Source organism: Planctomicrobium mucosum (genome assembly GCF_051466335.1).
In the GTDB taxonomy this organism is placed as follows: Bacteria; Planctomycetota; Planctomycetia; order Planctomycetales; family Planctomycetaceae; genus Planctomicrobium.
On sequence record NZ_CP195793.1, the window covers coordinates 3,387,641 to 3,445,311 of the forward strand.

The window sequence follows — 57,671 nt, forward strand, 5'->3', positions numbered from 1 at the left end:
GGTTGCCCCGACGAATGCCGACGCTGACGATTTTCTTCGCGTTCTGAAACGCGCAGCGTGATCTGGCCATCCTCCTCGTGATGTTTCCAAGCTTTTCACTGCTCCACCATTCTGGTGGGGTCTCCCTTCCCCTTGAGAAAAGAGACTTAAATGAACAAATTGCGATTTCGATCTGGTCAGGTTCATCTGCGTAAGGTCCGTGTGGCAGCCGACACCGTGATCGAAGCGGGCGATCTGGTTTGGTTGGACACTTCCAGCGCCAAGCCGGCGGCCGCGTTCACCTGGACGACGAATCTGGCCACGACACAGGGAAACTTTGCCGAAAAGTTTCTTGGAGTCGCTCACCAACCGAGCGCAGTGGGAGAGACCGCGCCGATTTCGGTCGATGTCAGTTCGGAAAGTGTCTATGAATTCGACGTCGCCTCTGCCAGCTACGAACTTGGCACGACCTTGGGTCCTGACGAAGGCTCCAGTAAGCTTCAAAACAAACAGCTGAAGGCGAGTGCTGCCGCTGCATCCATTGCTCGGGCTGCCGAGTTCACGACCAGCGCTGCGACGACTCTTCGCGTGACGTTCGCTTCTGCGTACACCACCGCGACAGCCAACGTGAATGCACAAATCGGATAGTCCAGCGTATTTCGTGCGAGTCGGACGTCACCGCGGGATGCATGACCGCGACAGAAGGTAATTCGCCCGTGTTCTCTTCAGTGCCTGAATGGGAACTGGGCGAGCGCACTTCTGATTCAATGATTTTCAAATCAGTGGCTCCGACATGTCGTCTCTGGTCAAGACCGACGTTGGCCAGCTTCAGAGCATTCTGCTCTCCAGATGATTTCTCTCCACTTTGATGATCGAGGTTTTATGCGCGGAAGTTCCGTCCAAACGTTGATTGAATCTCACGGTCCAGCAGGGTTCTATCACAAAATTGTTGAGCTGCTGAATGAGAAGAAATTGACTCCCGATGACTTCTCCTACCATGAATTGGCGGATGCGTGCGGCGTACTCCCTCGCTTACGCTCATTGAATGAGTCGCAACCGCTTGACGACTTGCTGGATGTACCAGGAGCGGTCAACACTCTGTTGCGGGAGTCCAATCCCGGTGCAAGCGCACATCTATTCCAGGTGGTTACTGGCGAACTGATTGGCCGCAAGGTGATTGAAGGTTACGAAGACGACGCGGGCTTTATCGGTGATCGTCTCGTCAACGCGATTCCCAGCCGACTTCGCAACGCCAAGATCGCTGGCTTTCGAGCACTGGGTGGTCCAACCGAAGTTGCTGAGGGGCACCCGTACGAGGAATCGAGCTTCGCCGAAAAGTTTGTCACCTCGCTGGAATCGAAGCAGGGTCGCATCCTCAGCATTAACGAGGAGTTGATTGCATTCGACCAAACCGGCGAAATCCATCGAAGGGCGATGGCACTTGGATATTACCTGCGACAGGAACGAGAACGCACGATCGTCCGGGCAGTGACTGATGCAGATGCCTCGGGAGGTCAATTCGTCTACCGCCCCTCTGGAACTGGACAGTCTCTCTACGCGTCGAATGGTTCCAATCGGAACTACATCGGAAGTGGCAATACCACATCAAGCGCCTTCAACGCTGCGGTCCCATTGACCAGTTGGACCGATATCGAGAAAGCGCTGCACTATCGCGCGACTGAGGTCAAAGATGACCGGGTGGATGGCCAATCGCGACCAATCGTCGCTCCTGCGCGGCAGATCCTGGTTTCCGAGAAGCTTCGCGGAACGGCACGGAGTATTGTGCAGTCGACCGAAGTCCAGGTGAACACATCCAGCAGCGAAACCCGTTTCGCAAATCCAGTTCATAATCTGCTGGAAGTGCTGAGTTCTCCGTTTCTTGATGAGCAAGGGGGGAGCGCCGCCTCGCACTGGTATCTGGGCGACTTCCGCCGTCAGTTTATCTGGACTGAGATTTGGCCGGTCCAGACATTCCTGCAACGCACAGAAGGTCCTGCATCGTTCGATCGGGATGTGGTTCTCCGTGTGAAGGCTCGCTACTTCGGCGGAGTGAGTGCGGTTGACACTGCATATGTGACAAAGGTGACTGGGGCGTAACCAAGAACAACAGCCACGCTAAGTTTTCGATTTCAAAAAACGAACGGACCTCTTCATCGCAGTGATGGAGAGGTCCGTTGAGTTTTCATATTGATGCCGATGCGCAGGTCGGGGATTCGACTCCCACCTCCAGCACAAAGCTCCCCTGAGGGGCCTCTTAGTACATCTGTACCTGCTTTTCGTAGGAGATGTCGTACTTCTTCATCTTCTTATAAAGCGTGGTTCGGTTAATCCCAAGAACCCGGGCTGTCTCCTGACGATTCCAGCCATGCTGTTCCAAAGCATCGATGATGATTTGTCGTTCCGGATCAGCGAGGGCAGACTTCAACCCTGCAGATCCAAGGGACCGGTTGTAACCATAATGAGCTTCTACTTCCTCGCGTCGGAAGTTCTCTGGAAGGTCATGGACGCCGAGCACATCGGATTTCGAAAGAACCACTGCGCGTTCAATTACGTTCACGAGTTCACGAACATTCCCCGGCCAGGAATAACGCTGCAACGCTTGCAAGGCGTGATCGTCAAGCCCTCGAATGTGCTTACCGGTCTGCTGATTGAACTCCGCAAGGTAATGGTCAACCAGCAGCGGAATGTCGCCGAGTCGCTCTCTCAATGGAGGCTGCGTCACGGAAATGACGTTGATTCGGTAAAACAGGTCCTGTCGGAAATCGCCCGAGCGGACGCGTGCTTCGAGGTCTTCGTTCGTTGCGAGAATCAGGCGAACGTCCACCTTGTGAGTGACAGACCCGCCGACGGCTTCGAACTCACGATCCTGAAGAACTCGCAGTAGCTTGACCTGCAGGCTTTGTGACGCTGTTCCGATTTCATCCAGGAAGAGCGTTCCGCCGTTCGCCTGTAGAAACTTCCCAGGCTTGTCCTGTGTTGCACCGGTGAATGAACCTTTGACGTGTCCGAACAATTCGCTTTCCAGAAGCGAATCAGGAAGAGCGCCGCAGGCGACTTCGATGAACGGTTTATCACGACGTGAACTGAGTTGATGGATTGCACGAGCGGTGATCGTCTTCCCCGTCCCGTTTTCGCCAAGGATCAACACGGTTGTGCGGGTATCAGCGACGCTTTCCACGAGGTCGAACATCTTCGACATCTTGTAGTCACGACCGATAATGTTCGAGATGCCAAATTTCTCGTTGAGTTGTTTTCGGAGCGACTTATTTTCTTCAACGATCTTGCGTTGCCCTAAAGCACGCTGAATCGAGAAATTCAATTCATCGTCGATCACAGGTTTCGTGAGGTAGTCGAACGCTCCGAGTCGAATGGCTTCGACAGCACTTTCAATCGTGCCATAGCCAGTGAGCAGAATAATCGCGGTGTCAGGGCAGTGAAGAACCGACCATTCCAGTAGCTGGAAGCCATCCTGATCCGGCAGATTGACGTCACAGATGACGACCTGAAAGGGCATCTCTTTCATGCGATCCATTGCCTCTCGGCAAGTAGTCGCAGTTTCCGTCCGATGACCGAGGCTTCTTAGATAATCAGCCATCGCTTCGCAGATGTGGCGATCGTCATCAACAACTAGCAACGAACCCTGGTTCGTCATGATGTTTCTTTCTCTATGCATACGGCGAACCCGCCGGTCGGCGATTCGGAGCCAGGCCGTCGTATCCGCGAACATGCCAGGCTCGAGGCGCGAGGTGTACTCTTGCCGGTGAACTCAATTCATTCTTGAACGTGCAAACCGAGAGATCATCCCGACTGACGTCGAAGTTCATTCGTACCGGAGAGCGGGAGGGTTCCGCGATGCCCGACACAATACGACAACTCTGCGATCCGCTGACTCAAACAGTCGTCGGTCGAGAGGTCGATTGCGCAGATGTGCTCCGTCTTGTCATCGCTTCTCTATCCAAAGAAGCTGGCGGTCGACTTGGCTCGCGTCGATTGGGTTGAATCCATCCGTAGCGACACGTGTTGCTTCGATCGTTACAGAAAACTACGTCATGGATGCCGCGAGGCAACAAGTTTTCCAAGAATTTGTGGCGAGAGTGAATCGCGTGAATTCAGTGAGGTCCGACAGAGTAACAAACCTCAAAACCTGTGGTTTCCCAGAGATTTACGCGATTTCGCTCCTCACCTCTAAGGGGCCCTGAGAACAGTGTTGATTTCCCGAAACACAAAGCGTGCATTTCGTCAACGCGATTCAAATTTTCAACTGAGTTGATTGATAAAAAAAGAACGCCAATTTTGACACGGGCGTTCTTTTTTTAGATTCAAACACTTCGATATGTGGCGTTAGCGAGAGAGATTGATCACGCCGGTTTCTGGGCTGGAAGCTGTCGCGTACAGCCGCTTGGGAATACGACCAGCACGCCATGCAGACCGTCCGGCCCGGCATGCATCACGCATTGCCTGAGCCATCAATGGAGCGTCCTGTGCGCTTGCAATCCCTGTGTTGAGCAGGACGCCATCGCATCCCAGCTCCATCGCGATGGCGACGTCGCTGGCAGTTCCCACTCCAGCATCAACAATCACCGGATAGTCGGGATCGTTCTCTTTCAGGTATTCCAGACAGATCCGAATATTGTTCGGATTCAAAATCCCCTGCCCGCTCCCGATTGGACTCCCAGCGGGCATGACCGATGTCGCCCCAGCGTCCTTCAGACGACGAGCTGTGATTGGATCGTCTGTGGTATAGCAAAGGACTTGAAACCCATCAGCGACCAGTTTTTCAGTCGCCTGAAGCGTCGCGATCGGGTCTGGGAGAAGCGTGCGAGTGTCTCCCAACACTTCCAGCTTGACCCAGTCGGAGCCCGGGTTTTCAAGACCGAGGAGAATCTCTCGCCCCAACCTTGCAACACGAACAGCGTCGTCGGCATTAAAACAGCCGGCGGTGTTCGGCAGAATCGTATATTTCTTCAGGTCGATGTAGTCGAGGATATTTCGCCCCTCCTTGTCGATCAGTCTCTCGCGACGGACAGCGACCGTAATGACTTCAGCTTCGCTGATTTCAAGACAATTCCGCATCTGGTCAAACGTCGTGTACTTACCGGTTCCAACAATGAGTCGGGACTGGAAAGTGTGGCTGCCCAGAACAAGTGGCTTGTCTGTATTTAGCAGGAGAGGAGAACTCATGGAATTTGTCCAATCTCAGGAGATCAGGAAATCGGCCGACCTCGGGACTCAACGTCAACAAGTGACGTCCGTTCACTCTAGAACGCTACCAGTTGAGGATCGTTGAGGAATAAGAGTGACAGAAACGAACCATTAAGGCACCATCATCCACGGGGACAACGGTGCCTCATGGCAATTTCGCCTAGTCTTCCAATGGAAGTGCGACAGGAGCGTTCTCGTTCGCGCTGATAGCGACTGCTTCGAGAAACTCCATGTAACGAACGCCCGTTGCGAAGTCGTTGAGAGTGACTTTCTTTTCGCCACGAATTGCAGCGATAAAGTCTTCTTCAACCTGCCATTTCCCTTTTTCTTCTTCAGGAATATCGAGCTTGGAAAGCTCTTTGTCTTCAGACCGGCCGATGTACATCACTTCCTGTCCATCGACAAATTGAACTTTGATTGTCCCGCGACTTCCATACAGGTGGATACTGGTGCCGGGGCCCAAAAGTGTTACTCCACTGATATGGTAGATGGCCCGAGCGCCACCCTGGAGTTCAGCGAGGATCTGCACTGAATCTGGGACCGTCACTTCTGCAAATCGATTCTCGTTCGGCAGCGGGCGAGTCGGCTCGAACAGCTCGGTCATTGCGAAGACCTGAACAGCCTGTGGCGCCCAGCGAAGCAGTGTTTCGTGAAGGATTCCCAATGACAGAATGTTATTTCCAGAGACCTTGGCGCATTGTCTCCAGTGGAGTGGCTTGCTGTAGTCCCAGAATTGATCGGTTGCTCCGGTGACCACCACTTCACGCAGATCGCCGAGGTAATGGTTCTTCAACAGGTGATCGACCGCAGGTCCACAGACCAATCCGTACGGGCTGGGGACGATCTGAGCGACCTGTTTTGGAAACTTGCGGGATGTCGCGAGCATCTGCTTGGCTTCCGCAAGATTGCGGGCCATCCGAGCTTCCGTCAAGACGTGCTTCCCGGCCTCGAGAGCAGCACAAGAGATTTCGCAGTGAGTGTCAGGCCAGGTTCCGATCACAACAGCATCAATTTCTGGATCTTTCAGAAGTTCCTGCCATGTATCGTAAATCTTCGGAATTGCGAATTCGTCAGCGACTTGACGGCTGGATTCCGCTGTGCGGTTCGAAACCGCGACGATCTGAACCTCTGAAACACTTTTCAACCCAGGAATGTGGCGAACGCGGGTGTTCTCACCAGCACCAATTAATCCAACACGAACGATGTTCGACATTCCAGACACGCCTCGACTCTAAATTACGTTTTCGGAACAACTGAAGCGTAGAAGGATATCGAACTTCGATTGAAATCGGGAGCGAAAAACGAAGATTCGAACCCAGTTCAAATCAACATAAACTGATACCTCTCAACTCAACGATGCCATCTCAGTGGATTCGTTCTCGAAAGTTGTCTGCGTTTGAAGTCCTGCACCGATGGAATTTTCCCATAGTACCGTTTACACTCCGATTCAATATCCTCTTGGGATGCTGGAAGATGGATCCACCTTTGGTCACTGCAGCTGATCACTGCAGCACTCCAGTTCAGACAAGAAATTCGTGGATTTGTCCGCGTTCTGGCAACTAGTGTTCAGTTAATCGCCGTAGGAAAATTTAATGTCTCGTTCTTTCATCTTCACCAGTGAATCAGTCAGCATGGGGCATCCTGATAAGGTGTCCGATCAGGTTTCAGACGCAGTTCTCGATGCGATGCTCGCACAGGATCCAAACTCACGCTGCGCTTGCGAAACTCTCTGCACAACCGATTTTCTGGTGACTGCTGGTGAAATTCGTACAAATGCAGAATTCGATACGGAAGCGGTCGTTCGACAGGCTGTTCGCGATATCGGCTACACCAGCGACGACATTGGCTTTAACGCGGACACTTTCGAATACGTCAACCGCCTGCATCAGCAGAGCGCTGACATTGCGATGGGTGTGGATGCTGACGGCGCTGGCGACCAGGGACTGATGTTTGGTTTCGCTTGCAACCAGACTCCAGAATTGATGCCGCTTCCAATCGCTCTGTCGCACCGCATTCTGAACCTCCTGACTAAACTGCGCCAGGAAAACGACGTCGATTGGCTCCGCCCAGACAGCAAGAGCCAGGTCTCGATCAAGTATGTCGACGGCAAGCCTGTTGGCATCACAGCAATTGTTCTGTCCACACAGCACGCTGCCAGCGTGAATCAGAAGCAGATCGAAGAGTACATCCGCTCTCGCGTGATTCCTGAAACTGTTCCTGCTGAACTGCTCACAGCTGAAACAAAGTACCACGTCAATCCAACCGGACAGTTCATCATCGGTGGTCCACACGGCGATTCCGGTTTGACCGGCCGTAAGATCATCGTCGACACTTACGGGGGATGGGGCCGTCACGGGGGAGGCGCATTCAGCGGTAAGGACAGCACTAAGGTCGACCGCTCCGCCGCTTACATGGCTCGCTACGTTGCAAAGAACATTGTTGCATCCGGTGTCGCCGATTCCTGCGAAGTTCAACTCGCTTACGCAATCGGCGTTGCTGATCCTGTGAGCATCTGCGTCGACACTCAGGGAACCAACAAGGTTGATGAACGCAAGATCGAAGCTGCTGTTCGCGATCTGTTCCCATTGACACCTCAAGGCATCATCAGCCACCTCCAGCTCAAGCGCCCCGTCTTCCGCAAAACTGCGAGCGGCGGTCACTTTGGACGTGATGACAAAGACTTCACATGGGAGCACACTGACAAAGCAGAAGCTCTGAAGAAAGCACTGAGCTAATTCGAGCTTCCAATCCGATCGACGTTTTGACCGCTCAGGACAGAACGGCCGATTGAGTGTATCTGATTTGATAGCAGCATTGTTCCATTGGGAGCGATGCTGCTTTTTTTATGGTCTGACCGCTCGCTGCGACGTCACTGCAACGAGCAGGATTGCGCAGAGGGTCCTGCGACATCTACTTGTCATTCGATACAACAATCCACACACAACTTCGCACTCCCGCGCACAGCAAAGCACATTGAGCGCGAATTCTGATGGTCACTTCGAAGTTGAAATCACAAAATGCCCTTCGGCTTTGACGCAGTCCCTGAATTGAGTTGGTATGATTTCCGAAACGGATTCAATCGCATCCATCCTCAAGACAGGAACGAATATGAGCTCCAATTTTGGACGTCGGGATTTTTTGAAGACTTCCGCTTTGACGGTTGCTGGGGCAGCGATTTCGATTCGCTCATTGCGCGCCGAAGAACCTGCTGAAAAGCGGGAGCATTCGAACAAAGGCAAAATTTTCATTGCCAATAAGGGCGGATCAATCGGGAATGGTGTCGACGGCATCGTCGCGACCCTGGAGCAATATCGGAAGCTTGGCTTCGACGGGATCGAAGGGGACAGCCCGGGCCTGAAAGTTGCCGATGCTAAGGTCGCAATCGAAAAGACCAAGTTCCCAATCCACGGTGTCGTCGACAGCGTTCACTGGGTCCAACGCCTTTCATCCCCAGATGAAGCAGTCCGAAAGATTGGTCTGGACGCACTGATTCAGGCAGTTCGTGACTCCAAGGAAATCGGCGGCTCCGCTGTGCTGCTGGTTCCAGGCAAAGTGACAGGCGAAGATGAAAATCACGATCAGGTCTGGGAACGATCAATCGTCGAAATTCGTAAGGCATTGCCTGTTGCTGAAGAACTCAAGATCAAGATCCTGATTGAGAACGTCTGGAACGGCTTCTGCGAAACACCAGAGCAATACCGCGATTACATCGATGAGATTGGCAGCGAATGGTGCGGTGCCTACTTCGATATCGGTAACGTTCGACGATTCGGCAAGCCAGAAGAGTGGATCGAAATCCTCGGCAAGCGAATTGGAAAATTGGACGTCAAAGACTGGGGTGAGAAGAACAGCTTCTGCCGCCTCGGTGAAGGTGACGTCGATTGGCCAGCAGTGCGAGCAGCCCTCAAACAGGTCGGCTACACCGGATGGGCCACCCGAGAAGGGGCCGACAAATCACTCGAAGATACAGTTGAGCTCATGAACAAACTGCTTGACCTCTAATCAAAGGTCTGGCGGTGTCTTCTTCTGCACAGGAGTGTTGTGATATTTCGCGACACTCCTGTGCACTTTTTACGCGCCTTCAGGATTTTCACCCAGCATCCGCAGAAATGATTTTACGCCGACTGAATTCGTCTCTCTGAGATTCCAAGGACGCGTTAAAGTACACGGCGTTGTGAGGCTCCCGATCTAAAGGCAGCCCCCGTCGAATAGAAGCCCGCTATCGAGAATCCTGAGATGAAAGAGTTACTCCCGGAAATTGTACTCGTCAGACATGGTGAGACCGTCTGGTCCAAGACTGGCCAACACACAGGACGAACAGATCTCCCCCTCACTGAAGTGGGCGAAGATGAGGCTCGATCACTGACCGAACGACTTTCCGGGATTCACTTCGACCGCGTTCTTGTCAGTCCACTGCAGCGGGCACAAGAGACATGCCAACTCGCTGGGTTCCTGAACTTCGAGACGATCCCTGACCTCGCAGAGTTGCACTACGGAGCATTCGAAGGTTTAACTGCTGCCGAAATCCAAAAACAACACCCCGGTTGGACCGTCTTTCGGGATGGAAGTCTGGGAGGAGAGTCAGTCGACCAGATCATCCAGCGAGGAGAACGAGTCGCAGAATTCTTGAAGTCGCTGAATGGAAGAACTTTGATTTTTTCACATGGCCATTTCAGCAGAGTGATCGCAGCGAAGTGGTGCGGATTTGAGTTAGATGTGTGCAACCATCTCTCGTTGGCGACGACACATTTCGCAGTTCTTGGCTTTGAACGCAATAAGACGCTTCCAGTGATTCGACATTGGAATCTTCGAGACCTCAGCAATCGTTAGTCCCGCTGACGGACTCAATTCGAAAGCTGTGAGCCAATACGACGAAATCATAGAGTGCCGTCGGAGTTGCAGTCGAAGGCAAGGTTCAAAGGGTCAACTGCGCCTGAAAGGACTGTTCGCAGCGATTGAGGGGGCAATCGCTCCCATCGAATTGCTTGCCTGTTTGTGAACGGTCGACAAGTTTCAGTTCTTGGAAAAAATCAGTTCAGGATTTCGCTGTTCCGTCGCTCAATGATCTCCTCATCCGGGATCTGCTCTAATCCATTCGCATGCTGTCGTAATTCGAGTGCGGAGTCTTGGACGCGGACTGGAAAATCGAGACTGGGGTCGAGTCGATCGCCCGCTAAATTAGATCCCTGCTGCTGGGCCGGCGTTGCCTGCAATGAGGAAGGAGCCTTTCGTCCTCCGGGTTGAGCGACTTCCAGTCGAAACCCGAGATCTCCAATCCAAAGCACCTGACCAACTTGCAGCGTTGCCTCCCGTTCGATCGCATCCTCATTCACACGAATCCCGTTCATGCTGCCGAGATCTCGAACGACGATCCTGCGATCGATTTGCGATACGCAACAGTGTTTTCGCGAGACCTTACGGCTATTCGTCAGAACGACATCACATTCTGACCCCCGTCCAAACAGGACGATTGCTTTGTCGAGGTGGATCGGCGAACCACCCTGTAACGGAATCAGCACCATGCTCATTTGGTCTCACATCCGATTTCTCTAAGTGAACTCGATGGATTCAATTTTTATTCACCGGCATAGAAATCTCCACCCGATTTTCCATCACATTTCAGAATTGTTGACATTGCATCGATAGAAATCGAATTAAAGGGCGAACGGATGGCAACCACATTCTCGCCGAGAGCACCGAAGTGACGTGCACTCGGAATATTCTTTGCGCATCGAATCTTCCTGACAAGCCGACTCAGCCCCACTTTGCACAAAGCCCCCGCCCCCACCGAGCGGTGCGGATCATATACAGATGAGGGGAGACAGCATCGATCTGCATCACCATTCGATCATTTCACCTCCTCTTTTTTCACGAATCCGGTCGAAAGTGGCGGCTACGCTGCTCCAAAACGTCACATTTCCCAGCGAATCTGATCACCCAATGGGATGCGGAGATTGTGAAAGATCGGTACTCTGATACCAGACAAATCATCTCATCCGACGACTTTGCTTCGACCGAGCACACGCGGTCCAGTAGCGACCGTCAATGAATGCAGTCGACGCGCCTCGTCCCCTCCCCTCTAGCCCGCTGAAGAATTTTCCGTTCAGATCAGACAGTTTCCTTCCAATGTCAACTTCCCGGTCAATCGCAGCCTCGCTCCTCGCTTTTCTGCTCTGTGCAGGTCTGCTCGCTGCATTTTTGACCGGCATCGGATCAAGGATCTATCACGATTGGAATCTGGTTTTTCAGACTCAGTTGGCTTCGTTCAGCTTCTGGGGTTTTCTCACTCTTTCACTCTGTTGCGTCGCTGCCATTACTGCATTGTTCCGCTATGAGCAAAGACTCGTCCCGCTTCGGCTGGGAATCGGGCTTCTCACGCTACGACTCTCGCTGATTCTCATCATCTTCCTGACTCTGCTGAAACCGATTTGGACTTGGTCCTACGACCAGACAGAACGACGTCGCCTCCTCCTGGCACTGGACGTCTCACAAAGCATGGAGACGGTCGACAAACAGGCCACGCAGTCTGAACAGATCCGTTGGGCAGAGGCCATCGGCATGCTATCAACAGGCGATGACCAGAGCAGCACAAAAAAATGGATCGCCGACATACAGGCCGGCCGTGAGCCCGTCTGGGTATCCGCGCAGGAAGAACCGGATGCTCAACGACGTGAATCTCTCGCTCAGATCCGCAAACAGGCAGTCGAAGCTCAACTCGCGGAACTGAAGGGACTGTCTCGCTACGAAATTCTACGCCGTACGCTGGAGCAGTCGCTCGTTCCAACTCTGGCCCCACTTCAAAAGCAGTTAACCTCTCAGTTCGCGGCAATCGCGGACTCGGCGGAGTTAATGAAGGACGGGGACCTGCAAAAGTTCGCGACCGTCAACGATTTCCCGATCAAGCGAAACCACACGAACCTCGTCGAAGTGGCGACCGCCAGCGCGCTGGGGTCGAACACATCACCACTGGCTGGGGTCGTCGTTTTCAGCGATGGAAATGATACCAACTCTAAGAAGTCTGCCGAAGTCATCAACAGGCTGTCAGGCCTAGGTGTCCCGGTGCACACAGTGCTTATTGGCTCGGAACATCGTCCCAAAGACATTTCGGTGCTTCACGTTGACCATCCGGAATCGGTCTTCCTCAACGATCACCCGTTAATCAAAGGTGTTCTTCAAACGTCGGGTTATGAAGGGACGCCTCTGCGGGTGTTTCTCGATGATCTTGACGCTCTTGATGAGGCCCCGCTGGAACAAACGCTCACTCCAATCGGCCCAATCGCCGAGGTTTCGTTCACACTTCCAGACCTCACCGCCGGTCGCCACAGATTCCGAATTCGAACAGAAATTGCACCGGGTGAAAGTCGCGAAGACAACAACATTCAGGAATTCTCGCTGAATGTCGTCGACGATCGGGCACAGATCCTGCTGATCGAAGGAGAGAGTCGTTGGGAATTTCGATTTCTCGATGCTGCTTTGACTCGTGACAAACAGGTCACCATCGATCACGTGCTCTTCGAACAGCCATTCATGCGCGTACTGAGCCAACCGTTTTTTCCAACGAAAATCGACGAAAGTGAATCGACCTCCAGCCCGGTGACACCGCTAGCGAAATACGATCTCGTTCTGCTCGGGGACGTTTCCCCACAAAACCTCGGTTCCCACGAGTGGACCATGATCGATCGCTATGTACGGGAAGAAGGAGGGACTCTTGTCCTGACTGCTGGCAAGCGGTTCTTTCCAGCGGCGTATCGTGGCACGCTCATCGATGGACTGCTTCCGATTGAGAACTTCCGCGAGATTCGCGCCAACGATGCCGTTCAAACCGGGTCGCCAACGACCCGAGGGTTCCGGCTTGCAATTACCCCAGAGGGAAATCAGCTCCCCATCTTCCAACTCGACGCAGATCCCTCGACCTCAAAGAAAATCTGGGCGAGCCTCCCCGGTCACCTTTGGGGAATCGTCGGTGAAGCACGTGCCGGAGCATCGGTCTGGGCCTCAGCGACCGGTGCCAATGTGCAATCGAATCTCGCCTCCGAACGTCAAAACGCTCTGATCGTGCAACAGTACGTCGGCAACGGGCAAGTCGTCTGGATTGGAATCGACAGTACATGGCGATGGCGATATCTAGTTGGGGACCTGTATCACCACCGATTCTGGGGCCAGCTCATGAGATGGGCAGTTTCGTTCAAGGCCACGGCAGGGAACGATCTTGTCCGACTCGGACTACGTGAGTCAGCGATCAGTGCTGGACAAACGGCTCACCTTCAGGCTCGCTGGAATCAAAGAATCATCAGCAAAACTCCCCATTTCCAAACGGAAGCAGTGATCGAACGAACGGGAGACGGTCCCGCGTTCTCTCAAACCGTTTCACTTCAGCAACGACCCGGAAATCCGCTGATTTTCGAAGGCCAATTCGCAAATCTCCCTGCCGGGGAGTTTCTGATCAAACTGAAATCCAATGCAGAACTCGAAGGCAACACGCTTCCCGAAATTCCGCTCATCGTCAATGCGGAACTGACAGCAGAGCTGCAAAACGTCAGTACGAATCGAGCATTACTCGAGCAAATTGCTTCGTCAACGGGGGGTAAATTCCTCCAGCTCAACGAACTCGATCAACTCCCGGAATTGCTCACCAAGACTCAGGAAGTTCAACGGGTCCGAGAAGAAATTCCCCTTTTTAATCACTGGCTGATTCTGGTGCTCTTCAGCGCCATCGCCATGACGGAATGGGTGCTCAGAAAACTGAATGGCCTCCCCTAACCTGAACAGCAACTCCCTGTTCATTTTGGGCAAAAATCATATTAACAGCAGATGGAAAACAGAGACCGAATGATTTATTCTTCGGCACACCCGGGATCCATGCTAGTTCTTTGATAAGCAAACAGGGGCAATGAATGCTGCCGATCGTTCAGATTTCGCTCGATTTGACCAATATCGATGAAGCCCTGTCGACAGCAGAAATGGCTCTCCGTGCCGGCGTCGACTGGATCGAAGCGGGAACTCCTCTGATTCTTGCTGAAGGATTACACGGCATTCGTGCCCTTCGCAGTGCCTTTCCAAAAGTCCCCATCGTCGCAGACCTTAAGACGATGGATGGCGGATATCTCGAAGCGGAGATGATGGCGAAGGCGGGAGCAACACACGTTGTTGTGATGGCTCGGGCTCACGAAGAAACGATTCATTGCGTCGTCAAAGCTGGCCACGACCACGGCGTCAAAGTCATGGGAGATAATCTCGCCGCTCCGGATATGGTCGCAGCCGCAAAATGGCTTGAAGACCTCGGATGCGACTACATCGTGCACCACATTGGCTACGATGAACGCCGCGGAATTGTCGCAAAGGGTGGGCGCCAACCGAGCCCGCTGGATCAGCTGCGCGAAGTTGTTGAGGCTGTCAGCGTTCCGGTTCAAGCGGTCGGTGGACTCAGCCTCGAGCAGGCCGTCTCCTCGCCGGGCTATGGGGCGCCGCTTGTGGTTCTGGGGGCTCCGCTCACAATTGATGCCGACGCCTTCAAGACCGCTGACGGAAACCTCGAAGACTCGCTCCGACTGATTTGTCAAAAGGTGCATAGCTACGGAGACATTCCGGTCGGACGCAAGTAAGCAAGGCGGCAAGTTCGCGACCATCCCGGAGTCGGTCAACACATTGCATTGCGAGGAATAGCGTCTCTTAACCGATATCAGCAGTTCGTCTGACCAGACTCAACGATTCACACAATCTGAAAACACATTCCCTCATCCCCCACTTTGGGAGCCCACCGTGTCAAAGACACAAACTCTGCAACCCGCAATTGTGAACTATGCAAATGAGCCCCATGCAGTTGAATTGCGGCAGGTAGAAATCCCCGTCATCGGTGAAGAGGATGTGCTCCTGGAAGTCGCCGCAGTTGGTGTGTGTGGAAGCGATCTTCACCAATGGCTCGCTGTCCATAGCTGGCCGGTCGCCTACCCTGTCACACTTGGCCACGAGTTTGGTGGAACAATTGCTGCTGTCGGTTCTCGTGTCACAGCCTGGAAGCAAGGTGATCGCGTTGTCAGCGAAACCGCTGCTATTATCGACCCGTCGAACCCGATGTCTCGACAAGGCCTGTACAATCTCGATCCGACTCGAAAAGGATTCGGTTACGGAACCAACGGAGCAATGACAAAGTTTGTCAAAGTTCCTGCCCGCTGCCTGCACCACGTTCCAGCGAATCTGGAATTTGAAAAAGCGTGTCTCACAGAACCCTGCTCGGTTGCTTACAGCGCAGTGATTGCCAACGGAGATATCAAACCCGGCGATCGCATTCTCGTTCTCGGTCCCGGGCCGATCGGGATTCTGTGTGCCGCCATGGCGAAATTGCAGGGGGCCATCGTCGGAGTGGTCGGCTTGGAGCGCGACCGCAAACGTTTTGAAGTTGTCAAGAAATATGGTTGCGAACCAATTGTCGGCGACTGCCGGGAATGGGCCTACGCAATGGATGGGCTCGGCGTAGATGGAGTAATCGATGCTGCGGGCGTTTCCGCGACACTGAAAACTGCGATTGAAGTCGTCCGTCCCGCAGGCTGGATCAGCAAGGTCGGTTGGGGTCGCGATCCTTTGAACTTCTCACTCGACCCATTGGTTCAAAAGAATATTCGTCTGCAGGGAAGTTTCAGTCACAACTGGCCCATCTGGGAACGTGTACTTCGACTTCTTTCCACCGGACTGCTCGACCTTGATCCGGTTCTGGGTGGAGTTTGGGCACTGGAAGATTGGCACGAGGCGTTTGAGACGATGCATTCCGGTGAAATCACCAAAGCGGTGCTGAAGCCAACTCTGACCGCGTGATTCTGCTGACTGCTCCCAAGAATTCCTGAACCGAACTATCATGCGATCGATTGATCGACGCGCATCATCGGGTGATCTCTTTATTTTGTTGCCAGAAAGTACACTCCAGTGCCTCAACTCGCTGCTTTCCCTAAAGCGTACATGGACGACCTCTGCCTGACAGGAAAGATGTCACTCCGAGAGTGGATCGAACTTGCTGCTTCTTTGCGGATTGATGGACTGGAGATGTACACCGGTATCATCGATCTCAAAGATCCTGCCTACTGGCCGGAAGCACGCAAGATTGCGAACGATCTCGGGCTCGAAATTCCGATGATGTGCGCTTCTCCTGACTTCACGCATCCGGATAAGAGTTTTCGACAGGAACAGATCGATCAGGAAAAACGCTGCATCGACATGACTGCCGCTCTCGGGGGAACCTACTGCCGAGTACTTTCTGGTCAAAGACGCCCTGAGGTCTCGCGAGAACAGGGCATTCAGCTCACAGTCGAATGCATTGAGGCTTGCCTGCCGCACGCCAAACAGGCTGGTGTAACGCTCATTCTGGAAAACCACTATAAGGACAACTACTGGCAATTCCCGGAGTTCGCTCAGTTTACTGACGTCTTCTGTGACCTCGTCGATCGCCTGCACGACCCGAATTTCGGAGTGAACTACGACCCGAGCAATACGATTCTCGCAGGAGAAGATCCACTCGTTCTGCTCGAGAGAGTCAAACATCGAGTCGTCACCATGCACGCGAGCGATCGCTACCTCGCAAACGGAACGATCGAAGATCTTCGCAAGGAAGAAGACAGCGTCGGATACGCCAGCCGACTGCGACACGGTGAAATCGGAAAGGGAATGAACGACTACGACGCGATCTTTTCAACGCTGAAAAATGTCGGATTTGATGGCTGGATCAGTATTGAAGATGGCGTAGATGGATTCGATCAGCTAGAAAGAAGTGTCGCCTTTCTCAACCAGAAAATTGCACAACACTGGCCAGAATAGTCAAAATACACAGGCCTTTCGCTGTGTACATACAAACACTGACAATGGGTCTGATCACGGTGAAAAATATTCTGCACAAGCAGCGATCCCTCTTTCAGTTGATTTGCTCGACAGGGTTTTGCCTGTTGGGTTTATGGACGGGGATATTGCTTGCTCAGGAGACCGTCCGACCCGCTGCGAGTGACGGAAGCGTGACAACTTCCCCCGCACAGAATGTGTTAGCCTCTCCACCGAATCCTGCGGAAGCGAGCAAGCCATCCGAACCCAAAAAGCCGACCGAGACACCGGCGGCCGAAAAGAAGGAACCGGTTCCTCGTGCGATCGTGCCTCACCAGAGGCTCATGGTCAGCAGCGATGGACGCTACCTGCAAACGGTAAATGGCGAGCCATTTTTTTATCTTGCGGATACCGCTTGGGAACTTTTCCATCGACTCAATCGCGAGGATGCCGCGAAATATCTGGAAGACCGGGCCGCAAAAGGCTTCACCGTCATTCAGGTGGCTGTGCTCGCCGAAAACGACGGCTTGAATCTCCCGAACGCCTACGGCCATTGTCCGCTGATCGACAACGATCCATCGCGCCCAGACATTCAGCCAGGTCCAGACAATGATTACTGGGATCATGTCGACGCGATCGTCAATATGGCTGCCGAAAAAGGGCTCTTCATCGCCATGGTCCCGACTTGGGGCGACAAATGGTGCAAGTTGGACGGAACCGGGCCGGAGATTTTCACTCCGACGAACGCCGCCAAGTACGGGGAATGGCTCGGCAAGCGCTATCTCGAACAACCTGTCATTTGGTTGCTTGGTGGGGACCGAGACCCCATCAACGAAGTGCAGGTCGACATTGTTCGACAGATGGCAGCAGGACTCCAACTTGGGGATGGAGGAGCCCACCTGAAGACGTTCTATCCACAAGCGACCAGTAATTCCGCTCAGTTTTTCCATACTGATGAATGGCTGGGCTTCAACATGATTCAGTCCGGGCAGGCTCGTCCCGTTCGCCCCAACTACATCGACGCTGCCAAAAACCTGAACCGTACTCCAGTCAAGCCGACACTGGATGGCGCCCCCTGCTATGAAGACCACCCAGTCTTCGGCGAAAAATGGGACAAGCGCGAGACGTCGAAGCAACTGATTGACTGGTTCGACGAATGGGATGTTAGAAAGTCCGCGTATGAATCCATGATTTCGGGAGCATGCGGGCACACATACGGAAACAATAATATCTGGCAATTCTGGACTCCAGAAATCACCCCGATCTACTTAGCTCGTACTCCGTGGAAAGATGCCCTGAATCATCCCGGTGCGATTCAAATGCAGCACCTGAAGAAACTGTTCACCGCCAGACCATTCTGGAATTTGCGTGCCGATCAAACATTGATCGTGAAAGACGAAGCAGACGAAGAAAACCATGCACAGGCTGCCCTCTCCCGGCTAGGCAATTACGCCCTCGTGTACCTTCCGACCGGCATGCCTGTCACGCTGAAGTTCGAAAAAATGACCAGCTCTGAAGTGCGTTGCTCATGGTTCAATCCACGACAAAACTCAACACAGGTCATCGGAACATTCGCCAAAACAACCGACCTGAAGTTTACCCCTCCCACTTCAGGAAGAAACAATGACTGGATTCTGGTCCTGGACGATCCCGCAGCGATGCTCCCCCGAATCGGATCAAGCCATTAATTCGATATGGATGGTCACGCTGAGTGGCAATCGAATTCACTCCGCCCAAATGCCGCGAGTTTCTCAATTCAAATCTGGTGAATGAGTTCGGTCCGTGGATTCCGAATGGTTCAGTCTCTGAGTGCCTGCTGTTAGAATGACGAGGTCGCCCGAATCCCGATTTCTCGGGTTTCTTCGATCCGTTATTTCCTCTCGCTGCCGCTCAGGAGAGCCATGAGCACCATTACTCGTCCGTTCGCTCATCTTCACTGCCACACCCATTACTCTCTTCTCGACGGGGCGAACCGTGTTCCCGATCTGGTGAAGCAGGTGAAGAATCTGGGAATGAACGCCTGCGCGATCACGGATCACGGCAATCTTTACGGGGCACTCGAGTTCTATCAAACGTGCAGAAATCACGATGTGAATCCCATCCTTGGGTACGAAGCCTATATGGCTCCCGGGAATCGGTCGGATCGAAGCGCCTCGCGCATGAAAGAGGCTGCCTTCCATCTCACTCTGTTGGCGATGAACCGGACCGGATTCCAGAACCTCGTCAAGCTGGCAAGTAAAGCGTATCTGGAAGGATTTTATTACAAGCCTCGTATCGACAAAGAGATCCTCAAAGAGCACAACGAAGGGATCATCTGTCTTTCTGGCTGCGCATCCAGCGAGCTGTCTCGTCTTCTGCTCGCTGACGAGAAGGACAAAGCCAAACAACTGGTCCACTGGTATACGGAGCTTTTCGGAGATCGTTTCTATCTGGAAATCCAGGATGGGGGAGTCGAGATTCAGCAGTCGTGTGCAGAAGCGACCATCATTCTTGCAAATCAAATGGGCCTGCCGCTCGTTGCAACCAACGATGCCCATTATCTCTGCCAAACCGACGCCGACATGCACGATGTGCTGCTGTGCGTGAACACCAAATCGTACCGAAGCGATGAAAATCGGATGAAGATTGGAACAGACCAACTCTTCCTCCGCTCTCCAGAGCAGATGTACGACGCATTCCCGAACCTTGCCGATGCGGTGGCCCGTTCGCAGGAAATCGCCGATCGCTGTAATATCGAACTCGACCTGAAGACCCGTCACTTCCCGGTGTTCAACCCGCCGGACCAGAAAACCGACGTTCAATACTTGCGGGAAGTGGCCCAAAAAGGGCTTCAATGGCGTTACGGTGAAGAGCCGAAAGAGGTCTTTCAAAAACGACTCGATTACGAACTCGGCGTGATTGAACGCATGGGATTCGCGAGCTACTTCCTGATTGTCTGGGACTTTGCGCAGTTCGCACGCAGCCAGGGAATTCCCACGACCGCTCGTGGTTCCGCCTGTGGAGCGATCGTGTCGTACGTTCTCGGTATCTCCGACGTCTGCCCGATCGAATACGACCTGCTTTTCGAACGTTTCCTCGACCCCAGTCGAACAGAAGCCCCCGATATCGATATGGACTTCTGTCGCGATCGTCGCGAAATGGTGCTTAACTACGTCAAAGAAAAATACGGGCACGAAAACGTCGCCCAGATCGGTACATTCGGGACACTGAAGGCGAAAGCCGCCATTCGCGACGTCGCCCGTGCCCTCTCGGTTCCGCTGAAGCGCGCCGACGAAATCGCCAAGATGGTCCCGGAGACCTTGAACATCAAGCTGAAGGATGCGCTCAAGGAAAGTGCAGAACTTCAGGAGCAGTTCGATAACGACCCGCAAGTCAAAGAACTCATTACTTTCGCGATGGCACTCGAAGGTCTTGCGAAATCGGCAGGAACCCATGCAGCTGGTGTGGTCATCGCCGACCGTCCGCTGCAGGAATACGTGCCCTTGCAGAAGATCTCGGGCAAGGACGATGTCCTGACGCAGTGGACCGAAGTCGAAAAGGCGGGTCTGTTAAAGATGGACTTCCTCGGATTGAGGAATCTGTCGATTCTGGACAAGGCCGTGAAGAATGTGAAAAAGCATCGCGGCGTCGATATTATCCCCAAAGACTTGCCACTCGATGACAAGCAAACGTTCGCACTGCTCCAACGTGGCGAGACGAAAGGAATTTTTCAGCTCGAATCCGGAGGAATGCGAGATCTGCTGACAAAAATGCGACCCGACCAGTTCGCCGACATCATCGCGACATCCGCTCTCTACCGGCCCGGTCCGCTGGAAGGGGGAATGGTGATGACGTACGTCAACGTGAAGAACGGTCGCGAACCGGTCCCACTTGTTCACCCCATCGTCGACGAAGTCCTCGCGGAAACCTACGGGGTCATGGTGTACCAGGAACAGGTGATGCGAATTCTGAATCGCCTGGGAGGGATCGAGCTCGCCAGTTCGTACAAGTGTATTAAGGCGATTTCGAAGAAAAATCAGGACATCATGAAGAGCTACCTCGACAAGTTCATCGAGGGAGCCCAGACACAAGGGATGTCTAAAGATCAGGCGCAGGGAATTTGGGACCTCATCGAGAAATTCGCAGGTTACGGATTCAACAAATCGCACAGCACCGCATACGGCGCCATTGCGTATCAGACAGCCTATCTGAAAGCGCATTACCCGGAAGAGTTCATGGCTGCCCTGCTCTCGTGCGGAATGGAATCCAGCGAGCGAATTTTCGAGCATACAGACGACTGTCGTCGCATGGGGGTTGAAGTTCTTCCTCCCGACATCAACCGCAGCGAGGTCGAATTCACCGTTGTTGTCGAGGAAGTTCCTGTCGAGCCGCAGGAAACTCCGAAGGAAAAAGGGAAAGGAAGTCGGTCGAAGAAAGCGGCCGTAACTGCCCCGGAAGAGGCCTCGGATGCTCCAACGACGAAGATCCTCAGGCGTCTCGCCTTCGGACTCGGTGCGATCAAAGGGGTCGGTGGTTCAGCAATGCAAGCTATGGTCGATGAGCGATTGGCAAACGGGCCGTACAAAAACATCTTCGATTTATGCGATCGAGTCGACCCGAAAATCCTCACGAAGGGGGCCATCGAAATGCTCGTCAAGGCGGGAGCACTGGACAGCCTGGGCCCAACACGAGCCCAGCATATGCTAGTGATCGATCGAGCAGTTCAAGGGGCCGCTGCACGGCAACGCGATAAAGCCAAAGGACAAAAATCCCTCTTCGGAAACGATTCTCCAAGTTCTCAGGGAGATTCGACCGCACACGATATCGCGATGCCTGTGACCGAAGATTGGCCACACAGCCAACGACTGGCGTACGAAAAGGAAATCTTCGGCTTCTATCTGACGTCCCATCCACTGACGGAATTTGCAGACAAAATCGCCACCTACACGCAGCATCAAGTCAAAGATCTGCGAGAGATCGGAGACGGAAAAGATGTGCTGTTGGGGGGCATGATCTCTTCGATCAAGAAAGCGCAGACAAAAAATCCGTCACGCAATGGAAATAGTAAGTACGTGAACTTCGATCTCGAAGATTCGACGGGCGTTGTACGTTGCATTATGTGGCCGGACGATTTCGCCAATGAAGGTGAAAAGGTTCAACAGGACACAGTGGTCATCGTCAAAGGCCGCGTCGATTGCCGTGGTCGCGAACCAAACATCATTCTCAATAAGTTGATGACGATCACCGAAGCGGAAAAAGAGTTTACTAAACAGATCATCATTTATCTGAAAAAAGGCTATCACGCCGAGGAAGAGGTGAAGCGCACTCGAGAAACACTGAGCCGATTTCCAGGAAAGACACCGGTTGTTGTGGTCGTCAACACGACCGATCCTGACGCCGAAGCGGCTCAATCTGTCGATTCTACCGAGAGTATTGAAGAACCTATCGTCGCAGCCACAATCAAGCGCAATCGCTTGCAGGCCATTCTCTCCACCAATGTAAGCGTCGCTGCCGTCTCTGAAATGCGTGACGAAGTGCTAGCGATTCTCGGTCCCGATGGATGTCGATTCCAGGCTTCAAATCCTTCCAGCTCTTCCTGAGATGCGGTTGAACTGAGGCGATGATGAGAACACATCATCGCCTCAATTGCACCCAACACATAAACCCCAATTCATATGCAAGATTGTTGTTTTTATTAACTGTTAAGTTACGCTTCGATCCAGCCGAATTAAGTTGCGATTTAGCAATAAAATTCTTGACTGCCCTCTTTGTGAGGTTATCGTAACAAAACAACTGAGCGATCACTGAGCACTCGAAGCTCAGAACTCATGAGATCTCGGGGGAACGGTCAAGCTCCGAATGCGACTCAACGCGATCAGCGATTTCGCTGAGAAAATTTCATTCAGAATTTGCGAATGTGGGCCAGTTAAAGCAGCCCGTACCTATGCAAACCCTTCTCAACCTTTCTGCACAGTTCGGTCGCGGTGCGCGCCAGCTTCGGTGCACTTCTGTGGCCCTCGCGTTTTCGGCCCTCTTCACTCATCAGATGATTGCAAAAGAGCCCGAAGAGACTGCAGCGAATCAATATCATGTGCTATCTAAGTTAGCGCAGGAACGTTCAGCACAATCATACATTCCACAACCTGAAGTCCCTGCCTCCGTCAAAGATCTCACATACGATCAGTTTCGGTACATCGGTTTCCGCGACGGCAAGGAGATCTGGAGCAACACCACGCTCCCTTTCCGGTTCGGCTTTTATCACAAAGGGTATGTCCATGTTGATGACGTGAAAATCAACGTCGTCTCCAGCGAGACTACTCAACCAGTCCCATTCTCCAAAGACTACTTTCACTATCTCGAAAACGCCGCCAAGCTCGACATTCCACACGATGTTGGATTTGCCGGGTTTCGAGTCAAAGGGACGTTTCCCGATCAATCCGAACTGAGCGAAATCTTCAGCTTTGTCGGCGCGAGCTATTTCCGCGCGAGAACCGCTCGATCGGTTCTCGGAACGTCAACGCGCGGACTGGCAATCGATTGCGGACTTCCCAAAGCTGAAGAATTTCCAGTCTTCCGCGAATATTGGATCGTCGAACCTCGCCATGGCGATGAGTCGCTTCATGTTTTGGCATTGCTCGACAGCCCAAGCGTCACCGGTGCTTATGCGTTTATTCTGACACCGGGTACTGATGTCACGAGTATCGATGTTCAAGAGACGCTCTATTTCCGACAAGTGCCGGAAAAAGTGGGACTGGCTCCGATGAGCAGCATGTGGCTTTGGGGGGATTCACTTCCAGGACCAGATGGGGATCATCGCCCGGAAGTTCATGATGCAGATGGATTGCAGATCAACAGTGAAGACGGCACGTGGCTTTGGCGAGCACTCGGCCAGCAGACGTACCCGTCTTTGGTGCAGTTCAAGGCTGACAATCTGAAGGGGTTTGGACTGTTACAACGTGATATCAATCCAGAGCATTATCTGGATGATGAAGCACTCTACCATCAGCGCCCCAGCGTCTGGGTTCGACCGAAAAAAGGATGGGAGTCAGGTCGCGTCGAGTTGCTCGAACTCCCTGCCCCCCACGAAGGGATCGACAATATCGCGGTCTGGTGGGTTCCGGAAAAAGAGATCAAAGTCGGTGAGCCGCTCGAACTGAGTTACCAGCTCTCTTACTTTTTGGGCGATCTCCCGGAGAACGATCTTGGTAAAGCGGTCGCTCATCGTGTGACTCGCAATGCAGATAAGACAATCAAGGTTGAAATCGATTTCCGTGGCCCGCTACTTGCAGAGATTCCAGAGGATCAGGCGCCAGTAGCCGAAATCAGTTCAATCCGAGGTGAAGTTCTGTCAACGACTTCGAAGAAACTTCCATCCGGGAATTGGACCTACTCGCTGCTAATGCGACCGACGGAAGAAGGTCCATTCGAACTTCGAATCTCGCTGAAAAACGAGTCCCGTGTTCTCACGGAAACATGGGCTTACTTGTGCTCTCTCACTGCTCCCGAAGTGGCACTTCCGCCATGGAAAGTGATGACGCAAGAAACTAAGGAGTCCGGAAAATGATTGATTCGATGGTCAGTATCAGTTCCGAGAAAGCTCACACATCAAAGCAAGATCTCTACACCATCAAACGAGCGAGATGCCTCGTTGCGGAATACCTGCGCGACTGGGGCATGAGAGATCCAGACGTGGTTGCCGCTGAGAGTCTCCGTATCGTCAACGAGGCTGAGGGGCGGTTGCACGATTTACATGCGCCCATCACACAATTTGCAATGATTGCCATCGAAATGGCACAAGTAGAGGTCGAATCGTGTATCTCCAAATACACCTCGTCGCCTCATTCTGCGCCGAAAAGTCGGAGCGCCACACGAGATTCGATCGTTCCGCAACTGAGCAACTTGCTGCTGAAGTACCCGGAAGCAATTTGTCCTAACGTATCACAGCATTCCGAGCAAATGCAGACCGTCGTGGAGAATTCGATTAATCCGATCATCCCACGAGTCAATCATCGTGCAATGCGTCCTCAGCCGCGCACGCGCCTGTTCAAGATCTTCAGAAAAGGCTATTGGGTTCACGTGCATCGTCGTGTCACGCATGTGACACTGGGGCTCATGGGAATCAAGTAATATGTCGTCGAATCTTCAGGCGATTGAACAGAAGCAGGATGTCTCTTCTGGACGGCCACATCGCGCCGTCCGGTGGAGACTGTTGGCACTCACATTTCTGACCACGGGTGTTGTGGTTTATCTGTTTGCCAATTTACTGGCCATTAACGGAATGAACATCGCGGAGTACGTGCTTCTCCCGCTGTTCACAGTCTTGTTCTCGTGGATTGCGTTCTCATTCTGGACCGCAAGCTATGGGGCGATTCTGGCGAGTCGAAATCCTCCGCAGGCGAAACCGGAACAGCCAGGCGAAGCAAAGCCGTCGACAGCCCCGTTGTCACAGACCGCTGTCCTGATGCCAATTTACAATGAATCTCCGACCAGCGTTTTTGCGGGGCTGCAGGCGATGTTGATATCGCTGTCAGCGACGGGACAACAGGGAAGCTTCGACTTTTTTGTCCTCAGCGACACCACCGATCCGGACATCTGGCTCGAAGAAGAAAGAACATGGGCGCAGTCGGTTGCGGAAAACGGTTCTCAGCCGCGAGTCTTCTATCGAAGACGCCCCAAGAACACGAGCCGCAAAGCAGGCAACATCGCCGACTTCTGCAGTCGCTGGGGTTCGGATTACGAGTGCATGATCGTGCTCGACGCCGATAGCGTGATGGAAGGTGAAACGCTGGTCGAAATGGTCCGCAGAATGGATGCCGATCCCCAAATCGGGATTCTGCAGGTCCCCCCGACACCGGTGAACCGTTTATCGATGTTCGCCAGACTTCAGCAATTTGCTTCCAGGTTTTACAGCGACATTTTTATTCGAGGATTTTGTAGCTGGGCGAATTTCGACAGCAATTACTGGGGGCACAATGCAATCATCCGGGTCAAACCTTTCATTGAGCATTGTGGACTTCCGGTTCTTCCCGGGAAGGCCCCGTTAGGTGGAGAGATACTCAGCCACGACTTTGTCGAAGCAGCGTTGATGGCCCGCGCTGGCTGGAAAGTCGTCCTCGCCAACGACCTCGAGGGAAGCTACGAAGAGTGCCCGACAACACTCCTCGATTTCGCCAAGCGTGACCAACGGTGGTGTCAGGGAAACATGCAGCATATCCGACTGATTTTCAGCGAAGGGTTTCGCCCCGTCAGTCGTCTGCACCTCACAATGGGAGCGATGGCGTATCTGTCCGCACCGCTTTGGCTCGCCTTCATGGTGCTAAGTGCCATTTCCGTATGGATGGATGGACCTCCACAACCGGGAACAATTTCCTGGGCTGCGGGAGCTTCCGTGATTTTTCTCGTCACGATGGCACTCCTGCTCCTCCCGAAGCTCTGGAGCATGCTCGCCCTATTTCGACAGCCAGCACGACTTCAGGACTTTGGCGGATGGGAGAATGTCGTCAGCAGCGTGGCGTTGGAGACACTGGCTTCGATCATCGTTTCACCGATCATGATGCTATTTCATACCCGCTTCGTGCTGACCACGCTGGCAGGTCAAAAAGTGCATTGGAATGCACAGCAACGTGGCGAAGGGAGCATCAGTCTCGGAGAAGCGTTGCTCGTCTACGGTCCTCATACCGTCGCGGGAATTGTCGCGACGATCCTTGTAGGCTATCTCGCCCCTGCCCTTCTTTTCTGGTTCTTCCCCGTCGTCTTTGGACTGATTTTTTCCGTTCCGATTGCGATGATTCTGGGAAGTGTGAACATGGGTCAGCGACTCGCCCAACAAGGACTGCTTTTGATCCCTGAAGAAATCATCGCGCCCGAAGTGCTTCGGTATCAGCAGCAGGCAATTGAAGCAGCAGAAAACAATCAATCACAAATTGATCGCGACAAGCTCTTCGATTCCGTGTTGACAGACCCTGCCTTTTACACGCTCCATCGCAATATTCTGTTGGCAACAGATTCGAATGTCGCCGCCCCTGCGAGCACCATCAAAGCAGTCGCAGAAATCGTGAAAACCGAAGGGCCAATAGCTGTTTCCAAAGAGCAGCGACGAACCATTCTGTCTGATGCTGAAGCGATGAAGTCGCTGCATATTCAGGTGAGAAGTCAGCTGAAGCTGAACCGATCCGCATTAACCACCTGAGCGACGCCCGTCGGTCTCCTGCACAGTGGCTTCTCAGCAACAGCGGCGCGACGTCCACCTGATCTGGCCACCTGGAAAATGCGTTTTCCAGGCGCCTGTTCGGTGGGCGACTTTGCAATTGAAGCTCTTAGCAAATTCTTCCCACCGCCACACTCTTTGGGCAGAGTCTATTTCAATGGCTGATAGGTAATCCAGTAGTAGGTTGCCCAAGTCGCTCCAACCATCGCGAGGACGGTATAGAGGAAGAAGAAGGTCAGCAACTTTCCGATTGCTGCTCCCGCAGCTGCGTCATCCCGATCAAACTGCTTGAGATCCGATTCGGTAAACAACGATGAATCGTCCGCAGGTTGGTTGATCACAGAATTGTGAGAAGTCTGCTCTGACATAAAAACCGGCTGGTTGGGAGTTTACTGATCTTACTTCAACCCTGATTTTGACGCATCAGGATTGGTTTGTCGAGACCCTCCCGCTGAAGTTTCGAAGAGCGCCTGAGGTTCGCTCTCGTCACTGTTCATCGAAAAACTGATGAACATTATTGACGATCGTACCGATTCTTCCTATTTTAACGATTCTCAGGTCGGCCACACGTGTCAAAACGTTGAATTGGTATAGCAGCTACCAATTGGCCATCGATGAGGACAATAAAATGAGCTTATTTTCCGCTCTTTTGAGCGATGAAGCGGGGATGATTCTGTCCGCTGAGGCTGCATTTCTGGGAACTGTTGGTGTTGTAGGCGCTACGGTTGGACTGTCTGCGATCGCTCACTCCATTAACGGTGAGCTTGAGGACGTCGCCTACTCGATCCGATCTCTGGACCAGAGTTTTGCCTTTGAAGGGCAACGCTCCGCGCATGCCTGGACGGCAGGGTCGAACTTCACCCAAGAACCCGTTGAGGTTTCTCGCGAACGCTTGAGGCAACAGATCGAAGAGGCGAAGCAGGCAGAACGAGAACGCCAGTCAGAGGACGGTGACGACGCCGGAGATGACGAGACAGACCGGCATGACGACCGGGACCATGACGATCGCCAACACATTGAGAACGAGAAACAAGAGAGACGGCCTGAACGCCGAAAGAAGAGGGATCGAGACCAGGCTGTTGAAACAAGTTGGACGATCGACCAGACCACAGAGTCAATCTAGCTTCGTCTCAACAAACCAGTCAAAAGACATCCGGCGTCACACCGTCTGACGGTAAGCATTCGAGCCAGTTGATCCTCGAGGACTCGAGGGGCAACTGGCTTTTTATATTTTCGGGGAACCGATCCATCAACTCCGCTCTGAATCGGAATTCAAACCCCAAATCCATCGCAAACGCATTAATTCAAAAACGCTCCGTCAAGCCCATCGTGAAAAATTTCAGTAAAAAGTAGGGCCAGCGCACGTCTCTGCCGGAAGTCCGAGCATCAAAATGAACGCATGTTCGAAGTACTCAAATTTCTGGATTTTGTCATGACTTTTCGTCGTGATGAAGCAAAACAACGTCGAAACACTGTGTGTGGCTCAACCAGTTTCGAACTTGTGAGCAACGTCACCACAAATCAAGAATCCGTTTTGAAAAGCGGCTTTTCTTGTTGACACGACTTGTCGTTCAGTGAACAATCACCCTTGCGTCACTAGTCCAATTTGCAACCAACGTCAACCGTTCCAGGTACGCTCGCATTTACTAACGTACCTGTGAGAATCATCAGCATAAGAGGCGAGGATCTGCCCTTTTGACCGTTTCAAATGGTCACTGATGTAATGATGTTGAGGACATGCTGACGCCCGGGGTTACGCTCATGATGACATCCACGGTTATTGTTCTTTTGCCTGCCAAATACAGAAATCAATGAGGGGAGACTGACGAATGGAGTTTTCCTTCGAGGTAAATCCTGACCTCGATATCGCGATCGGTACTGAACTGTCTTACGAAACAGATCAGGACGAACTTGAATTTGTAGAAGATGATTTTGACTTCACGGACGTCGATCCGTTGAATCCAACAGGCGCAAAGCCTGGTTCTGAAGATAAAGTGAAAATGCTGGCAGCTCGCTATGCCGCTGGAGTTCCATTGTGGCACGATGATGACTGCTACGATCATGGTCCTTCGACTGATCTCCTTCAGGCATTCGGCACTGACAACGGCAGCGGCAGCCACGACGACATCGACGACGATTTCTAGAATCGATTCCGTTGACGTCAGTCACGCTTTGGCAATTTCCCCAGAGTTTAACCTCTGAAAGCTGCATTCGTTTGCCTTTCAAGATGAACACGCTTCACCCGTTCATCGCTGACTTTCGACCGGATTCCTGAACCTATTCTCAGGATCCGGTTTTTTTGTTTGATCCACCTACTCATCATGCAATGGCCGCCGTTTTACACTGGCAGCTGAGGGCGAAACTCTCGTGATCGGAATTATCGACTACGGCATGGGAAACCTGCGCAGCGTTCAAAAAGCACTCGAACGACTCGGCGCCCCTGCGGAAATCATTTCCTCCCCCACACAACTGAAGGACTATGAAGGGGTCATCCTTCCCGGCGTTGGCGCATTCCGCGATGCGATCGCTGAGCTTCGGTCCAAGCAGTTTGACGTCGCTATTCACGACTATCTCAGTGAAGACCGTCCGCTCCTCGGAATTTGCCTCGGGATGCAATTGCTCTTCGATCGCAGCTACGAAGATGGCGACTACGAAGGGCTCGGCGTCATTCCGGGAGAAGTCGTCCGGTTTCAATCGGAGCCAGGTCTCAAAATTCCTCACATGGGTTGGAACTCGCTGACATATAGCACTGCTAACCCATTGATGAATGGGATTGATCAGGGAGACTACGTCTACTTTGTGCACAGCTACTTCGTGAAACCTGTGGATCCAGCAGCGATCGTCACACAAACTCAACACGGCACGCAGACCTTTGTTTCTTCAGTGAACAGCAACAGCGCTTACGCGACTCAGTTCCACCCGGAAAAGAGCCAACAGGTTGGTCTGAAGATCCTGAGCAATTTTGTCGACCTCGTTCCGATTGCCACGTAGAGTTCCTTTCAGCAGAATGGGTGGGACCAAATTCTGATCCCCGCGACCCATTGCCAACATAGATTGCATGGAGGCGTCCGTTGAATATGCCCGTTACATCACTTATCGGAACAATTCTCGCTCACCCTGGGCATGGGTCGATCCCTGCGGAATCTCCGCTGCACAACATCATTGAACCTGTCCATGCGATATCCATCTTGGTACCGGTCATTGCAATCGTCGCTGCGGTGGTCTATTTCCGCTCATGCTCACGGAAACGAGCGGCAGAACGGATTTCCGGGAAGAAATCAGAATTGTCCTGATCGTCGCGAGATGAGAAGTTCTTGACCGCAGTGGCTGTGCCCCCGCCAAAAGCGGCCAATTCCACGGCAAGCGAGCGTCGCCTTCACCGAGTCGTTTTCAGAAACGACTTGAAGGTCAAACTCGTCCCTTCAAGGCCGATGGGCAATTTTTTTCTCTGACCACGATCAACGGCCTTCCTGCTCATGGCCTGAGCTCCGCTAGAGCGGCTCTCACGAGAGTGTGGCGCTCCGGCGGCGACAAACGCAGCGTTTGGACGAGTTTTTGCCGCCATTCGCCGCTACACACCCCTGAAAAAGCGGCTAACGGCATTTGAACCGCTCCAGTGATGATGCCGCGGAGCCTCCGATACCGAATCGTTGGTCCATGCGTAGAAAATCTCAAAATTGTCTTGTGTCGAGATTCGCCATCGCCTAAACTAAATGACACTGAGACTCATTCTCAACAAACAGCTTTCCTTAGCCGAATGGTAACGTGAACCGGTTACGTTCGGTTGAGCGAACCATTTTGACCACGGGCAGATCGCATTCGCGGTCGACTCAAGTCCCCGGCGCATCAGTATCTGAATCCCCCGCGCTGCAATTTCAACTGCAGTAAGGACGTGAATTTTGACATCGATCCTTCAAATCTTTGTGAATCATCTGCAAATTTTTGCTGCCGTCGGTGTCGGCGTTTTCGCCGTTGCCATGGCTCAGCAATTATTCAGCGCTCAGCCTCACCCTAAGAACAGGATGGTCAAGACAACACTCCAACGTGACTGGCCAAGGTTCTAGAGCATTGTTCACGAGAGTGTGGTATCCGGCAGCGAAAACCACAGCGCTCGAACGACCTTTTGCGGGCATGCACTGCCATCCTTCCTTAAGACAGTTGCGATCGCGTAACACAGTCGAGCTTGCGATCCAGCAAAGTACTTCAAGCGGCCTTCGCTTATTCAGACTCCCGAAACCAATCAGTCCGGCACAGCCTGATTGGTTCAATTTGAATGGTGCGGGATGAATCGATATCTGAGAGTTCGATCATCCCGACCATTTCAAAACACCCTGCTCCTGCGAAGAAAATGCTCTGCCTACTGATCTGAGCTTCGTATCGCGAATCGCAACTTCGCGGACGTTGATCTGGGATTGCTTTTCCTCTCCTCAGCGGACGCTCTGATCACCTCGCTGACGTGAGAGTACACTCCTGCTTCCAATCCATTTTTGAAATGCTGCTTCACGCGTCGGTCTTCCCCGGAATGGAACGTCAGGAAACCAACTCGCCCCCCAGCTTTCAGACAATACGGGAGTTGACGTAGCAGTGCGTCCAGCACACCCAACTCGTCGTTAACAGCGATACGGAGCGCCTGAAACAGCCTTCGAACCATCAGTTCAACTGCGTCCGAATGACCCCGGTGGATAATGGCCCCGAGTTCACGCAAGTGACGGCTCAAATCCGTCGTCGTCTTCAACGGCATTCGCCGATGCGCTCGCAAGATTTCCTGCGCAAGATAGTCAGCGTGTGGTTCATCGCCAAAATCTCGAAGCACAGCAGAGAGTTCAGATTCCTCGTATTGATCAAGGAGGTCTTTCGCAGACTTTCCTTTAGCAGGATTCATTCGCATATCGAGTGGGCCATCCACCTTGAACGAGAAGCCCCGTTCTGGATCATCGATCTGCATTGAGGAAATCCCCAGATCCGCAAAAATCAGATCTGCTCCCAACGGAGCATATGCGGGAATCACCCCTGCCAATCCAGCGAAATTGCAGCGAACGCAGACGAGTTGTTCACTCGTAAATCCGTGGGCTCTCAACCGGGATTCCGTCTTGGGCAACTCGAGTTTGTCAGCGTCCAGCCCGATGAGTTTTCCTGTCGGACTGATTTTGTGTAATAGCTCTAAGGCGTGCCCTCCATAACCGAGAGTGCAATCCACAGCGATTGCGCCAGGAAACGGGGCCAGCGATTCCAGCACCTCCGCGACCATAATCGATCGATGTGTTCCAGCTGGCGTCTTACCCGATGCCAAAACTTTATCAGCTTCCTCTGGATAACGCTGCGGATCGAGTTCCTTGTACTTCTGGGAGAAAGAACGAGGGTTCTTGCCAGAGTATCTGACTCGGCGGGGAGGTTTACTCTCTGGAAATTCGTTCGTCATGAAGTCCTGAGTCGCATTCTCGAGAGTCTGGGTGATCAGCTGACTGACGGTCGGTTCAGTTCAATGTCTATTTTGGAATTGGTGGATGCACGACCAAAACGGAGGATATCCGAACAACTCACTCGAATGAAATGCTCAGTTAATGCTCTTTGGACGCTGGTGAAATTGTTGATCCGAATTGGGTGTCCGTGGCAAAAAACGCTGAAATCCCTTCCAGAATTTCTCCAAAATGCTGGTCAGTTACGAACAGATCCCGAGCAGCTCCACAACAAATTCGCACTTGGTCCGAGGATTGCAGTTCTCCAGTTGCGCGCACGCGAACGACAACTAATGAGACAGGTCGAAGATATGACTCTCCGTGTCAGTACCACCGACTTCCCCACGAACTCTGGTGCCTTTCTCTCCGAAAGTGGAGTGGCGTTTCGCGTTTGGGCTCCACACGCTACCGCAGTTTCGGTCATCGGCGATTTCAACAACTGGGACGCGGAGCAGGACGCCATGAATCGGGGGGAAAATGGAGTCTGGACGCTGGAGGTCCCGAAAGCCAAAGCGGGTGAAGGGTATAAGTTCTCCATTCAGAACGGAGAGAAGCGATTCGACCGCATCGACCCTCTTGCCCGTCAGGTGACGAATTCAGTCGGTCACGGCATCATCACCGACTGTACTTTTGATTGGGGCGAAGATGATTTTCAGATCGCCCCACTCAATGAGCTGGTGATCTATGAAATGCACATTGGCACGTTCAATCAGAAACACAAAAGGCGAAAGGATTCCCCTGCCACGTTTGATCAAGCGATTGAACGATTGCTGCATTTGAAAAGAATCGGCATCAATTGTGTCGAGGTCATGCCGGTCTCAGAATTCGCCGGCGACTTTTCGTGGGGCTACAATCCAGCCCATCTCTTTGCCGTTGAATCGTCTTACGGGGGCCCGGATGGATTTCGCCAATTCATCAAGGCAGCCCACGAACACGGGATCGCAGTCATCCTGGACGTTGTTTACAACCACCTTGGCCCGAGCGATTTGAGCGTCTGGCAGTTTGACGGGTGGAGCGAAAATGACATGGGGGGAATCTACTTCTACAACGACTGGAAGTCGGAGACCCCTTGGGGGAACACTCGACCGGATTATGGGCGAGGAGAGGTGCGTCAGTACTTGTACGACAACGCGTTTATGTGGCTGGACGAATACCACGTCGACGGCTTGCGTTATGACATGACGTTATACATTCGGTCGGTCCGAGGAGATGGAGATCCGGGTGGCGAACTCGCTGATGGATGGTCGCTGGCCCAGTGGATCAACCAGGCAATTCACGACAAATATCCCGGTCGAATTACCATCGCAGAAGATCTGCAAAATGATGCCCAGATCACGGCGAGTACCGATCAAGGAGGGGCCGCGTTTCATACGCAATGGGACGCTCAGTTCGTGCATCCCATTCGTGAAGTGCTCACAGCGCTCAATGATGACGAGCGATCGATGGATGCTGTCGTTGCAGCTCTGACGGCGAACTACAACGGCGATCCATTTCAACGCGTCGTTTACACTGAATCGCACGATGAAGTTGCGAATGGCAAATCAAGGATGCCGTCCGAAATCAATCCAGATTCCCCTGATGACTGGTTTGCCATCAAACGCTCTACCTTGGGGCTGGTGCTCATATTCACTGCCCCAGGTGTCCCAATGGTCTTTCAAGGGCAAGAGTTCCTGGAAGATGGCTGGTTCCGGGACACGGTTCCGCTGGACTGGGATAAAAACACAGAGTTCCACGGCATCGTCCGGATGTTCCGCGATCTCGCTCACCTCCGGTTGAATCGCGCCGGGTCCAGTCGCGGATTGGCAGGCCGTCACGTGCAAATTGACTACTGCGACAACAACAAGAAAGTGCTCGCCTTCAGTCGTTGGTACGAGGAAGACGCAAGCGACCGTGTGGCGGTTCTGCTGAACTTCTCACATGAGTCACAGACCGCAATCTTCCAGTTTCCCGATCACGGATTATGGAAGCTCCGATTCAATGGGGACGCATCGATCTACAACGACAACTTTCTGAACACGCCTGCAACGAATGTTAACGTGGCACAAGACAGCGACCGCCTCATCGAGACGACGATCGGCCCGTACTCCGCTCTCATCTACTCACGCGACATCCAGTGTTAAAATGAACTCTTCGCCGACGATGCGAAGCGTTCAAGCAGAAGACCCCTACTCACAATCACTCGGTGAATCGATTTCCCGAAGGAGGCTCGCGTGACAAACGTGAACCTCCTTCGAGTCTTCTGATGCAATTGACGAACAGGCGAGACTCGCATCAAAACAAACCAATGCGAGCATCTTTCATCCCACCCGATCGATTCGCCGTCACCGGTTTCCGTACAGCAGCTGAACAAGATCTGGTCAGCCGGTCGGGCAATCGAGTGAGTGCAGCGACTCGCAACACTCAAAACGCCGCAAAACAACCGATCGGCGGGCTATGAAAGAACGAGTTCGACTTCAAGTTCATCGAGCTTCTCGTCCTGAGCCGAGGATGAAGAGAACTGCGTCTTCAACTCCTGGCGAGTGACAGTGACATGGTTCGGACATCGGAACCCGAGTCGTACTCGATTCTTAGAGATGTCGAGCACAACGACCTCTACATCGTTACCAATGCAGATTGATTCCAGTTTCTTCCTTGAGAGGACCAGCATAATGCACCTGTTTCCCATTCCCTGAGAATTAGTGACTCCTAAACCGGAAGAAACTCAATGCAAATCAAATACCACTTCAACAAGTTTCTTTGATTTCACTCAAGTTTGACGCGATTCCTACCGGTTGAGACTCACCTCGTATGCATGCGAAATTACACTGCATCACCGGAAAAGTGAATAGATGTTCACTAAATTTTCGGCATTTGCCACAGGTGGCTTGTCCGCAACGACTTAACGGAAGAGCGAAGATTTCCGTCGAGAATTGAGAGATCTGGGCCACCAACGCTGCTTGCAGTCAGCCCCGTTCGCGTCCTCTATTGCGCCCCTGAAATATCCTTGCGGAGGGCTTTTGCTCCTCGCAGATAGATGTGCTGAATCTCAGACTGCGGGCGGTCTGTATTCACGTGCAGCAGCACGCGAATCACAAGCGGCAATCCGTGCGGGACAGCAATTTCAGAAGCACACAGAAGCGGAACGTGCTCCATACCGATTTCCCGAGCAGCCTCAGCCGGGAAGGTCGCATTCAAATCTGGTGTCGTGGTGAAAATCGCTGAGACAATCTCAGAGAAATCTGTCAGTTCGTTTCGTTCAATCACTTCGACAAGCAGTTCTCGAGTCGCGGCGAGAATCTCCTTGGGACAGTTTTCAGCGACGGTGATTGCACCACGAATCCCGCGAACCGACATAGTCATTCCGAACAATCAGGATGGAGAGATGAATTTGAATGGGACGGGCGACATTGTAGCCGATCCGCAGTCCCCCTTCACGCCAGATGTCGACCGATTTCACGACGTCAGCGAGAGTCTGGCAGATTGAACCTCGTCATCAGTCAGGTCTGCACGAAGCGGTTGCATTCCCAGTAGCCGCGAAATCTCTGATTCGAGATCGGGAATCAGTAACTCTGGAGTGATTGCAACTCCGGCAAGTTCTTCGATCCCGGGAAATTCCTCGGCAAATGTTGATTGCTTCAACAGCACGCTCCCATGCTGCAAAACAGCCCCCTGCCGACGTCGCTGCGCACTGCCGACAATTTTCTGCCGTCCGATCACGATGTCACGCGCATCTCCGCGTGAAAAGCAGAGAAAAGACTCGTCCGCAAACGCATCGTCGCCACGTTTGCGGGACTCGACACCGAACTTCCGCAGCACAGAAATGATGACGTCATGAATCAAGTCATAGAGATCGCCCGGGTTCTGCAGAATTGTATGAGATTTCGGAAGAACACACGAATACGTGAGCTCGTGATGATGGAGAATCGCCCCACCTCCGGACAATCTTCGAACGACTGGCAAGCCATCGAATCGGTCTGGAATGACCTGCCCCTGAGCAGTCTGAAAATGCCCCAGAGATACTGTGGCGGAATCCCATTGATAGAACCGCAGCGTCGCACTCCCCTCAATCGCACTGTTCAACAGCGTATTGTCGATCGCCATGTTCATCGCCCCAGACGTGGGAGGGTGAACGATCACGCGTAAGACAGGGAGGTCAGACATAGTGATTCAATCTGATATTCAATCCGCTCTCGGACCTTGAAACGTTGACAACATCCATCACCTTCGGAATGATCAACACTCACAGGGTTCAGGAAATGGATTCAGTTCACCTGCAGCGACACTTGAACTTTGCTCCAGATTTCGGCATGAATCTCTTCGATTGGGCGTGGCTGCAATCCATCCGCAATGGAAACGGTCTGCCAGGTGGAATTCTTTGCAGCGAGGTCGAGATAGGCTTCCCGCACACTGGCCATGTACTCGAGATTAGATTCCTGCAAGTCCGTCGTCTGATCGGTATACGACCGGGCCTCTTTTTTCCGAATCAGCATCTGGGAAGTCTCGACCGACAAGTCGAGAAGGAATACCAGATCGGGACGAGGGACTGCGTGAATCCCGTATTCAACCTGCTCGATCCACGCCTGCAACTGAGTTCGCTGCTCTCCAGTCCTTTTCGCTGCCTGATGGGCGATATTCGAAGGGACATAACGATCGAGCACAACAACCTGCGACTCTCTTCGAGCCTCTTCGAACAGACTTCGTGATTCGAGTCGATCTCCCGCATACAGAAGCGAAACCAGAAACGGATCAAGCTCCGAAAGCGATCCAAACTCACCGTTCAGGAACTCGCCAATCCTCTTTCCGAAGAAAGTTTCTTCGTAGCGAGGGAAACTCAACAGACGGGAACGAATCCCTTCGTACTGAAATCGCTGATGCAGCTTTTTTGCCTGCGTCCCCTTCCCTGATCCATCAATTCCTTCAAACACAATGAGTGGAGCGAATGCGGATTCGGACATTTGAGTTTTGCTTAGTCTCTCTTGAATCGAAAAAAAGGCAAATGATGCACTTCACCATGCATCACTCGCCCTTCAGGAGTGTTCACAGCCAGATGGCTTCGGAATGTTCCGCGGAGCATGCCTCTCAATTGCTCTTCGGAAGTTGCGAAGTTTCACTTCAGCAGTTCCAGAATTTTACCAGCTGAACCAATCGTGAGATTCATGCCATCTCAATAGACTGACTACATCGGTCGCTACCGTTGAGTTTTACAGCCGGGATTGAGTTCAACAAACTTTGCCAAGCCTGCTTCTGTAACACCAGTGCGAGCGACGCTGAGCTTCTTCAGGCTGGGGACGCTTCCCAGTTGCTCAAGGCCAGCGTCCGCAAATCCAGACTCGATCAGATTGAGATCTTCCAGCTTGGTAAAGCCTTTCAATACTTCTGCGGACTCCGAGCCCAGGCTGCGGCATCCCTCAATGTTCAAGATCTTCAACTCGGTCAAGCCGCTCAGCAGTTTGAGTCCGTTGATATCAAGACTTCCATTCCACAGATTCAGGTCCTCCAACTTGGTGAACTGAGCGATGTGGGATACGCCATCGTTTCCAATTCGAGTCTCGCTGAGATCAAGAATCTTCAGAGTCTCGAGTGACGATTTGAGGTGATCCAATCCCGGACCAGTGACAGCAGTGTCTCGCAGATTCAGTTCGACCAGTTTCATGTCGGCGAAGTTTTCCAGTCCCTTGTCGCCCGCCATGGTTCGCATCAGATCCAAGGTCTTCAGATCTTTCAAACCGGAGAGTTCCGCCATTCCCTTATTACCTACGACGCAGTCGACCAGCGAGAGAACGCGCAACTTGGTCAATTTTCCGATCGACTTCATTCCTTTGTCAGTCACGGAATAAGAGCGAAGTTTCACGTCGACGAGCTTCGTCAACTCTTCGAGGTGCACGAGTCCAGCGTCACCGACTTGCATGCACCCACGAAGGTCGATGGCTCGCAATTCCTTCAACGGGGTGACGTGCGCCAATCCGGCATTGGTGGTCCGGGTGTACAACAATTGCAACCGCTGGAGCTGTGGCTGGAACTTCAGCGACTCCAGACCGCTGTCGTCAATTTTTGTACTGCGGCGAAGCCCGAGTTCAACCAACGGTGGTAAAAACTCCAATTGCTTGAGACCTTCATTGGTCACCAGCGAGTTTTCGAGGCTCAGATACTTGAGTTCGGGCAGCCCTTTGAAAAGAGCGAACTGCTCATCAGTGATTTCGCCATTCTTGCAGTCTGCGCCAACGACGTTTCCAGCCTCGTTGAGACGGAATTTAACCCCTGCAGCTTCAAGGGCCTTCACTGCTTCTGCGTCATCCGCTTTGACTGGAGGCTTTTCTTCAACTGGTGGGGCTTCGGGTGGTGTCTGAGCAGTAGCAGCCTCGGCGGCAGGCTGAGCCCCTGCATCCTTCGCCGATTCCTGAGCAGGTGATGCTGCGGGTGATTTTGAAGCTTCGTTTGGGCATCCTGTCAGTGAGACCACCAGCGTCGATGCAACCAGGCACCAGCCTACGTTTGGAAGAATGTTCATAGTGTTCTGTCGTCGGTCAAAAATCTGGAGCGAAACTCGGTGAGGTTCAGGTCAACCACCGCCCCTGCCATTCAAACTCATATCCGCCAAGAGGATTTGACGCCGAGTTGGATTGGGAAGAGTCGACCTGCACCCTCATTTTAGGCATTCCCATAATTCAAATGAAAGGACACAACTCCGCGTCCAGTCTCAACATCATGCAATCGAGAAGCTTCCGCCCGTCTCCCTCTATGCACTTATTGACACGCCGAAACTCGGACTCCCGTTCATTCCGCGAAAAATCCCCAGCGATGTCGATCTCGAAAACTTTGCATTTACCCACTTTTTGCTCATACGAAGGGATCGGACAGGGCTCGTACAGGACCTAATACCACCGAAAAAGAGGGAACAATCATTGCTTCCATCAAATTCGACAGATTCAGAAAATTTTCGCCAAGTTACCGCCATCTCACCGCCGATGTTAACGACACAGGCATTCGCGTACCGACGACCTCGCGGGACGTGGACTCCTGTTGTGAGAATCGATCGTTGAAAAGTGGTCTCGCAATGGAGATTACGGCCGTATCCCGAGAATTGAGATTCTCAGGGAAGCCCGCGATGCACCGAGTGGACAGGCTCGACCAGGATCTGCGCTATGAAGTTTTGGAAAACCGGCATTGTCTTGGCGTGGGGAGTTTTGCTTCCTGCGCTCGGCTCCGCGCAGGAACCTTGGGTCACTCCAAGTCCTGGCTACGCCGCGCCTCCCGGGGTTGGTGCGGAATATGGAAACTTTCCACCTCCACCAAATAGCCAACTCTACGAAGAACTCGTTCCACAGAATCGACCGTATTACTACGACGATGAAGAACGTCGTCACCTGACTTGGAAAGAAGCCTTTTCCCAGTCTTATATCCGGCTCGATTATCTGAATTGGAATGTGTCGGGTTCAGATAACGCACTGTTGGGGGCTCCCGTTTCAGGAGGCGCCGACATTTCTGGACGTGATCCAGACAACATGCTGCTCGCTTCGGATGCGAATGGCCCGCGTGCCCCTGCTCCAACGAGCGCCGTTGTTCCAAGGCTGGACAACGACTACGAAAATCTCAGCGGACTGCGCGGCGTATTCGGGGTTCCGACGAATGCTGGAACCTTCGAGTTCGAAGCGTTTTACATGGAACCGTTGCAAAACGGTGTCAAAATCCTCCCTTACACCAGTTCCAACAGATTGGGACTGACAACTCCCGTGATCGCAGCCACAACGTTGTTCAACAACGGGGCACTGTCACCTGACACGATGATCCTCTACAGCGAGAACTTCTTCGCTGAGCAGAAAACCACATTCTTCGGAACCGAAGCGAACTGGGTTTTCAATCCCTTCACACCGGGTGTTCCCGTCACGGTCTCCCCTGTCCTCGGTTTCAAGTACGTGAACCTGTCTGATAAATTCAAAATGGGCGGAACGGACATCGCAGATGCTGATGATCCAACAACGGAACTTGATCACCGAATTTCGTCGATTGCACGAAATAACGTCTTCGGACCGCAGATTGGATTGAGATTCGCAACGAACCACCGCTACGTCAATTTTGCATTCGAACCGAAATTCGTCGCCGGCTTCAACCGGATCAACGAAGGGGTCTACACAAGCCAGATCTATTCCCAGACGGAAGCAGATCGCTCGGTCAAGGATCAGAAAACCCGGTTCTCTCCGATGCTCGACCTTCAGGTCAGCTCGAAAGTGAACTTCACTGATCAATTCGCAGTGTTCATTGCGTACGACCTGATGTTCGCAGGCAACTTCTCACGAGCGACCAGCAACATTTATTATGATGCACCAATCCTGACAACCAATCCTTCACAGATCACTCTGAAGAGCGACTTGAAGAATTTCGTGGCTCAGGGTCTGGCCATCGGTGGTGAATTCACCTTCCGGTAACAGCTGAATTCAATCTGATTTTCGCAGGCCGACGTTTCTTTGAAGCGTCGGCCTGTTGCCATGAATAGGGAGTTCTTCCCCCGAGATTGAATAGGGGGAACCGGAGCAGTATCGTCCAGAACGCTGAACTGACACCGCCATTGCCCCCTGCAATTCGTCTGCTGATTCTCATGGAAATTCGCCAATATGCCGAGCAAATTCTGCTCTCTCCAGATATAGAGCAGAAACTGCGTGTCCCGACGGAGCCACTAACAGACGATGCACCCGGAGAGTCGGTTCGAATTGCAGAACCCGTCCGACCTGCGAATCTCCAGTTTGCCCCCCGTCGCGAAGCTCCCCAAATGCCAGCGCTCGGCGCACTGGAGCGGGAAGACAAACGAGGCCTGGCCCACCACATTATGGCCAATCATGAACTTCAAGCAGTTGAAGTGATGGCATGGGTCATTCTGGCATTCCCAGAAGCTCCCAAGGAGTATCGGGCCGGAATGGCTGCGATTATGCGGGACGAACAGCGACACACTCGCATGCATGCCGAGAGGGCCGCCCGACTGGGATGCCCATTCGGGACGTACAGAGTGAATTGTTACATCTGGAAAAAAGCGATGGCGTTCACCAGCGTGCTGGATTACCTCGCTGGTTTACCACTTGTTCTGGAAGCAGCCAATCTGGATCACTCCATCGAACTCGCCACAACATTCGAACGGTTTGGAGATCCCAAAAGCGCTGCATTGATGCGACAAATCCATAAGGACGAGATTGAACACGTCAGCTTTGGTCTCGAATGGCTCCGAAAGTTGAAACCCAACGAGCTGAGCGATTTTGAGGCGTTTGAAAAGCACCTGCATTGGCCATTGCGAGCCGCCAAGGCGCGAGGGAATGAGTTCCAACGAGAAGCACGCGCTCAGGCGGGGATGGACAATGATTTTCTCGACCGCCTGGAACAGGCTGCAATCGACGATGAAGCGTTAGAGATTTAACGGAGAATGAGCATCAATACTCCTCGAGTTCAACAAATTGCTGACTAACTCCACAAAAAAGCCCCCGCTGGGAACTCCAACGGGGGCTTTTCAATTTCAGAGAATCAGGGCGATCTCTACGTGTGGATTAACCAGCACGGCGACGGCCGGGAGCTTCGAAGCGGAGGTATTCGACCTGTTCTGCCTGCTGTTCGCGAACCCCTTCGATGAAGGCTTCAAATACCTGCATATCGAGAGCAGAAGCAGACTCACTTTCTGGATGGAACTGTGTTCCCAGCACCCACCAGTTTTCCACGACGGATTCATAGGCTTCGATCACACCATCCATCGCAGTCGCACTGACGCGGAAGACTGGAGCAAGCTGATCGATCCCCATATGGTGATCGCTGTTCACGCGAATTTCTCCTGGACCGTAGATGCTGTCCATACGAGTTCCGGGAACAATTTCGATCACATGACGCAGGCAGTTTTCAACTGAATCACGGTGGCAGAGTGATTTCAAAACGTCTTCAGCGACATGCTGGAAGAGAGTTCCACCGCAAATGATATTCAGTTCCTGCATCCCAGCTCCGATCGCGAGCGTCGGGATCTTCATTTCGTAGGCAAGCCTTGCAAGCCGGCGGTCAAAGTCTTCGCGACGAAGAGGCATCGGACGGGTAATCGGATGACGCTCGAAGCCGAGTCGAACTGGATCGAGGTCCAACTTGCAGCCAGTCATCACCAGACCGTCAACTGTTTCCAGAACCCGTCGAAGGTCATCATCTTCTGCCAGTGGAGACAGAACGACAGGAATCCCGCCGCTGGCGGTAACCGAGTCATAATAACCAGCGTGAACCCAGGAAAAGGCGAACTGATCCCCTTTTTCAGGCCGGAAATCTGAGTTGATGGCGATGATTGGCTTGGAGTTCATGCGGTCGTCCTTGTGTGAACATTCCAGTGGACCGGAAAGGTCCGAAATTCAGTTGGCTGAGTCCGATTTGGTAAAACCAGAGACGGCAATGATGGAATGGCAAATTGCAGAGCAGAACAAGGAGGAAGGTTTTGCTTCGGGCAGCGTAAAGACCGCACACTGCTGAATCGAAAGCCGCTGGATAGAAAACTGGCGCGAGATTGCGTGCACACCAGCATCTGAGAGATGCGTCAGCATCGGATTCCATTCCCTGCAACTGGAACTATTCCATCAGTCCCGGCTGGTTGAATTTTCAACGAGAAAACTCTCAGCCATTTTTGCCGCGAGCGAAGCATTCGTGCTGCTCATCGGCAAGGTTTGCTGAAGTTAACCCACGAAAGTGACGCTGTAAAGAAATCTGTTTATTTTGTAGCAAATTTCGCATTGTACTCGATCTACAACACCAGATGTGGTGGTCTAAGTCGATTTTCGAGGCCCAAAAAGAGCCTCTACAACCGAACCCCCGAAAGATTTCCTCAAGTTTCGTCAAGAGGATTTCGACATGCGATCTTCCCCATTCTTCCCGGTATGAACTTGGCTGCTGGAACACAGCCGAAATTCACCTAAGACTTCCAGAACGAGACGATCTCATTACGATGAGTTGATGATGTTCTCCAAACGCACCTTAATCTTTGCAGTTCTTATCACCTTCCCCGTGGTGCTTTATCTGGCACTGGGTGCGTACGCTCTTTGGCTCACCGACCTGTTCAACTACACGTTTTGGATCCTCCCGGGCTTCTGGCTGGCAACGTGGATTCTCTCGCTCCTCTGGAAGCCGCAGAAAGCAACGGAGATCGAGCCAGACGAGGTCCCGGAGCACTTCACTCCAAGAGATGAAGAAGCGCTCGGCGTCGTTCGGCGGTATCAGGATCAGGTGGACAACCTCTCCCCTGCTCAGTTGGTCGATCCGAATTTCTATCTCAAGCAATCACAAAACCTCTCTCGTGATCTGGCTGCTCTCTACCACCCGAAATCAAGCGACCCGATTTCTTCTCTCACGGTGCCTGAGGTACTGGCTGCTGCGCGGTTGGCGCTTGATGACATGGAAAAATGGATGCTGGAATCTGTTCCGGGCAGCCAGCTTGTCACCATTCGGCAATGGCAGTGGCTGCAACATGCGCCGAAATGGGTGAAGCGGGTTCAGAACGCGGGCTGGGCGGTCGGAGTGCTGATTAACCCAGCGACTGTCCTGAAATATCTGACATCGGAACTCACAATGGGCCCCGTTACTCAGGAGCTTCAAACGGAGTTTCTGGCATCGGTGTACTTGCGTTTCATCCGGCAGACTGGGTTCTACCTGATCGAGATGAACAGTGGCCGTCTTCGTGGTGGAGCAGATCACTACCGCGAAACGTTCGGAACATTGAATTCACTGTCGCAGCCGCAAAAGCCGACACTCGAACAGGCTGAAAAACTGAAACCGGAATCATTAACCGTCGCACTCGTGGGACAGGTCAAAGCCGGAAAATCGAGTCTCGTGAACTCGCTGATCGGAAGTGGACAGGCACGATCAGATGTGTTGCCCGCAACAAGCGAAGTCGAGCGATATCAATTCCAGATTCCCGAAAGCGATGTCCGTCTCACGTTGCTCGATACTCCCGGGTATGCGGATGCAGGAGCAACGAAAAAGCAGCTCAAGGAAATTCAGGAGGCCGTCCGCGGAGCGGATGTTGTGCTGCTGGTCATGGCTGCGAATAGTCCAGCCAGAGCCGCTGACCGACAAATGATCGACGAATTGAAGCGATGGTACTCCGGGAACCCGACCCTCAAACCGGCTCCAGTCATCATTTGCCTAACCCACATTGACATGCTGACACCGGTCATGGAATGGAATCCACCTTACAACTGGGAACACCCAACCTCCCGTAAGGAAGAGAGCATCCACGACGCCGTCGAGCACGTGAAGCAGCTATTCAGCGACTCTACGCGAAACGTCGTCCCTGTCTGTTCTGATATCGCCCGGAACAGACAGGCGAGCATCGTCGAAGAATTGTTCCCTGCTCTACTCGCAGTGCTTTCGCAAGGGCAATTAGTTGCTGTACTTCGGGCGTACCATAAACAACTGGGCCAAGATCGACTCAAGCGACTCGCAAAACAGGTCACAAACAGCGGTAAGTACCTGCTGATGATGTGGATCGAAGAACGCCTTTCTGCGGAACTCCAAAAATTCTCCAGCCCTGAGCAAAAGTAGTGAGCTCTACGGGCAAATCGTCGCACGATTCCCCCCTAGAACCCTGAACTTCCCACGAAATCCTGGCTCAATTGGCCGATAAAATATCTCGAAAAATCTTCACGTTACCTCGTGAAATCTTTTCAAAATCGCCTCCTTTCAATTGATTCCATCAAATAAAACCTATATTTTCAAAGATTGCGGGGACAAAGGCAGATCGGCGAACGATCTGATTAATAGACTGTTGTCCCTGCGCCTACCAAGAACTCCCCAGATGCCCCCCCCAGTGAGTCCCTTTTGCACGAAGGAGCCAACCGTGCTTTCAATCCTCGGACAGCCACTGAAGTTTTGCGATTCATTAAGTCGCCGAGCATTTCTCCAGGTCGGCGGACTGGCGATGGGAGGTGCCAGCCTCTCCCAGATTCTGAAAGCGGAAGAGTCTCAGGGAATCAGCGGGAACAAGAAGGGGATCATCATGATCTTCCTTCCCGGTGGACCGCCGCACCAAGACTTGTGGGACCTCAAACCGGCTGCGCCCAGCAATATTCGTGGTGAGTTCAGCCCGATTCAGACTCGCGTCCCCGGGATGGAAATCTGTGAGTTGTTACCACGACTTGCATCCTGTGCGGACAAGTTCTCAATCATTCGATCCATCGTCGGAAATTCAGGTGATCACGCGTCATTCCAATGCATGACAGGTCACCTTCAACAGCAGCAACCTACTGGAGGCTGGCCGGCACTCGGAAGCGTCCTCGCTAAGCAATACGGTCCGCGCGACCCTGCGATTCCCCCGTATATTGGCCTCTCACCCAAAATGGGGCACATGCCCTGGGCGGACAACGGCCAACCTGGATTTCTCGGGCGTGCATACGCACCGTTCACACCTGCTGGCGACGGCAAAGAGAACCTGCAACTCAACGGGGTCACACTCGAACGCCTACAGGATCGCAAACGCGTACTCGCCTCACTCGACCGGTTGCGTTCTTCCTTCGACAGTTCAGGACGGATGCGGGCTCACGATGCGTTTCATGATCAGGCGTTTGGAATTCTGACTTCCAGCAAACTCGCCACCGCCCTCGACAACTCTCTGGAGCCGATTGAAATTCAAGAACGATACGGCTATGGGGAAGACAAGAAACAGGACGACGGCGGCAGCCGACTATTGACTCCATTCCTGACAGCTCGACGATTGATAGAAGCGGGTGTTCGCTGCGTCTCCATGTCGTTCAGCCGCTGGGACTGGCACCACGACAACTTCGGGCAGAGCCGTCGTGATTTTCCAATGCTCGATCAGGCTCTGAGCGCGTTGATCGAAGATCTCGACCAACGGGGAATGCTGAATGACGTCAGCGTCATCGTCTGGGGAGAATTCGGTCGAACTCCACAGATCAATGCTGATGGCGGACGAGATCACTGGCCACAGGTGAACTCTGCGTTGATCGCTGGTGGTGGGATGCGTCATGGTCAAGTGATCGGAGCGACTGATCGACTGGGAGGCTCCGTCTCAGAACGACCGATCCACATGCAGGAAGTGTTTGCGACGCTCTATAAATCGCTGGGAATCGACGTGAACCAGACCACGTTCCCGGACCTGCAGGGGCGTCCTCAATTCCTCGTCGATCACACGAAGTACCAGCCCATTGCAGAATTGGCATAGAGCGGACTCCCACAAGAGGATGGCCTTCCGGCGGCGGCAAGCGCAGCGTTTGAATGAGCTTTTGCCATCATTTGCCGCCACTCACCCCGCCGCCACTCACCCCTGAGCCAGGGGCGTTGTGTCGAATTTCGGCTATTGAAAATAAAAACGCCGCACAGAAAACACTGTGCGGCGTTTTTCGTTAGTAGGTTCAACTCTCTTCGAGCTTCGAATCGGCGGGAAGACGAGCGCCCCTCCTGCCCCAGTCGGGAAATCAGGCTCGCTTGAAAGTCGTCTTCCTGAACTTGTCGCAGAACATCTCCCCCCCCCATAAACGACGGGGGCGAGATGCACTTACTGATCGATTTTCTGAGTTCACGCCTGAGCAGAGATTGCCAGCGAGATCTGAACATCCCCCAGACTGACCGACTTCCCGTTTGATGGAGCGACGTCCACGAGTTCGATTGAGTCCGCACGGGTTTCAGCGCAGATGGTCGATTCCCACTCTTTGACAACGGCAGGGGTATCGACGACGTCGGAACTCCCAGCGAGACTCCACTGAACAGCGATTCGCTGGTTCTCCTCCAGATTTGCATCTTTGCGAAGTTGCTGAATCTGGCGAATCAGGTCACGAGCCATCCCCTCTGCAACCAGCTCGGCTGTCAGCTTCGTCGACAACGCAATTTGAATTCCGTCGTCATCTGCACTCGCCCAATCAGACGCCTGCTCGACGCTCACCATCACATCGTCAGGAGAGAGTTCCACGTCTGTCCCTTCGATATTGAGGACGACGTTCGTTCCGTTTCGCAGAGGAGCCATCACCGCTGGGGCCACTCCAAGCAGCGCAGTTTTAATTGCGTTGAGCATTTTGCCGTACTTGGGACCGAGAGTCTTCAGGTTCGGCTTGAACGAGTACGAGACGAGAGCATCGAGATTCTCTGCTCGAGTGATCGCTTTCACGTTCAGCTCATCAGCAATGATGTCACGATATTGCTCGAGGGCTTCGGCCTGTCGGGCATCACGGCAGGCAAACTGCAATTCTGCGAGTGGTTGTCGGACTCGCAGTTCGGCAGCTTCACGCAGCCGGTGTGCCATCCGCACGAGCTTCTGCACCTGATGCGTCTTCCAGTTCAGTTCAACATCCAGCTTGGATTCATCGACCTGAGGGTATTCACACAGATGGACGGAGACTGGCTCAGTGCTGTTTGGGCCTGACTGGACCAGATTCGAATACATCCGTTCTGTCAGGAATGGGACAGACGGGGCGAGCAATTTACACAGACTGACCAGCACCTCGTAAAGTGTTTGGTAAGCAGCCAGCTTATCACTCTCCCAAGTGACCGAAGTGGTCGCTGAGGCAGACTTCTCCGGCTGAAGCGTTGCGACATCGACCGGGCTGTAGGTGAGATTCGTTGCATCGGTTTCAACGTCTCCCTGAGCAGTCAGCAGACCAGCATCGACAAGTTGACTCAGCGTCTTGTAAACGGTCGACCGTCCCACTTTCTTCCCGGCAGCAAATCGACTGAGTCGAAGCAGCAGGCGATCTGCGGTAAACGTTGCCGTTTCTGCGAAAATCTCACGCACGATCGTGGTCCGATCGCGGTTGAGTCCTTGCTTCTGCGAGGAGAGATAGATTCGAAAAATGTCTTCCGGAGTCGCGTCGGTCACGCCTCCGACACTTTCTTCCTGAACACCGACGCTCGCAGCCACGTTCTTCTTCCAGAAGCGACGTCGATTTCGACGGATGTACCAGTTGGACAAATCGTCAATAAACTCTTCCGATTGCGACATGAAGTCAGCGACCCGGTAACCTTCGAACGAAGCCCGAGCGATTTGGGTCAGTTCCTGCAAACGCGAGAGAATCCAACGGTCGATTTCAGGTCGTTCTGCAACCGGAACTTGCGGCAATGACGAATCGAATCCATCAAGAATGGCGTAGTTCACAAAGAACGCATAGCTATTCCAAAGCGGAATCAAAGCCTGACGTCGCACGTCATCTGCCGGCTTGCTGGTCACCTTGCAGGTCTTCAAGCCTTCTTTGGTCTCATTGATTGGACCGTCAACAGTATGAAGTGTCACCGGCTCACTGGCGTGACGGGTTCCGAATTTCAGGTCGACCGCTGGATTCTGAGCCAGATACAGCCATCGGATGGTGTCGACCCCAAGCTGTTCGGCGGCCTCTTCGAACCAGATCGCTGTTCCATCCGATTTATGCATTGGCTTGCCTTCCTCGTTCATCACGAGGCGATGGCCAAGCAGGTTTTTGAATGGACGCTTCTCCAGTGGATCATCGGTCTCGTCGTGACGCATCATGGTCGCCAGCGAGAGCATGGAGTAGAACCAGTTTCGGAACTGGCCAGGGAAACACTCCGTCACGAAATCCGCAGGGAACCACTCCTTCCATTGGTCCGGATGAGAGTTGTACATCATCGTGGAGAACGGAACGATCCCCGCGTCCAACCACGGATTCCCGACGTCTTCGATACGGGTCAGGAGCTTTCCAGTTTTCTGGCTGCGAATTTTGACGACGTCGATCCACGGACGATGTGGCGTGTGTCCTTCGAATTTCTCCCAACCTTCCCCGCCGTTGAGAGCACGTTCCTTCAGCTCAGCCAAAGAACCCATGACTTCGAAATCGGTTGGATCTTCGGGATTGATCCAGATTGGTAATGCCAGACCCCAGAAACGCTTCTTGGAGATCATCCAATCTCGCATCGTCGTCAGCCATTCCAGTTCACGTTCCTGCCCCTGAACGGAATCCGGCAGCCAATTGATGCACTTGGTGACGTCCTTGATTTCGTCCCGCCAGTCCATGTTGATGAACCACTCATCAACCAGACGGAAGACGAGTTCATCCCCTGTTCTCCAGCAATGCGGGTAGATGTGAGGATAAACTTCGACGTTGACCAGCAATTCCTTCTTCTTGAGCTCTTCGAAAACGAGTTCGGCCGTCTCAGGAGAGATCGCTTCTTTGCCGGTGAACAGACCGAAGCCGTCGCTGTAAGTCCCATCTTCGAGTAGAGGAGCGATCACTGGAAGCCCCAGCTCAGCACCGATCTTATGGTCGATGTCCCCGCAGCCCGGTGCGATATGGACGATCCCGGTCCCTTCTCCAGCGACGACGTTGGCAGACCCCTTCGAATCGCGGCCACCATCGATCACTCTGTGAGCAGTTACTCCAGAAAGTTTCGCTGCAGGACGATCCGAGTTCAGCAATTCAGGCACTGGGGGAAATCCGCCGAGTGTCTGCTGAGCCTGAAGCTCATCGAACGGACCAGCATAACGCCAGCCCACCATTTCAGCCCCTTTGATGGTCTCCAGCTCTTCGAAGCCACCTTGCTCCTTGAAGATCTGAGCAAGTGATTTCAGCTTTCCGACTCCCTCCGGCCAGCTCCATTCCGGGCGACCGAATCCTTCTTTGAACTCCTTCTCAAGCCGCTTGAAGTTCAGGTTATCCTTCGCAAAGTAGTAGATTGCGCCATCCTTCTTGGCCTTGATCCGGAGGTAATCCAATTCTGGATTCACCGCGGCTGCAACGTTGGATGTAAGTGTCCAAGGGGTTGTCGTCCAGACCAGCAGATATTCCCGGGCCTGATCATCACCATGAAGACGCGGCTGAGTCTCGCCATTCCGCTCTTCGAGGATTGGGAAGCGAACAAAACAGGAACGATGTGTCGTCAGCTTTCTGCCGTCGGCAACTTCCATCTGCGAGTAGGCACTTCCCCCGCGTCCGCTCCAAGGCATTACATCGTGACCGCGGTAGATCTTCGCGCGGCTGAAGCACTTCTTCAAGAAGGTCCAAATTGTCTCGTTGTTCTCAGTGGAGAATGTAAAGTAGCTCCCCCCCCATTCGGGATTGCCCAAACGCGCAGTCAGCAATTCAGCGTCGCCAGAGACTTCGACGCCGCGAGCGTTCACGTAAGTTGTTTCAGTTCCAGCTTCACTCCCGATCTTGCTGGAAAGCTTTCGAAGTTCGTCCGGCTGATCCCATTCCATCCAGTACCCAAGGCGGATGGACTGCTCGGTCTGTCGGGCGGCGAAATTCAGAACCCGCTTTTTACATTCACGAGTGAAATGATTGATCCCGTAGCGCTCGATCGCATTCTTGGTACCGAGTTTCAGCTGTTTTTCGACTTCCACCTCGACCCAGAGCCCCTGGCAGTCGAAGCCGTTTTGATAACGGAGTTCTTTTCCGTTCATCGCGTGGAAGCGTTGGTAGGCATCCTTGTAGGTTCGCCCCCAGGCATGGTGAACCCCCATCGGATTGTTTGCAGTGATCGGACCATCGAGGAACGACCATTTCGGCTTCCCTCGGTTTTGCTCCTGCAGCTGCTTAAAGACCTGCTTTTCGCACCAGAATCGCAGAACTTCGTGTTCGCCATCCAGAAAACGGGCTTCATCAACTTTCTGAAACATGCTGCGAACTCAATCCAAATGACTAAAGGAATAACAAAAGCAGGGAACCCAAATGATAATGTCCTGGGAGAAGAGTTGGATCCTTCCCAGCCATCTCAGGTTCATTTCGACGAATATTCGATTGGAAAATAACGGCTCAACAAACTGTTCGCCCTGCCGAAAGTCAGATGTTTTTACCTGACTGCGACTGGAATTGCAGCCCAAATGATCTGGTGAGCAAAAAGGAAAACGCCGATGCCAAATCGACTGGCATCGGCGTAACTCATTTCTAGATCTCCAACTTCGATTGATACAACCGAAACAGGAGGGATCAATCTCAGAGGACCAGGAACGCCGAGAGGCAATTCCCTATCCGATTTGCATCGCGCGGTGTGATCACACCGGCTACACACATCAACATCTTCATGGAATTAGAATTCTTCGTCGTCGTCTTCAAAGTCGTCGAAGTCGTCGTCATCATCGTCGTCGTCGTCGTCATCATCTTCGAAGTCGTCATCGTCTTCGAAGTCATCATCATCGAAGTCGTCGTCGTCGAGATCTTCTTCATCAAACTCTTCGTCGAACTCTTCGTCTTCGAGATCATCTTCATCGTCGTCGATCTCTTCATCCACGTCGAGATCATCGCTATCGTCATCGTCTGCAGCCATAACAGGAATTTCCGCAAAGTCCTCATCCCAAAGAGATTCTGATTGGCGAGAGTTGCTGCTAAAGTGCGGAAATTGCGTCCTGGTCATGTTTCAAAGGCCTTCTGTGGTCTCGAATTCAACTCACCAGCTCTCTTCTGAAGTATCGAAGGAGACTGAAACGAAAGTGAGCTGACACGGTGTCTACTGATTGGGATATTTATAACGCGGGTCGATACCGGATTTGGTAATTGATGTCAAGCTTCCAAGGTTGATCGAGATCACATCCGAAGACAATTTCACCCTCAATGACCGGAAATCCCCGACTACCCTGCCACCGGTGATTGTTCGACAGCCACGACTTGCGTCAATTAGAAACATTTTTGAATCATGGAAGAAATCTTCAAAAAAGTCGACGGGTTCTCAACGCATTCGTGCAGGCTGGAACATTGCAGATCGCTCCCATCCTCTGTACTCTTTCGTAATGACAGCGAAAAATTCACAACAACCGTTTGACGACGATCTTGAGTCTCTCATGTCCAACGATTTCATTGGGATCGACATTAATTCGAGCGACTTCTCTGACGAACCACTGGATGTGGAAGGCTTGGGGCTGGACGACTTAGGCTTCGGCGAAACGCCCAAGAACGAACCAGACAGCGCTCAGCAAGCTGCGGCAACTGATTCTCCAACGCCATCAGACCTCGAAGATGAAGACCCACTCGCGTGGATCGTGAAGGCATCGAAGTCCCCTGTCGCGCCGCTCAAGTCGCAACCCGTTCTTGATGATGACTGGGATGACTTCGGGAGTGGACTGGACGATGAAACCAGCGAAGTCGAAAGCGAAGATGTAGAACCAGTCGTTTCCCATTCGCAAAAGTCGAGAGCCTACAGCCTGAATGACGTAGAAGAACTCGACGATTTTGATGCCGGACTGGACCTGGACGCTGAAAGCGATGAGCCTGTCGCTAAGCCGAAAGCGACCCTTGAGGCAAAATCCACTCGCGACCGTTATTGGGATGCCCTCGAAGGTTGGGATGGATGGGAAGACAAACAGCCTGAAGCTGCTCGTGCCGCAGACGAAATTGAAGGTGAGTCACCGGCTAAGCGAAAGGGTCGCGGACGCCCCCGACGTGGTGATCGTAAGACCGATTCTCGTCGAGGTCGAGCTCCTGTCGAAGCGGCTGCTAAGGACGCTTCTGAAGACTTCGAATATGAAGCAGTCTCCGAGCCAGAAATTGCAACTGAGGAAGTCACCTCTGAATCCCCAAGACGGGAACGATCACGACGGGGCAATTCTCGGCGCGGAGCCAAACGTCCAAACAATGCGGTTCAAGCTGAGAAAGCTCCAGAATCGCTCGAGACAGCAGATCACGCTCAATCGACAGCGGAAGAGTCTGAAGCACCTCGAGAACGTGGCCGCAATCCACGCGGGCGAGGACCACGCAATGGGCGTATTAGCACTCAAAGTGAGGTCTCCGCTGAGGAAGCCAGTGCACGACCAGCACCTTTCAAAACAGACGAGTCACAGCCATCGCAGGAACGTCCCGCACGTCCATCGCGTAACCGGAAGGGACGACCACAGCCAACAGCCGCTGTGAGCGTCGACGAGAACGATGACGGCGATTTCGGGGGAGGAATCCTGAGTACACCAGCTCCAGCCCCTGAACGCAAGAAGCCAGCTCGGGTCAAGAAACCCGTCGCTTCTCAGGACGATTTCGGTGCCGACCTGGATGACGACTACGAAGATGACGCACCTAGCGTCGCTTCAGAGACATTCAGCGCTGATGAATCGGATGACTTTGGAGCAGGCCTTATTGATGCGGCTCCTCAAAAGCCAGCCCGACGTCGCCCGCCTCGTCGCAGACACGCAAACGCAGAGCGAGACGTCCCAGAGCAGGAACAAGAAGTTGCAGAAGCAGCACCACGTTCGCGCACTCAGCGGGAACCGGCTGCTCCAGTGGTTCCAGATCGCCAGCACGAAGACATTCCGACTTGGGAATACGCGATTTCGCTGCTCGTGAAGAAGCAGGGACGTAGCTCTGGTAGCAAGCGCCCTTCAAATTCCGGCGGAAGTGGCCAGAATCGTAAGCGCGGCAGCGGACAAAATCGCGGTGGCGAACGGCGGAGTGCCCCTGAAGCACAGTAACCGCGCCTCGCTACGCACCACTCAATCAAAAACATCACAGTGTGGACATTCCGCTCTGTGATGTTTTCGTTTTGTCAGGCATCACTTCTTTGACGCCATCTACGGAACGGTTGCATTCACCCAGCTTTACCGTTCGCTTCGACAGAGCCCCCCCCTTCCCCACCACAACGCAATGAAAACCAAGTTTCAACCATGCCGACGTCCCCAAGACTCTGCACCGGCCAGACAGGAAACCTGGAGACCCTTTTCATATAATACAAGAAGACCATATCGACATCACATCAATATCTCACTTCTTACTTACAAAGAACCGAGACGCCATTGCCCATCAGCTTGCAAATTCCTCCATTTTTGAGACAGTAGCACAATCCAATAGACTTCCTCTGATGATTTGGAGATTCAATAATGCCCGACTTCGGTCTCGCCTCACTCTCCCGCCGGGATCTTCTTAAAACAACAGGCGCCGTTGCCACGACAGCTGCTCTGAGCAATCTTGTTCTTCCTAAAGCCTACGCCAGCGAAGACAACAATATTGACATCGCATTGGTTGGATGCGGTGGACGTGGAAGCGGAGCGATCGCGGATGCTCTTTCAGTGAATGCAGGCGGACCAGTCAAACTGAAGGCGATGGCAGACGTTTTCGATAACCGTCTCTCCAACAGCTACAACGCCCTGAACGGTCAGTTCGAAGACAAGATGGACGTCGCGCCAGAGCGTAAGTTCATCGGTCTGGAAGCATATAAAGAAGCGATGGACTGCCTGAAACCCGGCGACGTCGTTGTTCTTACCACTCCACCAGCGTTCCGCTGGGTGCAGTTCCAGTATGCGATCGAAAAAGGTCTCAACGTTTTCATGGAGAAGCCTGTCACTGTCGACGGCCCAACCTCCCGAAAAATGTTCGAACTCGCGGAAAAAGCATCTGCGAAGAACCTGAAGGTCGGCGTGGGCCTCATGTGTCGACACAGCCGTTCACGTGGCGAGCTGTTCAAACGCATTCAGGATGGCGAAATCGGTGAATTGAACCTGCTGCGTGCCTATCGTATGCACGGTCCCGTTGGTTCTGCATTCGTCACCCCAAATCCGGGCGATGTGTCTGAGGTTCTCTATCAGATCGCCAACTTCCACGGGTTCCTCTGGGCTTCCGGTGGATGCTACAGCGACTTCTACATTCACAACATCGATGAATGCTGCTGGATGAAGAACGACTTCCCAGTGAAAGCACAGGCATCCGGCGGACGTCACTATCGTGGAGACTACGTCGACCAGAACTTTGATAACTACTCTGTCGAGTACACCTTCAAGGATGGCGCCAAGCTCATGTTCTACGGTCGAACTATGTCGAACGTGAAGCAGGAGTTCGCATCCTACGCTCACGGAAGCAAGGGAACCGCCGTGATCTCTGAAAACGGTCACTTCCCAGCGAAGGCTCGAACCTATTCCGATCAGAACTTCACCCGCTCGAAGCTGATCTGGCAATACGAAGGAAACGAACCCAATCCGTACCAGACTGAATGGGAAGATTTCTACGACGCGATCCGTAATGACAAGCCTTACAACGAAGTTCCACGCGGCGTCAAAGCCAGCTTGGTCACTTCAATGGGACGTATGGCTGCTCACACTGGTCAAGTCATCACCTACGATCAGATTCTCAACGAAGGTCAGGAATTTGCACCAGGCCTCGACACACTCAAGGCAGACGGCCCAGCACCTGTGCAGGCGACTGAGAACGGAAAATATCCGGTTCCAGCTCCAGGCCTGAAGGGCGAACTGGAATACTAAATTGACTTAGAGTCGGTGGCGGCAAGTCCTTATCCGATTGCCGCCGCAGTCATCGACTCAGGTCGTTTCCAAGTGTGACAGTAAGAACCTTCGTTGAAGTAAAATTGAGCCGCACAGGTCACCATGTGCGGCTCAATTTCGTTCACTGCATGAAATCTCATTCACGGAACCACAATGCATTCTCGAACATTGTCTGAGCTGTCACAGTATGACACGCCCACAGTTTGTAATGTCATCGAATTATTTCACGTTCGGCCGCGAAATTCGGGCTACATGAATGCTGGAATCCGTAGTTGCTTTCCGGATCTCCCTCCCATGGTCGGGTTTGCTTTGACCTCAACTTTTCGGAGCAACGCACCTCCACCACAAGGGAGCAGCTACAGTGGATTGATCGAGCAAATCGAACTCTACTCAGATCACCCCGGTTCTCCAGTGATGGTCTTCGAGGACCTTGATACCCCAACGGCCGCCGCCACGTTCGGTGAAGTGATGTGTACCATGTACAAATCCTTCGGAGCAGCGGGACTGATCACCTCAGGCGCAGGGCGTGATCTGGATCAAGTCAGCCGTCTCGATTTTCCGGTCTTTACCAACGGCACAATTTGCTCTCATGGCTACTGCCATATTCCACAGATCAACATTCCCGTCAATGTGGGCGGACTTGTGATTGATCCGGGCACACTGCTCCATGGTGATTGCAATGGAGTCACGACGATCCCCATTGAGATCGCAGATGAAATCCCTGATGCGTGCGCGGAATTAATGGCAGCAGAACAGGTCGTGCTTGAGTATTGCCGTAGTGGTGACATCAATCCTCGCGGATTGAAAGAAGCCAAACGCGAATGTGACGATCTGATTGCTGTCCTCAGTAAACGTCTCACCAGGCGGAGCAGTCAGGATCTGTAAGATCAACAAGTTGCACGAGGTTGTGGAAGCTCAATCCTGTGTTATGAATGACGTATTCCAGTTTGCAGACAGAATTGACCGATTTGTCTGCGACATTTGCCCCGCCGATAGCTGACAGGGAGTTGACAATGTTGATTGGCGTTCCGAAGGAAATCAAATCGGACGAGTATCGGGTCGGAATGCTCCCAGTCGGTGTTGAAGAACTCACTCGGGCCGGACACAAGGTGCTTATCGAACGAGGCGCAGGATTAGGGAGCGGGATTACTGACGAGCAATACGCTGCTGTCGGTGCCCAGCTAGTTGACTCCCCCAAGGACGTGTTCGGGCAAGCTGAACTCGTCGTAAAGGTCAAAGAGCCGCTCGACCCGGAATGGGAACTGCTTCGACGCGGCCAGATTCTCTTCACTTATTTTCACTTCGCTGCAGATCGTGTTCTGACGAACGAAGTATTGAAGACTGGTGCAACTGCAGTTGCATATGAGACCCTTCGTGGCCCGAACGGCACACTGCCCTGCCTGACTCCAATGAGTGAAGTTGCGGGACGCATGAGTATTCAGGAAGGGGCCAAGTATCTAGAACGGCCTCAACAGGGTCGCGGCATCCTGCTCGGCGGAGTCCCCGGGGTTCAACCTGCCCACGTCACCGTGATCGGTGGTGGTGTTGTCGGAAAGAACGCTGCCCAGATTGCTGCTGGATTCCACGCCAACGTCTGCATTCTCGATACGAATCTGGAACGATTGCGATACCTCGACGATGTTCTTCCAGCGAACGTCACAACCCTTTACTCCGATCGACACAACTTACGGGAACAAATCCAACTCGCCGACCTTGTGATTGGCTCGGTCTTAATCCCCGGTGCAAGAGCCCCGCATCTTGTCAGCCGATCCGATTTGAAACTGATGAAGCCGGGCGCGGTGATTGTCGACGTCTGTATTGATCAGGGTGGTTGCTTCGAAACAAGTCGGCCAACCACTCACTCTCACCCGACGTACATCGTTGACGGAATCATCCATTATTGCGTCACGAACATGCCCGGCGCTGT

At 52.9% G+C, this 57,671-nt stretch carries 42 protein-coding genes (2 of these 42 running past the window's edge); 28 read left to right on the top strand and 14 right to left on the bottom strand.

From position 1 onward, the window contains the following. The 3 genes from SH668x_RS13470 to SH668x_RS13480 all read left to right on the top strand — a co-directional run. Positions 1 to 61, top strand: partial view of a hypothetical protein gene (locus tag SH668x_RS13470; RefSeq protein ID WP_437185583.1) — the 3' portion only. It extends 767 nt beyond the left edge of the window; only the last 61 of its 828 coding nucleotides appear in the window; its start codon lies beyond the left edge, outside the window; the stop codon is at positions 59 to 61. Between the two features lie 89 nt (positions 62 to 150). Next, positions 151 to 627: a hypothetical protein gene (locus SH668x_RS13475; RefSeq protein ID WP_437185584.1), complete on the top strand. Its 477-nt coding sequence runs from the start codon at positions 151 to 153 to the stop codon at positions 625 to 627. Between the two features lie 234 nt (positions 628 to 861). After that, positions 862 to 2,076 (top strand): phage major capsid protein, encoded by a 1,215-nt coding sequence (locus tag SH668x_RS13480; protein ID WP_437185585.1) that lies wholly within the window; start codon positions 862 to 864, stop codon positions 2,074 to 2,076. 157 nt (positions 2,077 to 2,233) lie between these two features. On the opposite strand, the gene SH668x_RS13485 is transcribed toward SH668x_RS13480, so the two are convergent. After that, complete coding sequence (locus SH668x_RS13485; RefSeq protein WP_437185586.1) at positions 2,234 to 3,631, bottom strand: sigma-54-dependent transcriptional regulator; 1,398 nt, start codon at positions 3,629 to 3,631, stop codon at positions 2,234 to 2,236. Positions 3,632 to 3,831: 200 nt separating this feature from the next. Here SH668x_RS13485 and SH668x_RS13490 point away from each other — a divergent pair, with 200 nt between their 5' ends. Further along, complete coding sequence (locus SH668x_RS13490) at positions 3,832 to 3,978, top strand: hypothetical protein (RefSeq protein ID WP_437185587.1); 147 nt, start codon at positions 3,832 to 3,834, stop codon at positions 3,976 to 3,978. Positions 3,979 to 4,320: 342 nt separating this feature from the next. Here the strand turns inward: SH668x_RS13490 and SH668x_RS13495 are convergent, their stop codons facing one another. Together SH668x_RS13495 and SH668x_RS13500 are read right to left on the bottom strand one after the other, a co-directional pair. Further along, complete coding sequence (locus tag SH668x_RS13495) at positions 4,321 to 5,160, bottom strand: thiazole synthase (RefSeq protein WP_437185588.1); 840 nt, start codon at positions 5,158 to 5,160, stop codon at positions 4,321 to 4,323. Between the two features lie 181 nt (positions 5,161 to 5,341). Beyond that, positions 5,342 to 6,394, bottom strand: coding sequence for a Gfo/Idh/MocA family protein (locus tag SH668x_RS13500; protein ID WP_437185589.1), 1,053 nt, complete (start codon positions 6,392 to 6,394; stop codon positions 5,342 to 5,344). A 379-nt stretch (positions 6,395 to 6,773) separates the two neighbouring features. Between SH668x_RS13500 and metK the strand changes: the two genes are divergently transcribed. From metK to SH668x_RS13515, 3 genes are all read left to right on the top strand, one after another. After that, positions 6,774 to 7,916 (top strand): methionine adenosyltransferase, encoded by a 1,143-nt coding sequence (gene metK, locus SH668x_RS13505; protein WP_437185590.1) that lies wholly within the window; start codon positions 6,774 to 6,776, stop codon positions 7,914 to 7,916. A gap of 373 nt (positions 7,917 to 8,289) precedes the next feature. Further along, positions 8,290 to 9,183 carry a sugar phosphate isomerase/epimerase family protein gene (locus SH668x_RS13510; RefSeq protein WP_437185591.1) on the top strand — a complete coding sequence of 298 codons (894 nt, stop codon included), beginning with the start codon at positions 8,290 to 8,292 and terminating at the stop codon, positions 9,181 to 9,183. A gap of 234 nt (positions 9,184 to 9,417) precedes the next feature. Beyond that, on the top strand, positions 9,418 to 10,011 hold the full coding sequence (locus SH668x_RS13515; RefSeq protein WP_437185592.1) for a histidine phosphatase family protein: 594 nt from the start codon (positions 9,418 to 9,420) through the stop codon (positions 10,009 to 10,011). Positions 10,012 to 10,211: 200 nt separating this feature from the next. Here SH668x_RS13515 and SH668x_RS13520 read toward each other — a convergent pair whose 3' ends face one another. After that, the gene (locus SH668x_RS13520) at positions 10,212 to 10,709 is read right to left on the bottom strand and encodes an FHA domain-containing protein (protein WP_437185593.1); all 498 of its coding nucleotides are present in this window, start codon (positions 10,707 to 10,709) and stop codon (positions 10,212 to 10,214) included. A gap of 598 nt (positions 10,710 to 11,307) precedes the next feature. Here SH668x_RS13520 and SH668x_RS13525 point away from each other — a divergent pair. The 9 genes from SH668x_RS13525 (at position 11,308) to mdoH (ending at position 27,148) form a co-directional block, all read left to right on the top strand. Then, the gene (locus SH668x_RS13525; RefSeq protein ID WP_437185594.1) at positions 11,308 to 13,941 is read left to right on the top strand and encodes a hypothetical protein; all 2,634 of its coding nucleotides are present in this window, start codon (positions 11,308 to 11,310) and stop codon (positions 13,939 to 13,941) included. Between the two features lie 134 nt (positions 13,942 to 14,075). After that, positions 14,076 to 14,783 carry an orotidine 5'-phosphate decarboxylase / HUMPS family protein gene (locus SH668x_RS13530; protein WP_437185595.1) on the top strand — a complete coding sequence of 236 codons (708 nt, stop codon included), beginning with the start codon at positions 14,076 to 14,078 and terminating at the stop codon, positions 14,781 to 14,783. 157 nt (positions 14,784 to 14,940) lie between these two features. Then, positions 14,941 to 15,990 carry a zinc-binding dehydrogenase gene (locus SH668x_RS13535; RefSeq protein WP_437185596.1) on the top strand — a complete coding sequence of 350 codons (1,050 nt, stop codon included), beginning with the start codon at positions 14,941 to 14,943 and terminating at the stop codon, positions 15,988 to 15,990. A 108-nt stretch (positions 15,991 to 16,098) separates the two neighbouring features. Further along, entirely contained in the window at positions 16,099 to 16,983 is an 885-nt protein-coding gene (locus tag SH668x_RS13540) for a sugar phosphate isomerase/epimerase family protein (protein WP_437185597.1), read from the top strand. Between the two features lie 59 nt (positions 16,984 to 17,042). Further along, complete coding sequence (locus SH668x_RS13545) at positions 17,043 to 18,668, top strand: glycoside hydrolase family 140 protein (RefSeq protein WP_437185598.1); 1,626 nt, start codon at positions 17,043 to 17,045, stop codon at positions 18,666 to 18,668. 213 nt (positions 18,669 to 18,881) lie between these two features. Beyond that, complete coding sequence (gene dnaE, locus SH668x_RS13550; RefSeq protein ID WP_437185599.1) at positions 18,882 to 22,559, top strand: DNA polymerase III subunit alpha; 3,678 nt, start codon at positions 18,882 to 18,884, stop codon at positions 22,557 to 22,559. Between the two features lie 344 nt (positions 22,560 to 22,903). Further along, positions 22,904 to 24,523: a glucan biosynthesis protein gene (locus SH668x_RS13555; protein WP_437185600.1), complete on the top strand. Its 1,620-nt coding sequence runs from the start codon at positions 22,904 to 22,906 to the stop codon at positions 24,521 to 24,523. Beyond that, on the top strand, positions 24,520 to 25,086 hold the full coding sequence (locus tag SH668x_RS13560) for a hypothetical protein (RefSeq protein WP_437185601.1): 567 nt from the start codon (positions 24,520 to 24,522) through the stop codon (positions 25,084 to 25,086). The genes SH668x_RS13555 and SH668x_RS13560 overlap by 4 nt, the downstream gene beginning before the upstream one ends. A gap of 1 nt (position 25,087) precedes the next feature. Further along, positions 25,088 to 27,148, top strand: a complete 2,061-nt coding sequence (gene mdoH, locus SH668x_RS13565; RefSeq protein WP_437185602.1) for a glucans biosynthesis glucosyltransferase MdoH — start codon at positions 25,088 to 25,090, stop codon at positions 27,146 to 27,148. 167 nt (positions 27,149 to 27,315) lie between these two features. On the opposite strand, the gene SH668x_RS13570 is transcribed toward mdoH, so the two are convergent. After that, a complete protein-coding gene (locus SH668x_RS13570) occupies positions 27,316 to 27,534 on the bottom strand; it encodes a hypothetical protein (protein ID WP_437185603.1) in 219 nt (72 codons plus the stop codon). Between the two features lie 260 nt (positions 27,535 to 27,794). Here SH668x_RS13570 and SH668x_RS13575 point away from each other — a divergent pair, with 260 nt between their 5' ends. The 3 genes from SH668x_RS13575 (at position 27,795) to hisH (ending at position 30,157) form a co-directional block, all read left to right on the top strand. Beyond that, positions 27,795 to 28,289, top strand: a complete 495-nt coding sequence (locus tag SH668x_RS13575) for a hypothetical protein (RefSeq protein ID WP_437185604.1) — start codon at positions 27,795 to 27,797, stop codon at positions 28,287 to 28,289. A gap of 706 nt (positions 28,290 to 28,995) precedes the next feature. Beyond that, the gene (locus tag SH668x_RS13580) at positions 28,996 to 29,310 is read left to right on the top strand and encodes a hypothetical protein (RefSeq protein WP_437185605.1); all 315 of its coding nucleotides are present in this window, start codon (positions 28,996 to 28,998) and stop codon (positions 29,308 to 29,310) included. A 223-nt stretch (positions 29,311 to 29,533) separates the two neighbouring features. Further along, the gene (gene hisH, locus SH668x_RS13585; RefSeq protein ID WP_437185606.1) at positions 29,534 to 30,157 is read left to right on the top strand and encodes an imidazole glycerol phosphate synthase subunit HisH; all 624 of its coding nucleotides are present in this window, start codon (positions 29,534 to 29,536) and stop codon (positions 30,155 to 30,157) included. A 1,366-nt stretch (positions 30,158 to 31,523) separates the two neighbouring features. On the opposite strand, the gene rsmH is transcribed toward hisH, so the two are convergent. Then, positions 31,524 to 32,585, bottom strand: coding sequence for a 16S rRNA (cytosine(1402)-N(4))-methyltransferase RsmH (gene rsmH / locus SH668x_RS13590; protein ID WP_437185607.1), 1,062 nt, complete (start codon positions 32,583 to 32,585; stop codon positions 31,524 to 31,526). A gap of 330 nt (positions 32,586 to 32,915) precedes the next feature. Between rsmH and SH668x_RS13595 the strand changes: the two genes are divergently transcribed. After that, positions 32,916 to 34,742 (top strand): alpha-amylase family glycosyl hydrolase, encoded by a 1,827-nt coding sequence (locus tag SH668x_RS13595; protein ID WP_437185608.1) that lies wholly within the window; start codon positions 32,916 to 32,918, stop codon positions 34,740 to 34,742. 311 nt (positions 34,743 to 35,053) lie between these two features. On the opposite strand, the gene SH668x_RS13600 is transcribed toward SH668x_RS13595, so the two are convergent. The 5 genes from SH668x_RS13600 to SH668x_RS13620 all read right to left on the bottom strand — a co-directional run bounded on the left by SH668x_RS13600 (position 35,054) and on the right by SH668x_RS13620 (position 39,109). Further along, positions 35,054 to 35,269 (bottom strand): carbon storage regulator, encoded by a 216-nt coding sequence (locus SH668x_RS13600; protein ID WP_437185609.1) that lies wholly within the window; start codon positions 35,267 to 35,269, stop codon positions 35,054 to 35,056. Between the two features lie 314 nt (positions 35,270 to 35,583). Further along, on the bottom strand, positions 35,584 to 35,955 hold the full coding sequence (gene aroH, locus SH668x_RS13605; RefSeq protein ID WP_437185610.1) for a chorismate mutase: 372 nt from the start codon (positions 35,953 to 35,955) through the stop codon (positions 35,584 to 35,586). A gap of 99 nt (positions 35,956 to 36,054) precedes the next feature. After that, positions 36,055 to 36,762, bottom strand: a complete 708-nt coding sequence (locus tag SH668x_RS13610) for a lipoate--protein ligase family protein (protein ID WP_437185611.1) — start codon at positions 36,760 to 36,762, stop codon at positions 36,055 to 36,057. A gap of 101 nt (positions 36,763 to 36,863) precedes the next feature. Further along, the gene (gene tmk / locus SH668x_RS13615) at positions 36,864 to 37,556 is read right to left on the bottom strand and encodes a dTMP kinase (RefSeq protein WP_437185612.1); all 693 of its coding nucleotides are present in this window, start codon (positions 37,554 to 37,556) and stop codon (positions 36,864 to 36,866) included. Between the two features lie 233 nt (positions 37,557 to 37,789). After that, the gene (locus SH668x_RS13620; RefSeq protein ID WP_437185613.1) at positions 37,790 to 39,109 is read right to left on the bottom strand and encodes a hypothetical protein; all 1,320 of its coding nucleotides are present in this window, start codon (positions 39,107 to 39,109) and stop codon (positions 37,790 to 37,792) included. 634 nt (positions 39,110 to 39,743) lie between these two features. Here SH668x_RS13620 and SH668x_RS13625 point away from each other — a divergent pair. Next, a complete protein-coding gene (locus SH668x_RS13625; RefSeq protein WP_437185614.1) occupies positions 39,744 to 41,024 on the top strand; it encodes a BBP7 family outer membrane beta-barrel protein in 1,281 nt (426 codons plus the stop codon). Between the two features lie 86 nt (positions 41,025 to 41,110). Then, positions 41,111 to 42,001 carry a ferritin-like domain-containing protein gene (locus SH668x_RS13630; RefSeq protein ID WP_437185615.1) on the top strand — a complete coding sequence of 297 codons (891 nt, stop codon included), beginning with the start codon at positions 41,111 to 41,113 and terminating at the stop codon, positions 41,999 to 42,001. Positions 42,002 to 42,128: 127 nt separating this feature from the next. Here SH668x_RS13630 and SH668x_RS13635 read toward each other — a convergent pair whose 3' ends face one another. After that, a complete protein-coding gene (locus tag SH668x_RS13635) occupies positions 42,129 to 42,911 on the bottom strand; it encodes a gamma-glutamyl-gamma-aminobutyrate hydrolase family protein (protein ID WP_437185616.1) in 783 nt (260 codons plus the stop codon). Positions 42,912 to 43,554: 643 nt separating this feature from the next. Here SH668x_RS13635 and SH668x_RS13640 point away from each other — a divergent pair. Both SH668x_RS13640 and SH668x_RS13645 read left to right on the top strand, forming a co-directional pair. After that, entirely contained in the window at positions 43,555 to 45,141 is a 1,587-nt protein-coding gene (locus tag SH668x_RS13640; RefSeq protein ID WP_437185617.1) for a GTPase, read from the top strand. A gap of 295 nt (positions 45,142 to 45,436) precedes the next feature. Further along, positions 45,437 to 46,777 (top strand): DUF1501 domain-containing protein, encoded by a 1,341-nt coding sequence (locus tag SH668x_RS13645; RefSeq protein WP_437185618.1) that lies wholly within the window; start codon positions 45,437 to 45,439, stop codon positions 46,775 to 46,777. 354 nt (positions 46,778 to 47,131) lie between these two features. On the opposite strand, the gene SH668x_RS13650 is transcribed toward SH668x_RS13645, so the two are convergent. Together SH668x_RS13650 and SH668x_RS13655 are read right to left on the bottom strand one after the other, a co-directional pair. Further along, entirely contained in the window at positions 47,132 to 51,172 is a 4,041-nt protein-coding gene (locus SH668x_RS13650) for a class I tRNA ligase family protein (protein WP_437185619.1), read from the bottom strand. Positions 51,173 to 51,582: 410 nt separating this feature from the next. After that, positions 51,583 to 51,906, bottom strand: coding sequence for a hypothetical protein (locus tag SH668x_RS13655; protein ID WP_437185620.1), 324 nt, complete (start codon positions 51,904 to 51,906; stop codon positions 51,583 to 51,585). 424 nt (positions 51,907 to 52,330) lie between these two features. Between SH668x_RS13655 and SH668x_RS13660 the strand changes: the two genes are divergently transcribed. The 4 genes from SH668x_RS13660 to ald form a co-directional block, all read left to right on the top strand. Continuing rightward, positions 52,331 to 53,944: a hypothetical protein gene (locus tag SH668x_RS13660; protein ID WP_437185621.1), complete on the top strand. Its 1,614-nt coding sequence runs from the start codon at positions 52,331 to 52,333 to the stop codon at positions 53,942 to 53,944. Positions 53,945 to 54,349: 405 nt separating this feature from the next. After that, positions 54,350 to 55,723 carry a Gfo/Idh/MocA family protein gene (locus SH668x_RS13665; protein WP_437185622.1) on the top strand — a complete coding sequence of 458 codons (1,374 nt, stop codon included), beginning with the start codon at positions 54,350 to 54,352 and terminating at the stop codon, positions 55,721 to 55,723. Positions 55,724 to 55,897: 174 nt separating this feature from the next. Beyond that, complete coding sequence (locus SH668x_RS13670; RefSeq protein ID WP_437185623.1) at positions 55,898 to 56,629, top strand: RraA family protein; 732 nt, start codon at positions 55,898 to 55,900, stop codon at positions 56,627 to 56,629. Positions 56,630 to 56,757: 128 nt separating this feature from the next. Continuing rightward, a protein-coding gene (ald, locus tag SH668x_RS13675) for an alanine dehydrogenase (protein WP_437185624.1) crosses the window boundary here: on the top strand, positions 56,758 to 57,671 show its 5' portion. It continues 190 nt past the right edge of the window; the window shows 914 of its 1,104 coding nt (coding positions 1-914); it begins with the start codon at positions 56,758 to 56,760; its stop codon lies beyond the right edge, outside the window.

Coding starts and splice junctions, on each gene's coding strand:
- SH668x_RS13510 (WP_437185591.1), top strand. CDS start 8,290: ATGAGCTCCAATTTTGGACGTCGGGATTTTTTGAAGACTTCCGCTTTG.
- rsmH (WP_437185607.1), bottom strand. CDS start 32,585: ATGACGAACGAATTTCCAGAGAGTAAACCTCCCCGCCGAGTCAGATAC.
- SH668x_RS13640 (WP_437185617.1), top strand. CDS start 43,555: ATGATGTTCTCCAAACGCACCTTAATCTTTGCAGTTCTTATCACCTTC.
- SH668x_RS13665 (WP_437185622.1), top strand. CDS start 54,350: ATGCCCGACTTCGGTCTCGCCTCACTCTCCCGCCGGGATCTTCTTAAA.
- SH668x_RS13515 (WP_437185592.1), top strand. CDS start 9,418: ATGAAAGAGTTACTCCCGGAAATTGTACTCGTCAGACATGGTGAGACC.
- SH668x_RS13560 (WP_437185601.1), top strand. CDS start 24,520: ATGATTGATTCGATGGTCAGTATCAGTTCCGAGAAAGCTCACACATCA.
- SH668x_RS13485 (WP_437185586.1), bottom strand. CDS start 3,631: ATGACGAACCAGGGTTCGTTGCTAGTTGTTGATGACGATCGCCACATC.
- SH668x_RS13530 (WP_437185595.1), top strand. CDS start 14,076: ATGCTGCCGATCGTTCAGATTTCGCTCGATTTGACCAATATCGATGAA.
- SH668x_RS13575 (WP_437185604.1), top strand. CDS start 27,795: ATGAGCTTATTTTCCGCTCTTTTGAGCGATGAAGCGGGGATGATTCTG.
- SH668x_RS13475 (WP_437185584.1), top strand. CDS start 151: ATGAACAAATTGCGATTTCGATCTGGTCAGGTTCATCTGCGTAAGGTC.
- SH668x_RS13650 (WP_437185619.1), bottom strand. CDS start 51,172: ATGTTTCAGAAAGTTGATGAAGCCCGTTTTCTGGATGGCGAACACGAA.
- mdoH (WP_437185602.1), top strand. CDS start 25,088: ATGTCGTCGAATCTTCAGGCGATTGAACAGAAGCAGGATGTCTCTTCT.
- dnaE (WP_437185599.1), top strand. CDS start 18,882: ATGAGCACCATTACTCGTCCGTTCGCTCATCTTCACTGCCACACCCAT.
- SH668x_RS13490 (WP_437185587.1), top strand. CDS start 3,832: ATGCCCGACACAATACGACAACTCTGCGATCCGCTGACTCAAACAGTC.
- SH668x_RS13580 (WP_437185605.1), top strand. CDS start 28,996: ATGGAGTTTTCCTTCGAGGTAAATCCTGACCTCGATATCGCGATCGGT.
- SH668x_RS13625 (WP_437185614.1), top strand. CDS start 39,744: ATGAAGTTTTGGAAAACCGGCATTGTCTTGGCGTGGGGAGTTTTGCTT.
- SH668x_RS13620 (WP_437185613.1), bottom strand. CDS start 39,109: ATGAACATTCTTCCAAACGTAGGCTGGTGCCTGGTTGCATCGACGCTG.
- SH668x_RS13520 (WP_437185593.1), bottom strand. CDS start 10,709: ATGAGCATGGTGCTGATTCCGTTACAGGGTGGTTCGCCGATCCACCTC.
- SH668x_RS13655 (WP_437185620.1), bottom strand. CDS start 51,906: ATGACCAGGACGCAATTTCCGCACTTTAGCAGCAACTCTCGCCAATCA.
- SH668x_RS13555 (WP_437185600.1), top strand. CDS start 22,904: ATGCAAACCCTTCTCAACCTTTCTGCACAGTTCGGTCGCGGTGCGCGC.
- SH668x_RS13495 (WP_437185588.1), bottom strand. CDS start 5,160: ATGAGTTCTCCTCTCCTGCTAAATACAGACAAGCCACTTGTTCTGGGC.
- SH668x_RS13670 (WP_437185623.1), top strand. CDS start 55,898: ATGCATTCTCGAACATTGTCTGAGCTGTCACAGTATGACACGCCCACA.
- tmk (WP_437185612.1), bottom strand. CDS start 37,556: ATGTCCGAATCCGCATTCGCTCCACTCATTGTGTTTGAAGGAATTGAT.
- SH668x_RS13660 (WP_437185621.1), top strand. CDS start 52,331: ATGTCCAACGATTTCATTGGGATCGACATTAATTCGAGCGACTTCTCT.
- SH668x_RS13600 (WP_437185609.1), bottom strand. CDS start 35,269: ATGCTGGTCCTCTCAAGGAAGAAACTGGAATCAATCTGCATTGGTAAC.
- SH668x_RS13500 (WP_437185589.1), bottom strand. CDS start 6,394: ATGTCGAACATCGTTCGTGTTGGATTAATTGGTGCTGGTGAGAACACC.
- SH668x_RS13595 (WP_437185608.1), top strand. CDS start 32,916: ATGAGACAGGTCGAAGATATGACTCTCCGTGTCAGTACCACCGACTTC.
- SH668x_RS13525 (WP_437185594.1), top strand. CDS start 11,308: ATGTCAACTTCCCGGTCAATCGCAGCCTCGCTCCTCGCTTTTCTGCTC.
- SH668x_RS13480 (WP_437185585.1), top strand. CDS start 862: ATGCGCGGAAGTTCCGTCCAAACGTTGATTGAATCTCACGGTCCAGCA.
- SH668x_RS13570 (WP_437185603.1), bottom strand. CDS start 27,534: ATGTCAGAGCAGACTTCTCACAATTCTGTGATCAACCAACCTGCGGAC.
- SH668x_RS13635 (WP_437185616.1), bottom strand. CDS start 42,911: ATGAACTCCAAGCCAATCATCGCCATCAACTCAGATTTCCGGCCTGAA.
- aroH (WP_437185610.1), bottom strand. CDS start 35,955: ATGTCGGTTCGCGGGATTCGTGGTGCAATCACCGTCGCTGAAAACTGT.
- metK (WP_437185590.1), top strand. CDS start 6,774: ATGTCTCGTTCTTTCATCTTCACCAGTGAATCAGTCAGCATGGGGCAT.
- SH668x_RS13610 (WP_437185611.1), bottom strand. CDS start 36,762: ATGTCTGACCTCCCTGTCTTACGCGTGATCGTTCACCCTCCCACGTCT.